We start from the raw sequence: 56,897 nt of genomic DNA on the forward strand, positions 1-56,897 counted from the left end.
CCTCTCGGATACCGAGCTCGGTCAGTACTTGCATCGCCGCAGCCTGTTCTGCAGCCCGACGACTGGCACCTTCGGCGACCTGGGGTTCGGCATCCTGAATCTGGACTTCGACCTTGAATATCTGCTCGTTGGTTGGCCCCGTCAACGCCAATACATTGTATTTGGGCAGAGGCAAGTGTTTGCTCTGCTGATACTCCTGCAAGCGGGTTTTGGGGTCCTTGATCGGGTCTTCCAGAGACAGTTCATCCAGCCGGGTCTGATACCAGCTCAGAATACAGCGACGCGCAGCATCCAGGCCAGCGTCCAGATAGATGGCACCAATCAGAGCCTCTACCGTATCCGCCAAAATGGACTCGCGCCGATGTCCACCACTTTTCAGTTCACCAGACCCCAGAATCAGGAAATCTCCCAGGTCGAATTCACGAGCCAGGTCGGCCAGGGTTTTACCCTTGACCATGCGGGCACGCAAGCGACTGAGTTTGCCTTCACGAGCCTGATCAAAACGCTGGTAAAGATCTTCAGCAACAACAAAATTAAGAATGGAGTCACCCAGAAATTCAAGGCGCTCGTTGTTGGTACCACCTTTACTGCGGTGGGTAAGCGCCAGAGTCACCAGTTGTTCATTTTTAAAGGTGTAGCCCAGGCGCTGGGAAAGTTTTAACAGAGGGTCATTCACTTATTGAAATTCTTCATGATGAGTAAATTGGCCAATAACATACAGGTTGCCCATGAAATGTTCTTTGACTTCGTAAGTCCAGTCGATGGTCACTGCGCCTTTGGTGCGCATCACTACCATGTCATCGATAGTAATATTCAGGTTGTTGGAGCTGATACGCGCTGCCATGACCTTGTGTACTTCTTTGACCGACGTGGTCGCCGTGATGGTTTTTGAACTATGCAAGGTATCCAGCACCTGCTGCAACATGCGGTCATCCCAATACATGGGCATAACGGCGATGGCCGCTTTGGCCAGCACACCAACCATCACCAAGACCATAATGACAGAGTAAAACGACATGCCTGCTTGCTTTTTCATTAGTCATCCACCTTGAGAACAGCCAGAAATGCTGACTGGGGAATTTCAACACTGCCTATTTGTTTCATACGCTTTTTGCCGTCTTTTTGCTTCTGCAACAGCTTTTTCTTGCGACTGACATCACCGCCATAACACTTGGCTGTCACGTTTTTACGCAGCGCCTTGATGGTGGTGCGGGCAACTACCTGATTCCCCATCGCCGCCTGAATCGCGACATCAAACATCTGCCGGGGAATCAGTTCTTTCATTTTTTCGGTCAAGGCCGCGCCCCGACGGCGGACATTATCACGGTGCATAATCACTGCCAGCGCATCCACCCGTTCTCCATTAACCAGCACATCCAGTCGCACCAATGGCGCCGCTTCAAAACGACTGAAGTTATAATCCAGCGAGGCAAAGCCACGACTGGCCGACTTCAGGCGGTCAAAGAAGTCCATCACCACTTCACCCATTGGCAATTCGTACTTCAATGCCACCTGGCTGCCGGTGTATTGCATATCCAGCTGCACGCCACGCTTGTCGATACACAGCGAGATCACATTACCCAGATATTCTTGTGGTACCAGAATATTGGCTTCAGCAATCGGCTCACGCATTTCCGTGATAGAGCCAATATCTGGCAGCTTGGACGGGTTATCTACTTCCAGAATATCGCCCTTCTGGGTAACCACCTGATAAATCACCGTTGGCGCAGTGGTAATCAGATCCATGTCGTATTCGCGTTCGAGCCGCTCCTGGATAATCTCCATATGCAGCATGCCCAGGAATCCACAGCGGAAACCAAACCCAAGCGCATCAGAATTTTCTGGCTCGTGAAACAGCGAAGCATCGTTCAGGGAGAGTTTTTCCAACGCATCGCGGAAGCTTTCAAAGTCATCCGAGCTCACCGGGAATAAACCGGCATACACCTGTGGTTTGACCTTCTGGAATCCTGGTAACGCTGCCGTATCCGGGAACTTGGCTCCAACGATGGTATCCCCCACCGGCGCCCCATGAATGTCCTTGATACCGGCAACCATATAACCCACTTCACCGGTACGCAGCTCTTTCTTTTCGTGGCGCTTGGGTGTGAAAATGCCCACCCCATCAACCAGATGATCCTTGCCGGTACTCTTGAGACGAATCTTGTCGCCTTTACGCATAACCCCGTTCTTTACCCGTACCAGAGACACAACGCCAAGGTAGGAATCAAACCAGGAGTCAATGATCAGGGCTTGCAGCGGGCCATCAATATTGCCTTCCGGAGGCGGAATATGGGCCACCAGATCTTCCAGTACATCTTCGACGTTCAGGCCGCTTTTGGCACTGCAACGTACCGCTTCAGTAGCATCCAGCCCAATAATATCTTCGATTTCCTGGGCAACCTTGTCCGGGTCGGCCTGCGGCAAATCCATCTTGTTCAGAACCGGCCGCACTTCCAGGCCTTGCTCAATGGCGGTGTAACAGTTGGCAACCGACTGGGCTTCAACCCCCTGGGCAGCATCCACCACCAGCAAGGCCCCTTCGCAGGCAAACAATGAACGTGACACTTCGTAGCTGAAATCAACATGTCCCGGCGTATCAATAAAGTTCAGCTGATAGGTCTCGCCATTTTTGGCAACATAATCCAGCGTCACGCTTTGCGCCTTGATGGTAATACCACGCTCACGCTCAATATCCATGGAATCGAGCACTTGCTGCTGCATTTCACGGTTGGTCAACCCGCCACAGATCTGAATAATCCGATCCGACAGCGTGGATTTGCCATGGTCGATGTGGGCGATAATGGAAAAGTTACGAATGTGGTCCAGGTGGCTCACAGAATTACATCCAGGCAGCAAAAGAAATGGGGCGGGATTTTACTTGAAAGCGTCATACATGGCTAATAAAGAGTCAACCCGGATCGCCAACCAGGTTGCAGATACAACAACGGCAACCTGACGTTGCCGTTGTTGTATCGCTATCTGCACCCGGTTGCGAGGTTATTTCGGAACTCGCAGTGGAATAAACAGTGCCGAACCGCGGCGTACAATACGCATAGGCACACTACGATCCCCTGGCAATCCACTCACAACCCGTTTGAAATCATCCAGATTATTAATGCTTTCGCCATAAATCATGGTAATTACATCTCCCGGCATCAAACCAGAGACCGCAGCTGGGCCATCCTTGATCGCCTTGACCAGCACGCCATCAAAGCCCAGTTTCTGACGCTGGCTGTCGTTCAAGTCGGCAACCAGCGCCCCGATTGCATCGCTACTGAACTCTCCCGGCGTCGTGTTGGATGCCAGTGTCTGTGTTTTATCATTCGACAGCGTCCCTACTTCCACATTCAGGCGCTTGCGTTTGCCATTACGAACCAGATCAATACGGACCTCAGTACCGGGACGAACCCGCCCGACCTGATGCGGCAAATCTGATGACAGGTAAATGGTTTCGCCATTAAAACGGGTAATAATATCGCCATTTTTCAATCCGGCTTGCTCTGCAGGACTGTCTGGTACCACCTGGGCAACCAGTGCACCCGCGGCTTTCTCCAGGCCAAACGATTCTGCCAGATCCTTGCTGACTTCCTGTATCACGACACCCAGCCAGCCACGACTTACGGCGCCACTTTCTTTTAGCTGATCCGCCACATCCATGGCGACGTTAATCGGAATGGCGAACGACACCCCCATAAACCCACCGGAACGCGTGTAAATCTGAGAGTTAATACCCACTACCTTGCCATCCAGGTTAAACAATGGCCCACCGGAGTTACCCGGATTGATCGCCACGTCGGTCTGGATAAACGGCACGTAGTTTTCGTTTGGCAAACTGCGTCCTTTGGCGCTGACAATCCCCGCGGTTACGGAATAGTCAAAACCGAACGGCGAGCCAATAGCCACCACCCATTCCCCCACATCCAGAGCGTCGGAGTCTCCCATCCTGACGATAGGCAGATCATCGGCTTCAACCTTGAGCAAAGCCAGATCAGAACTCTTGTCGGCCCCGATCAGTTTGGCTTCCAGTTCGCGCCGGTCGTTGAGCCGCACGATAATTTCGTCGGCATCCTGAATCACATGGTTATTCGTCAGAATATAACCATCGTGCGACACGATAAAACCGGAGCCCAAAGATGTTTTTTCCTGCTCTCCACGAGGGGAAGGCGACGGCACGCCAAAAAAGTGCCGGAATATTTCCGGAACATCTTCCGGCAGGCCATAACGTTGCTGATACGAACTGCTGGATCCGCTACTGACATGCTGTATCGTACTGATATTCACCACTGCCGGTGACGCTTCTTTCACCAGATCACGAAAATCCGGCAGACTGGCGTGCACTGCAGATGCCAGCAATAACACAACGGGAAACAGTAATTTGAATATCCTGGTCATAGATAACCCTTTTTAACGGCAATACGAGATCATGATTAACACCAAGGGAATGGTGAACCAACGTAACAAGCAGAGATTATAGAGTCGATTTTGTGGCTAGAATTCCGAACACACAGAAACAATTGCCGGCAGCCATTGCTGGCGTTTCAGATTGGCAATATAACGCGCCAGCAACAAGCCTCCTGCCAGCCCCAGAACGCCGACCACCAAGGCAGCGACATCACCGCCAGAAGTCTGGCCAGCCGCAGCTCCCAGAATCAATCCCACCAGTGGCACGCCATACAGCGTCGCTGCACTGGCAGCCAGACTGCCAGACGGCAGATCCAGCACCACTTGCTGACCGGGTTCCAACACGTATTCTGTGGCAACCCACAGTCGTATTGGCTTGCCCATACTGCTAAGTGTCGCCTGACCACAGCCCGCCCGTGAATTACAACTGCCACAAGCGCTCTGTTGCAGACCTTCAACCCAGACGCCGCCGTTTACGACTTCTTTTACTTCAACCATTTCACGTGGCATGGATGGTTACCTCTCTGAAATCGGATGATTACCCGCATAACGTACCGACAAAGCAATACGCTTGGCCGTTGCCATCGGCAACTCGCCAACAACTGTAATCCTCATTCTGCGTTCGCCAGCACGCTGATGCCGTACCACCGCCGCCGTTGCGCCCCAGCGCCGGCTCATATCCGGCATGGAGTCCTGCTCAACCTGGTCAACAAACAAGGTAAAGGCCGACAAACCGTCACTGTACAATAACGCTGCACCCGCTGTCGCATCGGACTCCGTTGACCGGGTAAAACCAGGGGGTACCCAGTCCGGATACCAATCTTGCTGATGCTGGATTAACGCCGTCGCCGCTGAAGCTCCCAAATGAGAGACATACTGATGGCTGTCTGGCGGTGCATCAAACTCGGTGGATGGAATGCTCTGGCCAATACGGATCTCGGCGAACTGATAACGCTCGATCACCTGGCGCGACTGGTCAACCAGATCCGATCGTAACAACAAACCGGTTTCTTTATCCAGCCAGAGGTTCTGGCCAAAACGGAAAGTATCATTCGGCACTACCTGGATTTGCAAGGCATCCCGGCCAGCAATTCTTTCGGATCGGGCTTGTCGAATCTGGTAGTAGGACCCCAGGGCCGGAAGATCCGGGTCAATGCCAGACAACAGATTAGCGGTCTGATCATACATCCGTAATGCCTGATCATCCGGGTGGGTACAACTGACGTCCTGTCCGACCCGGATGATTTCCCGGGGGGGGCCGGTCAGATGAGAGATTTTTTCATATTCAACACCATCGACCATCGCATGACTGATGGCCATGGTGTGCCAGAGCCGGTCATTGCCGAATACCAGTACCCCCTGGTAGTTGACTTCCTTGATGGCGTGAGACATGCGGGCCAGCCACTGTCTCGGACCGGAGGCATGTACTGAGGCTATAGCGTTATCGGTAATCTGGTTATCCGAACCTGCCGGACTGGCATTAACGGGATTAACCAGCGCCAGCCCCAGGGTCAGAACACACCAGGCGGCTCTCACTGCTGGGCATCTCCGCCTTGTTCAAAGCTGGTAACCCGGGCAAATGGCATCAGTCCTCTGCCAGTATTCAGTGCCGCGTGCTCACTGTGCTGCATCACATATTCATGCAATCGGCTTTGGGCAGAGCTTAACTGCTCTTCTGTCAGTGTGTCGGAAAGCTCGCCGGCATCCATGGAAACCAGGCTGATATTGCTGCCGTTCAGACCAAAACCACTTTCAAGCGTCGAGGCTGAGTCTGTGGCAATATCCGATCCTGCCACCATCTTGCTTTCAGCACTCTGTACATTCAGGCTGGGTGTATCCACCGCCGCAACAGAAACCGGTTGCACCGAGCTTGCGCCATCCATCACCCGGACACTCATCAGCACCGCCAGAGTCACCGAGGCAGCCACGGCACCAGAAGCAATCCAGCCACTGCGTTTACGCCATGAATGGCTGTGTTCGGTTTCCGCAACGTCGACAGCCGGAACCGGCTCATGAGCAGCGGTTTGTCGGGCCGGTACTTCATCCATCGGCTCACCTGAAATGGCTTGCATGATACCGCGAGACAAGTCGACCGTAGTGGCCGGTTCTTCGCGCATCAGCGCGCCCATCAGCTGATAGCGGCTCCAGCGCTCACGCAGTTCTTCATCCTGTTCAAGCTGGTTCAAAGCCCGACGAACTTCAAGTTCATCGGCTTCTCCGTCAACCAGGGCCGAGATAGATTCATTCATACGATCGTTCATTATTGTTACCTTCCAGACCGTCACGCAGTGGCCATAAGCAATGGCTGCATTTTCTTGTCTATCGCTTCACGAGCCCGGAAAATCCGGGAGCGAACCGTACCAATTGGACAATCCATTGCTTCAGCTATTTCTTCATAGCTGAGTCCGTCCATTTCCCTCAATGTGATGGCCATACGCAGATCATCGGGTAATGCCTCAATGGCGCCAAACACCACGTCGCGCAACTGGTCCCGTTGCAACAACCCATCCGGTGTTTCGATATCACGCATAGGGCTATAATCGCCGAAAAATTCGGCATCATCCGGATCGATGTCATGGGTCGGTGTCTTCCGACCACGGCTGACCAGATGATTTTTGGCAGTGTTTACAGCGATCCGATACATCCAGGTATAGAACGCACTGTCACCGCGAAAATTGGGCAAAGCCTTGTAGGCTTTCACAAACGCTTCCTGGGTAACATCCTGTGCTTCAGCAAAATCGGACACAAAACGTCCAACCAAAGACAGGATACGATGCTGATATTTGAGCACCAGCAAGTCAAAGGCGCGACGATCACCTTTCTGAACCCTTGCGACCAGTTGCCGGTCCGTATTTTGATGATCTGTCATGCCTTGTTCCGACGCCTTCTTGGGCTGTTTTGTCAAAATTGCTGCGCTGGTCACTGTACGGGCCTCCACTGTGGCTGTAAATGGAAGACTGGGCGCCGAGCGAAAAGTTCAGGAATATTTCCCTGACACGTATTCTGTCAGCGCTTTGGCTGGCATTATAAACCCCTATCGTTAACAGAAATCAGATGACCATGAGCGAACAACTGACCTTCGACGTCCTCATCATTGGCAGCGGAGCGGCTGGCCTGACACTGGCGTTATCATTACCTTCTCACCTGCAAGTGGCAGTGATCAGCAAAGACCAACTGGACAGCGGCTCAACACGCTGGGCACAAGGGGGCGTAGCTGGCGTACTCGACGCCACCGACAGTGTCGACGCCCACGTCTCTGATACCCTGATTGCCGGTGCCGGACTCTGTAACGAATCTGCCGTGCGCTTTACGGTAGAAAACTCAGCCTCTGCCATCCAGTGGCTGATCGATAGCGGTGTGCCCTTCACCCTGGACGGTATTGCCGAACAGGGAGGCGATCAGCGTTTCCACCTGACCCGGGAAGGCGGTCACAGCGCCCGCCGTATTATCCACGCCGCCGATGCCACCGGGCTGGCCATCTCCGACACACTGATCGAGCGTGCCAGAGAGCAACCCAACCTGCATCTGTTACACCAGTATATCGCCGTTGACCTGATTACTCGAGACAAGCTCGGACTTGATGGCCAAGCCTGTATCGGGGCTTATTTCCTCGACAAGGACACTCGCAAGGTTGCCGCCATTACCGCCAGGGCCACCGTGCTGGCCACTGGTGGTGCCAGCAAAGTGTATTTGTACACCACCAACCCGGATATCGCCTCGGGGGATGGCATTGCCATGGCATGGCGCGCTGGTTGCCGTATCGCCAACATGGAATTCAACCAGTTTCATCCCACCTGTCTGTACCATCCGGTCGCCACATCCTTCCTGATCAGTGAAGCGGTACGGGGTGAAGGCGGCAAGCTGTTACTGCCCGATGGCAGCCGCTTTATGGATCGTTTTGACGCCCGGGGCGAACTGGCACCCCGGGATATCGTTGCCCGTGCCATCGACCACGAAATGAAACGCCTCGGAGCTAACTGTCTGTATCTGGATATCAGCCACAAGCCGGACGATTTTATTCGCCAGCACTTCCCCACCATTCTGGAACGTTGCCTCGAACTCGGCATCGACATCCTGAATGAACCCATTCCGATTGTACCGGCCTCGCACTATACCTGTGGAGGCGTCGTCACCGACCATTTTGGCCGCACAGATATCGACGGGCTGTATGCCATTGGCGAAACGGCCTGTACCGGATTGCACGGTGCCAACCGCCTGGCCAGCAACTCTTTGCTCGAATGCCTGGTTTACGCCCGCTCAGCAGCTACCCATATTATTGAAAGCCTGAACTCGGTACCGGATATTCCGGATGTACCGGCCTGGGATGCCAGCCTGGTGACCGATTCCGATGAAGACGTCGTGATTGCCCACAACTGGGATGAATTGCGGCGTTTCATGTGGGATTACGTCGGGATTGTCCGTACCACCAAACGCCTGTTACGCGCCAAACACCGCGTGCAACTGTTGCGACAGGAAATCCAGGAGTTTTACAGCAACCACTTGGTTACCGCCGACTTGCTGGAATTACGTAACCTGGTCGATGTCGCCGATATCATCATCCGCTCAGCCCTGTTGCGCCGTGAAAGCCGGGGGCTACATTACAGCCGGGATTATCCAGAGCCACTGCCAAGAGCCTTTGATACCGTCGTCACTGCCAAACATTTACGAGAACTGGGTGAGCTGTAGCGTTACACAAGAACCAACCGTGGCAATTTACAGTTCGCTGTACAACACCCGTTGCAGCGCCTTGAAGTGCTGCTCCGAGTCAAAATTACAACGGCGCAGTACCAGCCCCTGCCAGGGCCAGACAGAATAACGCAAGATCAGCAGATGGCTGCGCCGGACACTCCCTGCCCGCCAACGTACCATTCGGGTATGGCCACTGCGATGGATCAGTCGCCAATGAGGAATACTGGCGGACTCATCCATAACGCTGAGCCTCTGCAAGCCAACCACCGGATCCTGTTTGCCATACCAGACAGCGTATATGGCCAATACCAACAGACCCGCGGACAACGCCAGCCACACGCCATACTGATACACCAGCAGCAGCGAGCAGAGTGTCAGCAAGGCCAGCACATCCAGGACGGTTTGCCAGAGGCTGGAATGCAACCGCCACAATAGCTCAGGGGTTGCGTGCATGCTCCAGTACCCGCACCACTATTTTGTGCATTTCCGGATCATCCGGAATCACCCGCTCCAGAAACCAGGCAAACAAATCCGTGTCTTCATGATCAATCAGCGCCTGATAACGCAACTGGTCTTCACGCTCCAGGGTGCGATAGGCTTTTTCAACAAAAGGCACCAGCAATACGTCCAGTTCCAGCATCCCGCGACGGCTGTGCCACCACAGACGTTTAACTTCAGTTTCGTCGATCACATTACTCTCCTGTTCAATGGCGCCAGTATACCAGCGCCACCCCATCCTTGAACCTGCAACGCACACCAAAAACAACACCATCCCCGTCACTTACTCAGGCGACAGCCATACAGAGATTGAATGCGAATCATGCACCCCGAATACAAACCGGAGTACACTGGCTGAAAGGAGGAATTTATGAACACGATCTCGACTGCACCAATAGCAACAGACAACCGCTTGTCAGACTTTTCATTACTGGAAGTGACCGGCCCGGATGCGGCCCGACTACTGCAAGGCCAACTGACCTGTGACGTAACCGGGCTGGCCGATGGCCAGTGGACCCTTGGCGCTTGCTGTAACGCCAAAGGCCGTATGGTGACCAACTTTATGCTGGCACATACGGATGACCGCTTTATATTTCGGCTCGCGACGGATGTAACGGAGTTATTCCAGCGCCACCTCAGCAAGTATGCCGTCTTTTACAAGGTGTCACTGACTCCCTTGTCAACGGCCATCTTCGGCTATCAAACATCCGTACCTGCTGCGGTTAGCGAACGCACACTGCAAAAACAGCACGATGCTCTACTGCTGAACTGGCCGGATGGCAGGATTGAATGCTGGGCGGATACCGCCCCTACAACACCAGACAGCACACCATTAGCGCAGCCGGAATGGCAGCAGCAGGATATTCAGGCCGGGCTGGTATGGGTCACTCAAAAAAGTGTTGAACACTGGATTCCGCAGCATATCGCTTGGGACAAGCTGGATGGCGTCAATTTCAAAAAAGGCTGTTACACCGGGCAGGAAGTAGTCGCCCGAGTGCAGTATCTGGGTAAAGCCAAGAAGCAACTGGTCAAAGCGACCTGCGCGGACGAAGCCACTCCGGATTTGCTCAGCCCGGTCAAGACCAGTATCAAAGCGGTTGGCGAAGTGGCCAGCTGGCACGGCACCGGTGGTTTACTGGTTTTGAACGGTGAGCCAGAAGAACCTCTGACCCTTGACGATGGAACGCCAATCACGGTTACCCCACTGCCTTTTGCTATCAGTCCAGCAACCGCGGAGTAACACGTCACTCTCGAAGTCAAGGCACCCGTTGCACGCTACAAATTAGCGAACGGGTGCTCATCACGCTTCCAGGGCGATGTCATCAAGGCTTTGACCCACTGATCCGGCACACTGGCAGGGGTCGCATGCTGCCACTGCGGCAGCGCTCCCCGGTCAATCAGTAACGCCCGGATACCTGCCACCAAATCCGGGTGACGACATGCCTGCCAGGCCATAACCAGCTCCAGCCGGGCTGCTTCAACCAGACTCATGTGCCTGCCGAGCGCCAACTGGGCAACCAGCAATCGGGCCGTGGCTGGACAACCTGCATGATGCTGGTTCAACCCACGCTGAACCCAGGCATCCTGATCCGCATCAGCGGCAGGCAGTGCCACAAGTCCTTGCTGGATAACCGGTGCCATCATCTCGGTGATCGTCGCTCCGGTACGTAACCAGTCACTCTCAGGCTTGTCTGCTGCCTCTGGCGTTGACCAGTTACCCAACAAATGCCGCACCAACAGCTGGTTATCCGGTGTGCGTTCCGTCCAGTCCAGGCGACGTAGTTGCCCGATCAAGGGTTCCAGGTCACCATCGGCCATCTGGTAGTCAATCAGGCGTTGTGACAGCGCATCGGTCGAATTGATCGGCATCCCGGTCAGCCCCATCCAATACCCCAACGCCGGTTCAATACGGGATAAATACCAGCTTCCCAGTACATCCGGAAACAAGCCGATACGCACTTCCGGCCAGGCCAGCTGCATTGAGGTAGTGCCAATACGATGATTGGCCGTCAGGAATAATCCCAGCCCGCCGCCCATCACATAACCATGGCCCCAGGCGATCAGTGGTTTGGTAAAACGGTGCAGCTGGATATTGGTTTTGTATTCCAGCTCAAAAAACTGATCCGCTTGTTTGAGCCCTGTTTCATCGCCATCGGCAATACCGTCGTACAACTGACGAATATCGCCACCACTGCAGAAACAGCGCCCTTCTCCCTGAATCACCACAGCAACAATACGCTTGCTCTGTTGCCAGCGGGCCAGGCGACGACCAATGGCCTGAATCATCTCCCGGGTCAAGGCATTCATCGACTTGGCGCGAGTCAGACTCACCAAGCCTATCTTGAAGCCACCCCGGGCAGACAGTGTTTTGAATGTAACGTCGGAGGATGTACTCACACTCGATTCCTTTGGACTGGAGACCGGCCGGATCATTCCAGCTCGGGTAGACCGGTGAGATGGTACACTCCACGGAAATACGAGCCAAAACGAATCTGTTATGACCATTGTCTTATCTGTGCTGATTGTGTTCTTGCTGGCAGGCACTTTGGGGGCGCTCTTGTATCTGACCCAAAACGCCGCAGGGAAATCACGCCGTCAACTGGCACCACATCTGGAAGCAGAGTATCAGGGATATGCGGCGCTGGATCGGGAGCTCAGGGCAGCAGGCTTTGAGCTGTTCCACCAGAGCCAGATTCGCCATGGCCGCCACCAGCTGCGCGGAGACTGGCAGCAACGAGCCTACAAGATTTTCGATTATCCGATGATTACGGCTCATGGTATCTCCCAGCAAACGCTGCTGCTGATCGAATGCAAACACCAACATGTGGGGAGATTCCGGGCCAGCCCTTACAACCCCGGCGCCTACTCCCGCGACCAGTTTGTTGACCCGATGCCAGACCGCTGCATCCCGCTGTCCAGCGCCGAATTGCCGCCCACATTACAACAGTGGAAAATCTCAGCGATCAAGCCTCATGCCATCCGTATCAAACTGAACGGCGATCTCTGTCAGTGGCTGGAGCAGCATGACTCGATCAATATTGAACTGAGCGACGGGTTTTTGTTGATCTATCGCCCCGACAGTATCCTGGAGGCAGAAAGCATCAGCCCGGCGTTAAACAAAGCCAGAGAGCTGGTCTCTATTCTGGAGTCATAACTGGAGGCGGACGATGCCGATAAGACGATGCCGATAAACAGACACAAAAAAACCGCTACAAGAGCGGTTTTTTTGTGTCTATTGCTGTTGCTATCAGGATGAAGCGGCCATATATGCCCGACGCTGTTCTTCGTCTTCGATATATTTGATCCACTGGTCGGCAGTCTTGGTTGCCGCGTCATAACCCCGGGCTTTAACAAACGTGCCTTTGGCCGCCGTTAACTCATCGAGATTAAACAGGATCAATCCCTGCAGAATCAGCGCCGAATGTGGCTGCGTCAAGTCGCCTTGTGCGATAGCCAACTTGACGTTGCTGAGGGCAAGATTCCATTCCTGACGCTCAGTATGAATCTGCGCCAGTTTGAAATAATCACTGCCCTTGTGCGACAGATCCGCTGCCTTGGTCATCACACCAATGGCCTGATCGTATTCTTTCGCCAGCATCCAGGCATCACCCAGTAACGACAAGCTGCGAGCGCTTTCCTTGATCACGCCTTTTTCCATCCCTGAAGTCAGAATACTGGCGGCCTTGTAAGGAATATCCTGACCCAGCAGCGCTTGTGCATAATTCACCAGCTCACTTTCCTTGGTCAGCATGCCCTGCTCAAAAGCGGTTTCCAGTGTTGCCAGCTCTTTCTTCGGTTGGTTCAGCTCACTGTAAACGGCCGCAAGTTGCACCCAGTATTGAGATTTCGGATACAAGGTCGCGAGGTCTTGCAGACACCGGGCCAGGTTTTTGAAGTCCTTGTTCTGGTAATACACAGCCCGCTCCAGCATCAACCAGTTTTCACGGGGCATCTTGCCCGTTTCCTTGGTCATGGCGATGGCCTTCTTCACATCCGGCAACGCCTTGCTGTATTGCTCAATCTGGAAATAAATCTGCGCCCGCAGGACAAAGGACTCTGCATTCGCAGACTCGACGATCCCGAACCACTTGTTCAGAGGAACCAGTGCTTTTTTGTAGTCCTCCTGAATCAAGTACAACTTCGACAGGCTGTACAGCGTGGTTTGTTCCAGACTTTCCGGAATGTTGCCAACGGATAAAACCTGTTCATAAGCGGCAGCCGCTGACTTGTATTTTTCCTGATTGAAATACACATACGCATACATGTTATGCGTCATGGCGGTCTCATAGGAGTTACGTCTGCGTTTCTCCAGCGACTGCAGTTCTTTCAACGCATCCTGATATTTCTTGGCATCAGCCAGCTCACGTGCGCCGTCCAGTTTCTTGTAAATAACCGGACGCATGGTCGCTGAGCGACGCACACGTTTTTTGCTGGATTCAGCGCTGGACTGCTCTGCCGCCTGAACACTGACGGCACCCACACTGATAAAAGACAGCGAGCATACCATCAGGCCGGCACTCAACAAGGCAATTGGCTTTTTCATGCTACCTCCGGTTATCTGCCGTTTTTCTCAAGTTCAAAGCGAATAATGTTACGAACACCGGTGACGGCAACCGCTTTTCCATCTTCCACCTTGGGCTTGTATTTGAATTTCTTCACTGCCGCCATCGCCTCACGATCAAAGATATTCGGTGGCGCGGCTTCAATCACGACAGGGTCAATCACGGTACCCAGACTGGTTACCGTAAATTCAACCACCACATAGCCCTCGATACCTTTCTGTGCCGCACGACGTGGATAGTTAGGGGCCACTTTGACGATTGGCAAGAAATCACCATCGCCGGAACCACCAGACAACCCGGCATCAACGCTCAGCTCGGCACCCATATCAAATCCGCCAACATCAAACCCATCGGTTGATGCCTTGGCAATCTGGGGCTTGGGCATATCCGGCTTGGGCGGCTCTTTTGCTGCAGCCGGTGGCTTGCGCGGTTTGCGTTCCTTGGTTTGCACCTCATCATCCGGCTTGCTCATGACAAAGCTTTCGATGCGGCCAAAATCATTCTCGTTAAGTACAGAGCCGCCAGTACTGATCAGGCTCTGCATCATCCAGAAAACGGCAAAGGTCGCAACCGCTGCAACGGCCAGGGCTGCACCAAAGCGTAGCAGGGTCAGGAACATACCTAGCGCTCCTCTGTTGCCAGAGATACGTCATATACCCCGGCGGCCCGAGCAGCATCCATCACTGCGACCAACTGCTTGGTCTTGGCTTCTTCGTCTGCCTGAATCACCACCGTACCCTGTGGGTTTTCAGCGTGCATCCGTTCGATGTTGGCCCGTACCTGGCTTTCATCAACCCGGCGCTTGTTAATCCAGATTTCGCCAAGGTCATTGATGGCAATCAGGATATTCGCCCGTGGTTTGGCGTTGGATGTACTGGCATCCGGACGATTGACTTCGATACCGGATTCTTTCACGAAAGAAGCCGTCACGATGAAAAAGATCAGCATGATAAACACTACGTCCAGCATGGGAGTAATGTCGATCTCGCCCTCTTCAGCCTGTGGGGTCAAATTTGAAAAACCGCGTCTCATAGCAATCTTCTCTTGAATTAGTGATCGAAGGTCAGCTTGTCTTCAATGCGGATCTTTTCACGCTTGATATAGCGATCCAGCAAGGACTGAGCAAACACACCGGTAATAGCACCTACCATACCTGCCATGGTCGGAATCGTCGCTTTGGAGATACCGGATGCCATGGCCTTGGGACTGCCATTGCCCAGATACGCCATCACGTCAAATACCTCGATCATGCCACTGACAGTACCCAACAACCCGAACAGCGGTGCAAGGCCGATCAACATTTTGATAGTGCTCATATTGGCAGAAAGTTCAAAAGACAGCTGACTGATCAGATCCTGGCGGATCTGGTGCGCTGCCCAGGAGCGACGTTCGTTGCGCCCTTCCCATTCGCTTATCGCCGACGTCAGCGACGTCCGATAAACAAACAGGAAGTAGCCAACACGCTCAAGAACCAACAACCACAGAATAAAAACCAGCCCACAGATGGCGTAGAGGACATCGCCTCCACGCTCCATGAACAGGTAAACGGGTTCGTACAGTTCACCCAACATGAGATTACGCCGCTTTAGCGTGTTGTTGTTCGGACTGGCGCGCCAGGATCCCTGTCGCCCGCTCTTCCAGAATCATCATCAACTCGCGACTGCGGTTGTTGGTGAGTGTGTGCAAGAACACACAAGGAATTGCAGCCACCAGACCCAGAACCGTCGTAACCAGTGCCTGGGAAATACCACCAGCCATCAGTTTCGGATCACCGGTACCAAACAGCGACATGGTTTCAAACACATCGATCATACCGGTCACCGTACCCAGCAGACCCAGCAGCGGTGCTACTACAGAGATAATCTTGATCCAGCCAATAGCACGGGTCAGCTTCGGTATTTCAGCCGAAATGGCCTCACCCAGGTGCAATTCCAGTGTTTCGATATCGGCATCTTTATTGGCCTGGAAAACCGCCATCACGCGACCCAGAGCGTTATTATCACTCGGGGTTTCAGTAGCCATTTGCTTGCGGATACGACCGCTTTCAAGCATCAACACCAGCATCCGCCAAATCGCCAGCAGGATACCAATGCCACCCAGTGCAATAATGATGTAACCCACAACACCACCCTGGTCGACACGATCGCCCAGTTCTGGTGATTGGCCCATGATTTTCAGCAATTGGCCACGTGACGGGTCAATCCAGAAGCTGGTCAGGTCGGTACCTGAAGCAGCAGCCAGTTCGGTAGCCGGGTCGGTGTAACGTCCACCAGGTTGCTTGTCCAATTCGACCAGACGACCGGCTTCCAGATCCCAGTTCAGGTATTTGCCACCGGACACAACGTTGAACCCACCCACACGGATAACGTCTTTCTGTACCGTTTCACCACTGGGGATAACAACATCTGCGTTGTATTTGGCAACACGACCGCTGTAAGTCATTTCACGCTGCATCTCGAACCACAGCTGTTCCAGCTGTTCGATGGATGGCAGCTTGGAAGATGAACCGGCAGTAATGATCAGGTCTTTCAGGAAAGCATCACGGCCTGGCAGCTCAGAGCTGATAACCGATCCTTCAAAAATCGACTTGGTATCACCCGCCACTTGCTGCAGTACACCAAACAATTCTTTCAACGAACCCATGCGGTTGGTCAGACGCTCTTGTGCTTCTGCCACCGTGGTTTCGTTGGTCTGAAATTTGTTTTCCTTGGTTTCGCTGTCTTTCAGCAGGTTGTTACGTTCTTTACGGGCATCGGCCAGCATTTTTTCCTGGGTAGCCTTGTCGGAATTAAAACGCTTGAGGCGTTGTTGAAATTCCTGATTGTCCCGGGCCTGTCCCTGCTTCACCAGATTCAACAGGGAATCAACAGAAACGGCTTCAGCAGCCACTGCGGTGTTGATACCCAAAGCCAGCGTAGCTGACAGTAATAGTGCCTTGAATTTCATTATTTGGCCTCCTGAGCTGCTGCAACAGGTACTTTGATCAGGCTGGGAGCCGCTTGCTCACGTGCAATACGGATACCTGCCATCAGCTTGCTTTTCATCGATGGGTCCAGTGTTTCCCAGGCTTTTGCGGCGCTGTTCCAGACGCCCAGAACGTTGCCATCCAGAGACTGATACATCAGGGAAATACGACCAACCCGCAAGAAGTCCACTTCACGGCCTTCCAGGGTGCCCCGGAACGATTCGATGGTACGGCCATAATCGATTTCAGCCTGGTAGGCTTCCATCACCTTGCGGTATTTTTCTGCCACGGTGACGTCGGAACGTCCCATCAAGGCTTTCAGCGCGTTGACACGCCCAGTGCGTTCTTCAAGCAGAAACGGTACATCGGCTTGTACAAACTGATCAATCGAATCAATCATACGTAGCATCAAAGGTGTTACCTGACGCTCAACCAGTGTGACCTGTTCAATGCTTTCTTCAATACCAGCCAGCTCTTCTTCCTGAGCGGCAAGCTGCTTGTCGAGTTGCTCGATGTATACTTTCAGACCATCGGATTCCTTGACGACACCACGATATTCACGCTCTGCCGCACGAATGCTGCTATCGATGGAATCGATTTTTTGCTGAGACGCCTGCGCGTTACTGACGCGGTTGACACCCTTGTCGATCGCCGTGTTGACATCAGCGGCCGTAGCGCCAAACACAACACCGGCGCTGAGTATGGCTGCGGCCAGAATATTTCGAGTTCGCAGTTGCATTGGCATATGTATTACCCGTATAGACTCCGTGATGCCTGTTATAAAAACAGACTCCCCAATTTGAGTGCGCAGACTACTCAAGCAACATGACACTTCTGTTACATTGCTTGCGCGCCGCGCTCTATCTTGTGTTGATGCTAATTATGACGGTGATAGATGACAATAACGTGAGCAACACCAATAAAAACGGCGCCCGAAGGCGCCGTTTGGATTTGTCTGTTTCAGACAGTCAAATCAGTCTGCAGTGCCATCTACTTCAGCAGAAGCGATCGTAGCCGATACAGCGCCGATAGCTGTTTCAGCCAGCATGTCGTTCAGTGTTACTGAAGACAGGGTAACCAGGCTATCCAGAGTGAAGGTGCCATTGTTTTCCAGCGTGTTGACCGTACCACAGTGGATGTTCTGGAATGCAGAATCAATCACACCACTGTTTTCACCGGCTACAGTAGTTTCAACCGTGCTATCGTTCAGGTATACACAGTTAGCAACATCACCTACCAGCAAGCTGTTGAAGAAACGACCTTCAGAACCGGCTTTCAGATGGATACCGCTACCGATATTACCAGCACCGTAAGTGGCAGTGCTCAGGTCTACAATCGCAGTAACGTTAGCCACAGTAGGGTTCGATTCCTGATACAGAGACTCATCAGCATCACCAGCAGTATCCAGTTCGAAAACATGGTTACCATTGCTGTCCTGGTTCTGGTATTTGACGACCAGAGCGTGCTGGATATTACCAACGTAACCTTCATCCCAGTCGATATCATCATCCTGGTTGCCTGTCAACACCAGGTAAGTGGCATCTACAGCACCACCGAAGAATTCAACACCGTCATCCTTATTACCATGAACCTGTACATGGCTCACAGTTGTGTTGTAACCGACAGCCATGAAACCGATACCGTTCAGTTCATCACCGTTAGCGATTTCCAGACCTGCTTCAGTAACGATCACATATTCCAGAGCACCAGAGCTGTCAGAGTTGTCGAAACCACCGAAGTACCCAGCGGCACCTTCACCGGAAACGTTACACACGCTTTCAGTTTCTGGGTTGCCACATTTGTTGTTGTAAGCGTAACCCTGCAGAACCAGACCACCCCATTCAGTGTCGCCACCGAAATCAGTCGTTGTTTCAATACCAGACATAACGATTGGCTGAGCAGCGGTACCCACAGCGTTGATCGTTGAACCACGAGTAACAACCATGGAAGAACCGGCTTGGTTCATGAACACAGTACCGGCCTGGATAGTCAGGTCAGTATCTGCAAATGTAGTATCAACAGTTTGCAGACCATTACCGTTACCTACGTTCACACGATCAACCATCGACCAGACGACTGTGTTGGTCAGTTCAGCATCGGCAGTGAAAGTACCTTCTATGGTACAAACAGGGAAAGTCTGACCATCAACGACAACAGTTCCATCCTGTTCGATCGTCAGCGCTGAGTTACCGTCCAGAGCAGGACATGAAGAAGCGGCGGTGATGCCATCCATGCTTGGAGCAAAGGTAACATCAGCAGAGAAAGTGCCTGCAGCGCTTGAAGAAGTATCGATGTTTGTAGCAGCAACCGGGTAAGAACCAGCCATGGCGAAACCGTACCACTCTTCAGATGCAGAAGGATCTACCGCACCGACGTAGGTAGTCTGGTCAAAAGAAAATGATGGGTTGGCGCTGGTGTTGTAGCTGATTTCATCAGAACCAGTATCATCATTGTCGTTATCGTTGTCATTGTCGCTGTCACTGCTACCACAAGCGGCCAAAGAAGCTGCGGCAACAGCGATGGACAACATTTTCAGGAGATCTTTGCTCATCATTTGTTCCTTTTATTCCAAATATTCCAACAGGGTTCGGATGCTGCCCACTCTAGGGGCAGCAGATGACTGTTTTGTTACGATTTCTTAAATTTTATTTAAAACTGATAAGAGAGAGAGACTTTTATCTCACGTCCAGGTTTATAACGTTTGGTCAGGCTTCCACCTTCACCCTGGGTTTCCTTTACCTCGGAATCTGTCAGGTTTTTAAGTGCCACTTTCAGATCCAGTTCATCCATGATAATCGGTTGTTTGAAGTTCATATCCAGAACCATACGAGCTTCACGATATTCGTTATCCAGCAAATCATCCGGATTAACGGCACTCAGAGTTTTACCGGTATAGTTCATGACCAAGGTATATTCACGGCCGGACTCATATTCATCCAAAGCGATCTGGAGGTTACCCAAAAGGTCCGGCTGGCCTTGCATACGGCGCCTTTCGTCCAGGTTTCCTGAGTCGGTAAAGGTTTCAATTTCCGTATCAAAATAGGCCACGTTACCAGACAGCCGGAGGTTCAGATCCTGCATTTCGATATCTTTTGAAGCAGACAGCTCGACACCTTGAGCATAGGCATCTCCGTTATTATCAAAGGAGTACAATACTTCGTTGGTACTACCAGAGATAATGCTGGAAGTCCGTTCAATAGCATCTTCGAAATCCTTACGGAATATCGCAACGTTTACACTTTCAGCATCAGAGAAATAATATTCATAACGCAAATCCAAGCTGGTAATACTGGATTCTGTCAGACTCTCGTTACCCACATAGCGATCACCGGATACCGAATCCGTAAACTGCGCCGGAGCAACCTCACGGAAGTCAGGACGGTTGACCGATGTACTGTAAGCAAAACGTACTTGTGAATCTTCGGTCACAAAATAGGTAGCGTTCAGGCTCGGATAAACATCGTTGGTTTCAATTTCTGCCGTTGTCGGGCTGCTGCCAGATGTCTCCACTTCCATCTTGCTGTTCTCAAGACGAGCACCCGCTTCGATAGTAAAGTTGTCGTAGTACTCCAGACGCGGCATCAGATAAAAGGCCGAATAATCCCAGCTGCCGGTATAAGAGGCATTGTCATCCGAATTATTACGAACACTCAGATAACCGTCTTCAAAGTTCTGCTGATTGATCACGTCAACGATATCAGTCGCACTGCTGAGTTCAGCAGTCAGGTTGTCGGCATCGTATTGGAATGAATAGGACTCAACGTCACGCTCACGGCTCATGATGCTGACACCGGCCAGAATCTTGAGCTGATATTCATCGTCATCCAGAGCTGCGATCTGACCATCCAGAGTAAAGTTGACGGAGTCATCGTTGAGATCCGTCCACTCCCGTGTTGGCTTGGAGGAGAAATCGATTTCCGCGCTGTCGCTGTAGTCTTCGGCCAGAGGATTAAAAGTCGAATCAATAGCAATGGAAGAGTTTTCATCAATCAAGGTGTATGAGCGGCTGTCCGGCACATACAGGGAAGCCTTGGCGTATGTCAGCCCCCAATCCAGCTGCGCACTGTAAAAGTCATCAAAATAATGCTGACCCGTGAACTGCTGGGTAAAGAACTCACGTTCCTGCCAGGTATATTCACGTTGAATGGTAAATTGACGGTATTCGCCACGAGCACCTTTTTCTTCCACATTGTCGGCTTGGGTCTGACGCAGCAGCAAGGTATTGGAATTCAGCGTGTAGTTGTCCGACTCAAGAGCCAAGGTCCCGCCAAAACTCAGGTCAATCAGATTCACCGCACGGTAACGAATGTACTCATCCGCTTCTCTGTAGGAGTTGGCATCAATGGCAGAATAGTTGGCGCGATCTTCTTCGGTGTAATCCCATTCATTGGAATAACGACCGGTTACCTTATAGGACAGACTACCCAGATCGTAATCACCAATCAGATCCCCCACACTTCCCTCAATGCTGACATCAGGGGACATGGTTGTGTCTTCGGTTTCCCACTGGGAAACGTCCAGCAACTGGGCGCCATCGGAACCAGTGATATCACCGCTGGAGCTTTTGGCGGAGCCAGACAGGTCACGATCTGAACTGCCAAAGCCCAATACTTCCATACCAGAGGTTTTCTGTGCATTCACTGACTCGCCAGTCGTACCATCATGGTAGCCCATAGAGACAGACAACTTGCCTTCAAACTCCTCCGGCGTATCTCCTGTCAGGACATCAATAGTTGCTCCGGCCGCATCACTCGGGCGATTGGCAATCAATGTTTTTTCAACATTGACGGAAGAAATAACACCGGATGGAAACAAATCCAAAGGCACAACACGACGCGTAGGGTCCGGGCTGGGCACCATGGCACCGTTAAACAGTACAGAGGTGTAACGTTCATTCAGACCACGAACAACCGCATACTTGCCATCCGCGACAGAAACCCCGGTTACACGCTTCAAAGCCGATGCCGCATCGGAATCACCAAAACGGGAGAATTGCTCCGAACCAATAGCATCCAGCACCGCTGATGAATCACGCTGTTGCGCAGTCGCGGTTGAAGGAATGTAGGAACCAACAGCCACGACTTCTTCGATCACGCCGTTGCCCGACATACCCAGCGTCAGGTTAACGCCGGTGTTCACATTGGCCATCACTCGTACGTCACTGACGTCACGCTGGCCATAGTTCGGGTGAGCAATCGATACATCGTAGCTGCCCCGTGGTAATTCAAAGCTGAAGTAACCATCTTCATCAGTCACTACCGCCATATCTGTTCCGGACAACGAGATGCTGGCACCCGCCACAGCACCACCGGTTTCTTCTGATTCCAGATAACCTGAAATCTGCCCTAACGCCGGTACTTCTTCTTGTCCTGGCGTGTAAACAAAGACGTCTTCCAGCGCTTCACCACCCAGAACATCTATCTGGATTTCGGCATTTTGATCAACACTCTCGGTACTGAACTCAAACTCACCGAGCCATTCGCCATACTTGGACAGTTCGACACTGTGAGTACCGCTGTTGATATCAAAACTGACAAAACCGGTTTTACCGATCAATTGCTTTTGTCCATCAACACTGACTGCTACATCACGGATGGATGCACCGTCTTCGGTGATATAAAACACGGCTTCACCAGCCATCACTTGAGAAATGAATAGCGTTGACGCTGCGGTAAGCAACACTCGAGTCGGTTTCATTGAGCCCCCTGAAGGATTTTAAGATATTAAGTTCGGGGGAGGTCTGATCTGCCGACAACGAACGCCAACAACCGATTAAGGTTGCAACATTGTTTCGGTGATAAACGGCAAGCAAACAAGCACCCGCACCCTATTTTCAGGCTGCAGTATGTTTCTGTAATATTTCAAAAAGGTTGCTTGAATATGACACTTGTGTGACAGGCACATTGGCAGGCGGAAGCCGGGGGGTAAACGGAGAGGATAAAACGATAAGCAAACATAAAGCAAAACAGCCAGACCCGGACAGGTCTGACTGCTTGTCAGCTCACAGAACCATCAGCCCTGGGACAGCAGCTCCCGCAAGTCGGCAATCGCCGCATTGGCCCGAGAGATATAAGATGCCATCACCAGTGAGTGGTTGGCAAACAAACCAAAACCGCTGCCATTCAGAATCACTGGAGACCAGATGGGTTCTTGCGTACCTTCCAGCTCACGAATGATTTGACGCAGGCTCACCAGCGCATTTTTCTTTTCCAGTACGTCGTTAAAATCCACTTCGATCGCCCGTAATAAATGAGACAAGGCCCAAGCCGTTCCACGGGTTTCATAAAAGACGTCGTCAATCTTATGCCACGGGGTTTTTACTTCCTGATCGTAGTCGTTCGGGGTTGCCTGGCGGGCCGCCGTATCACCGGCCAAATCAGTATTCAGGCGACGTTTGCCAACCGATGCACTGAGGCGCTGCGACAAACTGCCGAGACGGGTCTCAACGTCCATCAGCCATTGCCGGAGATTGTCAGAGCGGGCATAAAACTGGGCCGTTTGTTCGTTCGGGTCAGACAAACGCTGCAAGTAAGCTTCCAGCGCTTTCAGACCACGGCCGTATTCTGACTCGGTAGACGGTACTGCCCAGCTGTCACTGTCGAAATTCAGTTGTGGTTCCGCGATGGCCAGATCCTTGTCTTCGGTCGACTGGCTCTGGGAGCGGCTGAAATCCTTGCGGAGCGCCCGGGAAAAATCCCGTACCTGCACCAACACACCAAATTCCCAGTTGGGAATATTATCGAGCCAGAGACCCGGAGGAAAAATGTCGTTACTCAAATACCCACCCGACTTGTGCAACAGGGTGTCGGTAATGGTGATCAGGGTACTGGTAGTGGTGAAGCCGATCACCGGTGTCACGCCCATGGCTTCGGCACGGGTATTGGCGGATTCCCTGACGGCAAAGGCATCGGGTTCATTACTCCAGATAAACCCCAGCACCACAGACAACAACAAACAGACCGCCAACAATACCAATATACCGGTACGCCAGGCACCACCATCCGACCACCAATTTTGCAGACGTGCTGTCAGAGACGAAACGCCTGGTTCTGCTTGCTCACTCATTCAACCGTATCCTGTATTCAGTCCAACATCAGCTCTCTGAAAGCGGAGAGCGCTATGGCCAATTTAACCATGTTCCCCCGCGACTTCACATGCTCATTGTCATGGGCCTGCAAGGATAACAACCATGACAATCACTGCAACGCAACAAGCCACCCGATATACTGATATTTTGCTCCGCAAGGGGCCGCTGCAGCCGAGACATCACAGCACCATGTATTCTTTATCACCCGTTGCCATTGCCCATACGCCATTCCGTGAAAAATTTGCCATCCCGAGGCAGCCCATGCTGGCACCGGCTGCCCGGGGAGAAATCACCCTGCTGCCACCATTTGATGATCCGCTGGCATTCGATGGCCTTGAGCAGGTCAGTCATGTCTGGCTGATCTTCCTGTTCCACCAGGCCATGGCAGCACCGGGCAGTACACCTCGAATGCGGGTTCGTCCACCGCGTCTGGGCGGCAACAGCAAACTCGGCGTATTTGCGACCCGCAGCAGCCATCGCCCCAATGCCATTGGTCAATCCCTGGTCAAAATCGAGCAGATCAACGCCACAACCCTGACCGTCAGCGGAGTCGACTTGCTGGATCAGACTCCCATTATCGACATCAAACCCTATGTCCCCTATGCCGATCATATCGATCAGGCCTGGAATCATATTGCCGCCGATGCCCCTGAACCCATTCAGGTGCACTGGGACACCGATGCCCTGGCAACGGCCCAACAACTGCAGCAACACAGCGGCAACCCCCTGGTCGATCTGATTGAACAATGCCTCAGCCAAGACCCCAAACCGGCGTATCAGCAACCAGCGCCTGAGCGTCAATACGGCACTCGGCTATGGGATATAGAAGTGGGCTGGTATTACCCGACAAGTGGCTGTATTTGTATTAACCGAATTCAGCCTGTGATTGAGCTGAATACGCCGGCAGGAAAATGATTCAATCAGTGACGGGGCTGCCCAGCAGCAAACAGAAGAGATAATACGCAGAGACTATAAGAGACTATAAGAGACTATAAGAGACTATAAAGGAAGAGACTATAAAGGATAAAGGAACGAACATAACACACCGACGAGGCCCAGCCCCGTCGGTGATTTGCTTTTGGCCCACAGGGCGCAAACATTGGGCGTATCAGGATTTTTTGCAGTAAGCCGCAATAATCACAATCCGCTGGCCATTTACACGACCTTCAATGTGCTTGGGATTATCGCTTAACGAAATCCCTCGTACCGCGGTGCCGCGTTTCGCCGTCATACTGGTACCTTTGACATCCAGATCCTTGATCAGTGTCACGTTGTCGCCGGCCGCCAGGGCCACACCATTCACATCCAGGGTTGGCTCCTCATCCTCAGCGGCTGCTCCAGCTTCGGCCCACTTGCGGGTATCGTCTTCCAGATACAGCATGTCCATCAGATCCTGGGCCCAGGTCTCAGTGCTCAAGCGCTTCAGCATGCGGTAAGCCATCACCTGAACCACCGGCACCTGACTCCACATGCTGTCGTTCAGGCAACGCCAGTGATTCTGATCCAGTTCGGCCCCTTCAATCTGCGCCAGACAGTGAGGACACAACAGAATATGGTTATCCGACGACGCCAGCTCTTGCGGCGGCACTGCCCACGGCGACAGATCATTTGTCGCACCGCATAATTCACAGCTGTGGTTGCTACGTTCCAGCAAAGTATGCTCAATGCTCATCGGATTACCCCTTCAGAAAAAGCGGGCATTATGCCTTATGAAAACGGGATTACCAGCGAACACACAAAACAGCACAACGATCACCGTATATTCGGGTAAACTGGGCACTGATTTTTTACAGCTGTGAACGCCGAATGACCCACCAGGATACTTTTCTGATTACCTACTCCGACCTGCTGACCGTTTGGCAGGACTGGCTGGATACCATCCCTCACCCGCCGCTTGACCGCTGGCTGAAGCAACGCGCCAAATACCAGAAGCGTTATCACGGTGGTTACCGCATGGCGATCGACAACGCCATGATGGACGCCATGCGTTATCGCCAACTGGCCGACGCGCTGGAACATAGCTTCCAGGACCCGGGGTTCGACGACTGGGTCGGATGGGATCAATCCTGGTCGCCGAATGACACCACCGAGGCCGACCCGCAACATTTCTGGTACTGGCTGCAGTTACGCAATGAAGCCGACTGGCGTCTGCCGGAAATCGCCCAGCAAAAAGCCCGCCGCGAGCATTTTGCCGAATTCAGCCAACGGGTGGCGCAGTCTGCAGACAACGCCCTGTTTCTGTTATGGCATGGTCTGCGTCCAGGCTGGGAACCGGCGCTCAAACGTCGGGCCGAAAAATCCGGCTGGAGCGACGACACCCTGCAGCACTGGATTGAACAACAAACCCGCCGACCACCACTGTGGTTGCGTCAGGTCGCCAGTAAAACCAGTGCCGATGATGAATCACTCGAACGGGCACTGAAACGTGATGGCGTCATCGTCCGTCAGTACCCTGTCAGCCTGGATGGCCAGACCCATACCGTTCACGCTGCCGAAGGCGGCAATGACGTCACCCGCAGTGATGCCTTCAAAGCCGGCAGAGTTGAAATCCAGGATGCTGCCAGCCAGTTGATCTGTGAGCTGGTTGATGTCCAGCCAGGACAGAAAATCTGGGATGCCTGTGCCGGAGCCGGTGGCAAAACCCTGACACTGGCTTCTGCGCTGGGTAAAAAAGGCGCGGTGATTGCCACGGATTTGCACCAGTACAAGCTCGATGAATTAAAAAAACGCGCCAAACGCGCCGCCATCGCCAATATCCGCAACTTTGTCTGGGATGGCGAAGCACCACTGCGCCTGCCCATCGAGATTGCCCGCCAACAAGGCTTTGACCGTATTCTGGTTGACGCTCCCTGTACCAATGCCGGTACCTGGCGCCGCAATCCGGACGCGCGCTGGCGCCTGACGCCAGACAATACCAAAGAACTGCATCTATTACAGTTCAACCTGCTCGACCGTGCCGCCAAAGCACTGCGTGCCAGCGGCCGCTTGATCTACGCCACTTGCAGCTGGCAAGTGGAAGAAAACGAAAGCGTCTGTCATCGTTTTCTCGAAGCCAATCCGGACTTTGTGTTAGTCAAACAGACACTGCTGGGTGCTCCTGACATCGATAGCGATACCATGTTTTGCGCGGTTTTCAGCAAAGCCTGATATCCCTGACAGGACGGGCCACTGGCCCGTCACTGTCAATCAACACATCCTCGCAGCAACTCAAACCCTCCTGCTGCCGCGCCTCACCACCATTAATACCTGATCGACATCCAATCCAGTACCCAAGCAGCATGGTAATCCCCTGACTGCCCGATACACTGCCCAGACTGTTCATATATCGCACAATAATAACAACGCAAGCGACGCCCCTGCAGGAGGTTGTATGTTGCAACAAGCCAGAGCATTTATTTTGATGAGTTTCCTCATCATCACGACGGTTTATATCCCCGGAGCTTACGCAAACGCTCTGGATGGTGAAAAAACCATTTTCCTGATCGATAAAAAAGGCAATGCCATCGATATTGGTCGGGTGACGTTTGATACCAGCGGCACACAGATCAGCTATCAGCTGCAGCGGCACCATGACAAGTTCAAGGACTTTTTCCTCTCCATGAAAGAGATGAAATGCCTCGAAGGGCCAGAACTGATGTGCCATCTGTCGTACCCCTACACCCAGCCCCATACCCTGACCCCGGACAACCTTGTCTGGCTCTCCCACGACCTGCTGTTTATGTATAAACAGCCAGCGGAGTTTGGTGCCAACTTCTGGAACGGTATTTATTACGACTTGCGGATTGAAGACGGAATCATCAAGGGAACAGCACAAGCCGTGGATTTGAACCTGCTGGCTTCTCCCCCGGACAACCTCGATATTCCGCCCATCAGCGCAGCAGAACGTGATGAAACAGACCCCAAATCACGCTGGCTGCCTTATCTTGAGATTCGCTAGCGAGGGCGCTAATGGATTGCTTTCCCCCAAAACGCAGAACCCCGCACAAGGCGGGGTTCTGTCACCGCCAGACTGGCAGTGTCGCGGTCACGTTCATGGCAGGCTAAACGGCCATGACGATCACGGATATCAAGCGGCTTTTTTCAGCTGCTTTTTCAGTTGCTTCAGTTTGCCTTCATGCTTGGCAACTTTGGCTTTGCGTGCCTTGATCGCTTTCTTCAGGCTAACGACTTTTTTGGATACGTTGGTTTTCTTGCTCATACTTATCGCTCCTGTCAGTACTACTGACTGATATTGTTACGCGTGAATTATCTTCAATCGTGGGTGTTTTCTCGTACAAACGTACGAATAAACCGGCGGATCTCTCGGGCTGCACTGGTATCCAGCTCTTCGCAAAGACTGATGAATTCATCCCGCTCTGCGCTGCTGATACGAATAAGCAGTTGGGCATCTTTCTTACTTGCCTTACGCCTGGCAGGCTTGTTATCCGTTTCATCTACAGCCATGGAAATCCCCTCACGTCCAAAGATAGCAACAGTATATACAAAATATATCTTTTAGATATGCTTTTATTGGTACTGACATACACAACCATCACAGTGGCTTGAAAAGCCCAAACTGCCGATCTGGATTGATAGAGGGGTGATACAGAAGGATGTATTGCAGATGTGGTACGAAGCAAACAAGCTCCACGCGCAGGCGTGGAGCCAAATCAGAAAAGCCCAGAGACTAAGCCATTAGCCGCGAGCACCATGATGACGCTCTTCCTTCAATTGCTGACGCTGTTCAGTAGTCAACAAAGACACCATACTGGTTTTGGCCTGAACACCAATCATGAACATTTCCTGTTGCAGCTCAGCCAGCTCTTCGTAGGCTTTGTTGATGGCTTTTGCATCAAACTTATCGGCCTCGCGCAAATCACGAATCTTGTTGTGCGCATCCATCATTTTACCAGTCACAGCCCAACGATCTTTCTGCATGCTATCGCGGATATCCCGAATATCGTCACGTTGCTTATCCGTCAAGTCGAGGCCACGAAACGCCAATTTGTACCGTCCGTCCATGCGTTCCATGCCCTGGCCCATACCCATATCGTCTTGATCGCGACGATGCATTCCAAAACCACCACTTCTTTCGTCAACGCAAGCCTGGCCATCCTTCATGCCCTTGGCTTTATCTGGTCGGTCATCAGCCGCTATCGCCATGATCGATGTGGTGCCCAGCAAAATAGCCAGCATGCCACCAGCAACTGCTTTACGAGAGTTCGTTAAAATATGTGTCATGATTATCTCCTGTCGATTCCTTGCTCCTGTTGGAGCTCATGGCTGAATGATTCAAATCATCAGCGTTGTACCGAGTATAGGAAATAATCAGCTGTTACAAATGGCACCAAGACAGGTATTGCACAGCTTTGCACCGCTACACAGTACATGGCAATTCCCTGACACTTTGGCTTTTTAATTGGGAACTATCTCCAAGCAGAGCAGTCCAGCCATTACTACTCCGTAGAAGTAGATATAAGGGAAATTTATCCGAAGTATCGGAACCTTCCTGACTATTAATAAGTATCTCAATGAGTACCTGCCAACCAACCCCAAAACCGGTTGATGCCTGATGCAATGGCTGCTAGCATCAAAAAATCACAGCAGACCGAAGCACCGCGCAACGATTTTTAAAGTCTGCATCCAGCTACCCAACTATCTTTAAAGGAGTAATAACCATTTATAATGTAATGACTTAAGGGAGAGTAAGTTCATTCAGGAGCAGTGACCATGATCAATCAGCCTTAGATATCGCATAGCACCACGTGTTTATAGCAGTCATGCCATAGTCAATGGCCCATAAGTGATCGTTCAAATAGCCTACAAAGGAAAGGTGGTCAAATATTATGAAGCGAATTGGATGCATAGGAACCCTTCAGACCGGGGCTTTTGACAATCACTCAGCCTATATTCTCGATATATTCAACGAACTAAGATCGTACAGATTGTCACATGAGTCAAATGGTATATTTATTGCTTTTGATGATAATTTCCTGCTGATTCTTGAAGGCAACCCTGACAGTTTAGCCACCAACCTGTATCGAATCCGGCGTGACCATCGTATTAAATATATTTCCATTTTGTTCAATCAGAATATCAACAAGGTAATATTTACTCATTGGCGATTGAAGTTTTTTGACAAGCAATCTGAAGCCCATGCTGACTATCTTTTCAATCTCAGGAAAAAAGTCATTCCTTCTATCACTCTTGGCTCACCAGAAGATCAGCTTATTTTTGATACTTTTTTTCCCTCAGCCGAACCATCCGAACCTCCAGAACATTCGCATCCCAGTATATCTGAAGCGGCTCCTCTTGCCTGTACTAAGTCGCCACAATCACCCACCAGTATTGATTTTGAACATAAATTATTGAGTCTTTCAGCCTGGCCAAAACCGACCCAGTTACAACTCACGCCCCCCATCATGAAAACCTGCAGTTTATTAAGTCATCATAAGATTTCCTATCAGACCTTATACAACAAGGGTATCTGGGCATCGGAACCCGAGCTGAAAGCATTACTGTCGGCACTCATCAAGCTGGGGGTCCTGATCGTCAATGAAGCACCAGCAGAACAACACCTCAAGGTAGCTGAAAAATCTGTTAGCCAGCCCGCCCCACTGGATCGTTTTGGTTCACTGATGAAGCGCTTTCTAACCAGTTCCCGCAAGGCGATGTAAAGATGGATCGAATTTATAAAAAACTGGCAATTGTTGGCGAAGTAGGCGCTGGAAAGACCCAGATCATCCAAACCATCAGTGAAATTTCACCCTTCGCTACTGAAGCCCGCTCCAGCGTCGATATTGGTAAAGAGTTTACAACCGTTGGCATCGACTACGGCCGCCTGTCACTCGATGAACAGACCGCTCTTGGTTTATATGGACTACCAGGACAAAAGCGCTTCAGCATGCTGTGGAATATGGTTCGCAATGGCCTATGGGGATTATTTATCCTGGTAAAATACGGTGACGGCCTTAACCTGGAGGAACTCGACCAGATTCTCACCTTTTTCCAGCCAGGCCAGACCAAAACGCCACTGATTATCGGTATCAGTCACTGTGAACAGGCTCCAACTGATGATATGGAAGTATTAATCGATTATATTGAACATGTTTTATCCAAACATCAATTGGTTGCCCCTATCATCCCGGTAGACCCTCGAGACAAGGAGTCTTCATTGTTATTATTGGAAATATTCTTGTCGCTTCAAATAGATGAAGAATGTATAACAACAGAGGCCAACCCCAATGATGATTTCTGACAATTTACATCAAAAAATAAAAGCAATATTCTCAGAACACTTGGCAAGACACAGTGAGATAGAATGCCTCTGTCTGTCTACACTCGATGGCTTTCCTGTTATCAACATTCTCAAAAATGGCATATCATTTGAAGCCGATACCATGGCTGCAGCCTCCAGCACCCTTTACTCCGTCAGTAATGCAGTTGCACGCCAAATTTTATCCAAGCCGTTTCAGACAGCATTCATTGAGTCTGACAATGGAAATATCATATTTACATCCTTAACGATCCAGGAAAATGATTATATATTGACAGCTTCTGCAACAGACAGCATGAACATTGGCCAATTGAGAGCAATTATAAAACGAATTGAAATCAGAGAGTAACAATCCCATATAAAATATTTTAGAGCACCACACATCATAAAATACGATAAGGAGATCCATATGTTAACGATCAGTGATACCGTCAACGGCATGGCAAATATTGACGGTGCAATGGGAGCTGCCGTAGTCGATTACACATCAGGCATGCTATTGGGCAGTGCCGGCAGTGGCGTCGACCTGGAATTGGCTGCCGCAGGCAACAGTGAAGTAGTCAAAGCCAAGTTAAAAGTGATGGCCAGCCTGGGGGTCCAAGGAAGAATTGAAGATATTCTGATCACGCTGGAGAGCCAGTTACATATTATTTGCCCCAGCATCAGCAACGAAGGGCTGTTCCTCTACCTGGTACTGAACAAAAGTACCTCCAACCTGGCACTTGCTCGCCGCAAGGTGCATGACCTGGAAAAGCAACTGCAACGTATCTGACCATACCGGTACCGTAGTCATACGGTAATCCGTCTCTGGCGCAGCCCTTGAACGAGACCGCTGCGCCAGATCATATCCGAATCACCCCCTGTTGCTGCAGGCTAGGAAGCAGCTACCGGGCGCACCGCTTGTTTACGTAAAAAGAGTTCAACCGGAATAAAAGCAAAGGGGATCAAAGAAGCCAGCAACACCAGCACCCAAACACCAACTGACCACTGTTGCTTATTGACTACCAGCAGCGAGCAGACCATGTACAGCATAAACAACACGCCGTGTGTCATCCCTAACAGAGAGACATAATCACGTGAAATCAGCCCCAGAGTGACACTCAAGATTACCAGATACGACAATCCTTCCAGCAAGCTGACCGTACGAAAAAAAGACAACATAACAACACCTTATAATGTAATGCGCCCATGCTCTTTGGTTCGCCGGAAAATTTCAACCTCTGAATGGATACGATCCGCCAACGTCGTTCTCGCAGCCTTGTGAATCCATGGGATCGCTCCGCTTTTCAGCGAATAGGCCAAGGGCATTTCTGGTCGCCGAAGCGCAGATTTTTACACCATTTTGACGTAGAATTTCGACCTTTAATGCCAACCTATTCTTTGAGTACACCCATTCCCCATGATACGACTGTCCAATATCCAGCTTCCCCTAGATCACGATGATGCGGCTTTGGAAGACGCCATATTATCGCTGTTGAATATACCGGCAGAGCAGTTACTTGGGTTTCAGATCTTTCGTCGTGGCTACGATGCCCGCAAAAAAACCAGAATCCGCCTGATCTATACACTGGATGTAGACGTACAAAACGAAACCGGGCTACTGGCAACCTTCGCCGATCACCAACAGGTCAAAGCGACACCTGATCTGGACTATCACCCGGTTGCCCAGGCACCGGCGTCTCTGGATGAACGGCCTGTCATTATCGGCTTTGGCCCTGCCGGGTTACTCGCCGGCCTGGTGTTGGCACAAATGGGTTACAAGCCACTGATTCTGGAACGTGGCAAAGAAGTCCGCGAACGTACCAAGGATACGTTCGGTTTTTGGCGCAAGCGGGAGTTGAATACCGAATCCAACGTCCAGTTTGGTGAAGGAGGTGCCGGGACATTTTCAGATGGCAAACTTTATAGCCAGGTCAAAGACCCCAAACAGTACAGCCGCAAGGTACTGCAAGAATTTGTTGCTGCCGGAGCACCAGAAGAAATCCTCTACGTCAGCAAGCCTCATATCGGCACTTTCCGGCTGGTCTCCATGGTTGAGCAAATGCGCGCCAGCATCCTTGAGCTCGGCGGCGAAATACGTTTCAGCGCCCGGGTGGATGACCTGCACATTGACGACGGCCAGGTAACGGGCGTTACATTGGCCAGTGGTGAGCGGATCAATGCCCGCCATATTGCCCTTGCCGTTGGCCATAGCGCCCGTGATACCTTTGAAATGCTGCTGAATCGGGGGGTGTATATCGAAGCCAAACCCTTCTCTGTAGGATTTCGCATCGAGCACGAACAATCCGTCATCGACAAGGCCCGCTTTGGTCCGAACGCAGGTAACCCGATTCTTGGCGCTGCCGATTACAAACTGGTACACCATTGCAAGAACGGCCGCTCAGTCTACAGCTTTTGTATGTGCCCTGGTGGCACCGTTGTCGCCGCCACATCGGAAGAAAACCGTGTCGTTACCAATGGCATGAGCCAGTATTCCCGTAACGAGCGTAATGCCAACAGTGCCGTCGTCGTCGGCATCGATCCTTCTGATTATCCTGGCGGCCCACTGGCGGGAATCGAGTTCCAGCGACAACTGGAAAGCCATGCCTATGTCATGGGCGGCAGTAACTACGATGCTCCCGCACAAACCGTTGGCGCGTTTTTGCGCGGCGAAAAACCGGCCCGACTCGGTACCGTACAACCCTCTTTCAAACCAGGCATCAAGCTGACGGATTTATCCGAAGCGTTACCGGACTTCTGCATCGATGCAATCCGCGAAGCCATTCCGGAATTCAACAAGAAAATCAAAGGGTTTTCATTCGATGGCGCCCTGCTTACCGGAGTAGAAACCCGAACGTCCGCTCCCATCAGCATCAAGCGCGATAACGAGACATTACAAAGCATCAATACTCAGGGATTGTTCCCAACTGGAGAAGGGGCAGGCTATGCCGGTGGTATTATGTCAGCCGCTATCGACGGTATTAAAGTTGCTGAAGCCATGGCCCTCAGCATCAATCAGGCGCAAGCAGTACCCACTAAAAACTAACATGCGTTAGCAATCATATCAGAGGCCAGAAACAGGATATTTTATCTGTTCCGGCCCCCTGCTGTTGGTCATTTTCCCTGCTATGATATGCCTCCTTCCTATACTCCCCGCAGGATATTGTTCATGGCTACTCTGATGCAAATTCCGTTGGCATCTGCCGAAAAAGAACTGGCGCTCAACGGCGTCTGTAGTTATCACATTGAAGGTGAAACCCTCTACCTGGATGTTGCCGAGGTGGCCAGCCGCCGCAGTGCCGACAGCGTCAGCGGTGGATTGGTACTGGAAATATGGGCCCTGGAATCGGATTATCGCGGCGGTGATTTCTCCGGTTACCTGATTGCCAGCCAACCACTGGGAAGTCTCGACGGGCAACATTGTTTTCGCAATTGCTCTGCCTCCTTGCCAATGCAAATGCCAACCGAAGGGATCTGGACCATCGTACTGATGTTGCGTGAATCCATGCCTGAAGGTCTGGTCACTCGTGACTATATTAATTTTGCCCAGCAAGTACTGGCAGAATGCAAAATGACGCTGAGTTTGTGCAGCTGATTTGAAATTTGAAGATCTACGCTCCCGGGAGCCACTCCCGGGACTGCATTACCAGGCGGATTCACCGAACCCCACTCGACATCGCCACTAACACCACGATCCAAACACCACGATCTATATGTATCGCAGCCTGCTGCCGACTGCCCAGTCAGGATAACGGTGGGATCTGTTCGTACTGCCGTTCGTACTGCCTATTGATATGGTCTGCGCCACCCTGTTGTGGCATTCACAAAAAGACACAAAGCTGATCACAAAATAAAACATACAAACATTTTTGTTGTACTACAATTTAACAATTACTGACCTAAAGTAAGCCACGCCAGCGCTCATTGGCACGTTCACTCCGGTCAAGGCATCTATTAATATACTGTGAATATGACCCTATGAAATATCTGGCTTCTTCTGCTTTAACACTCTCCTTGCTTTTCCCGCTGTGTTCACACGCAGCCGATTTAACCCTATCTGAAGCAGAATACCTGACCGGAAGCCTGTGTATGCTATCGCAACGTATGGCCAAGGATTATATGGCTATTGGTGCGGGTATCCGCCCCGATGAAGCGATGAAAGATCTGGATGAAAGCATTGCCACCTTTGAAGCCCGCTATCAATCACTGATGGAATATTCCGAGAACAACGCTGCTGGCAAATCCATTCAGGCGATTGGTAATGTCTGGGAGCACTACCGCAGTGCCATCATTACCCCGCCAAATCAGGCCAACGCTACCGCCATCATTCAGGAAAGTGAAGAATTGCTGGTTATTTGTGACAAGGCTGTGGCGACCATCGCCCGTCAATCCAACTCACCGATTGCTCATTTGATTGAAGTATCAGAACACGGCACCACCCTGACACAAAAAATTGCCAAGTATTATTTTGCCCTGTACTGGAACGTCGATGGTAAAAACCTGAAGCAGGATTTTGATCAGTCGGTCAAAGAATTTGATGATTCCCTTAACTCCCTGACCGACTCAAATGCCAATACATCGGAGATCTCTACAGCGTTAGCCAAGGTGAAATCGCAATGGAAATTCTCCAATTCCGGCTTCAAGCTGGATGAACAGGGCCATTTTGTTCCGACCGTGATTTCCGTCACCAGTGAGTCCATCTTTAACAAGATGTCCGCAGTCGCCATCATGTATGAACAGCTGGCGGACTAGCAGACCCAACAGATACACCAGAAACAAGAAAACAGCCTGTCTATGCAGCTACCAGTGATCTGGCAAACCGCGCGTTTGAATCAGCGCGGCCAGATCCATGGTCAGGGCAATCGCCACGTGCACCGCCACTCCTCCCCAGATCGAGCGTGACATCAAGGCCAGGATGCCCAGAAAAAAACCGAATAAAATAGCGCCCAACGACTCTGGCCAGAGCTTCGGAAAATGCAGCATCAAGTAAGGCAAGCACATCACCGCTACCGACAGGCTACCAAACTGACGCCGCAACCCATTCACCAAATAGCCACGAAAAAAGAACTCCACCGCCACAAACTGCGTAATATAAATCAGCTCCCAGGACAGCAAATCCAGGCCGCTACGATGCGCCTGCTGGTAAAAAGGATAATGCCTGGAAAAGTCATCCCCAAAACTGGCGATCACAGCAAACCCCATAATCGGTAACGCCAGAAACAGATAACCAGGCCAGTGCTTGTGTACCTCACCCCATTGCCAGCCATACTGTCCCAATCGCTGTTTGAATAGCCACTTGATGGTCAGCATCGGTATCACGATAAAACCAACAAGGTGGATGCCTCCCCACCAGCAATAGCCATACAGCGACCGATATTGGCTGCGCATAAAATCGTTGATCCAGCGCCCGTCAGCCGACCAGCCAGCATCCAGCCAACGGATCAAGGCTTCCAGATTCGAACTGTATTTACCGTAATGCACCAAGGTCAGACACAGACAGGCAATGCCCACGACCATCCAGACCCGATGCCGTTCGTACTGATGATCAGACAAGGTATACGCTGCTTTTTCCGCCCTCACCTCATCATCAATACAGTCCAGCTGTTGCCACACAAAACCCGGTGTTAACCAGCGCCATACCGTCACGGAGTACCCCTTATTAAACGGCATATAAATATGCCTCAGGCAGTGATCATACAGAACAGGCAGCTGGCATTCGCCGGGCTAACGCATTTCGAACATCTCCTGATGGAATTGGTCCCTGGGCATACCGGCAGCACTCAGATCACGCTTGAGTTGCTGACCAAATACCGATGGGCCACAGAACCAGACACTCGCCTGCCGCCACGTCGGCAGCTCCGCCATGATCTGCGCGGTGGTCAGACGCTGGTGCTGGCCAGACAAGACCAGATGTAATGTAACACCAGCCTGATCAGCAGCAGCTTGCAGCTGCTCGAGAGCGTCACTATTGATTTCGGCCACCGCATAATACAGGTCAATCTGCTGTGAACCGGGCTGCTGCTGTAATTGCTGCATGCGGGCAATAAAAGGCGTGATACCAATCCCCCCACCAATCCAGATCTGATGCGTAGCGCTATCCTCAAAATTGAAACAACCATACGGCCCCTGCACCGAGACCGCCGTACCGGGAGCAAGCTCATCCAGCATACGGGCCGTGTAATCTCCCAACGCTTTACTGATAAACACCAACACCGGAGCCGCCGGATTCCAGGCCGATGCAATGGTGAAAGGATGAGGTTCTTCATCAGCGCAGGTTTTCAAAAAGGCAAACTGCCCCGCTTGATGACCCGGCCAGCCACGCTCAGGACGAATACGGGTAGCTATCGACTGCATCTCCGGATAACGAGTCACTTCCTCCACCTGGCCAGCCACCGTGCGGCTTTTGCCGACCCGGCCTGCCAGAATCCACAAGGCAGCGGCCGTTCCTGCCAACATCAACACAGCCAGTAACCAGCCAATCGGTTGTGACCAGTAATCGAACTCCACCAATACCACCGCATGAAAAACCAGAGCCAGATACGCTACCGCAATCAGGGTGTGCGTTTTTTTGAACCAGTGATAGGGAAAGCGCTTGATCAACGCCAGCACCATCAACAACGCCGCACCATAAAACGCCCATTCGCCAACATCCTTGGCCAGACTGCGCACACTACGGAATATTCCTTCAATCAGCCCGTACACCTGTTCCGGTTTTGGCCCGCGCTCCGGTCGTTCCAGCCAGCCCCAGCCCACCATCCATTTGGTTCCCTTGGCAAACCACCAATGCAAGACTGAGGCGACCAATGCCGTGATACCCAGCCACTTGTGTAGCCGATACATCTTGTCCAGGCCATTCAGGTGGACTTCCAGCCAAGCAGAACGGGCGGCCAGTATCATGGCCAGGCTCATAACGGTAATCGCGATAACGCCGCTGTACTGGTTAAATACATGGCGAAAGGAAAAATAGGTAAAAGGATCAGGCAGCAGAGTATCGGCTAACAACCACAACAGGGTCGTGGTCAATAGCAAGCCGATATACAGGCGTGTAGCGGATTTCATAGAGGTTTCCATACTCAGTCAATTCAGATCAACATGTACAGCGGGTTGATAACCAGCTTATGTCTATCGGTGAATTCTGTACGAACAAAGGTTAATAAAGCGTTAACAAAACTCTGAAAGTCAGAAATTAACGGCCCAAACTTAAACCTCTTGAGTACAACTGGAAACCACTTTGACTAAAAACATACCACTGGCGACTCAATCAACCTGACCAGCCACCAGCCACCAGCCTAAAAAGGCTAGTCAACCGCCTCGGAGCGTCGTAAGACTTCCTGTATCACCCGAGTCAATGCGGCCTCTGGCTGACCGCCAGACACCAGATAGCTACTATTAAAAATCATCGCCGGCACCGAACTGATGCCCTGTTGCTGCCAATATTGCTCCGCATCCAGCACGTCTTCAGCATACTGATTACTTTCCAGCACGCTACGCGCAGCTTCAGCATCCAACCCCACCTGTTGGGCCAGATCACACAACAATTCAATATCGTCCGGATTCTGGTTATGGCTGAAATACGCCAGCAGCAAGGCTTTTTTTAGCGCCAGCTGAGCATCACCAGCTTGCAACCCAGCCCAGTGTAATAACCGATGCGCCTTGAAAGTATTGTATTTTTTACTGTCGTCCCGAAAATCAAATACAAAACCAACCTCCGCCCCACGAGCAGTAATCTGCGCCTGATTGTCGGCTACCTGTGCGGCAGAAAGACCATATTTTTTTGATAAATATGGCCCGACATACTCACCTTCACTGCCCATGCCCGGCGTCAATTCAAAAGGATGAAAACGAATCGAAACATCCACGTCATCATCCAATGCTTCCAACGCCCGCTCCAGGCTGGCAAGACCAATGGCACACCAGGGACATACCACATCGGACACAAAATCGATCACTAAAGACTGAGACATAACAACTCCTTTATTGGAAACGGTACTTTACCAGCCAGCGCCAACTAGCCCACTTACTAGCCCACTTACTAGCCCACAGGATACAAGATACGATCCTGATAACCGGTCAGGATTTCCATGGTACCGGCCCAATGTGCATCAAACTGACTGTCTCCGCTGTCGATCACCAGCGGTCGGCCTGCCAACGCGGTGATTTTGGTTTTGGTCGATACCAGCAGGATATTGTCACGACCGATACGCGTCAGCACCGTGCGGCTGAACTGCTGATTGCCACGGCCAATAATATGCCCCTGTCCTCCCATCACGCTCAACACCGCCTGACGTTGCGGGTAAACATCCAGCAGTGCCAGAATACCCTGCTCATTCAGGTCACGACCGATCAGCTGACCATCAAGCACGGCGTCTACGCCCAGCAATGTACCGTCCAGCCCCATCTCTGCCAGAATCCCCTGGGTGGTTTTGCCTGAGCCGATCAGATACAAACAGCCATCGTCCATTTCCTGCTGTACCGTGGCCGCGATATCCGCCAGAACCAGTGCTTCCTGCTCCACGCCTCCCTGTTTGACCGCCTGGATAAAATGTCCGGCCATTGGCACTCGCATATCACCATAATGTCGTGCCCGTACCTCACCCTGTCGAAAGGCGTCTTCATCCAGGTCCCGTACTTCCGCTTCACGGATATCCACCAGCCCGCCGTTCACCAGCTGGCAAATCACCTCTGCACTGGCCACCGGTGTAATGCCGTATACCCCGGAGTGGATCTTGACCCCGGCGGGAATACCCAGCACTGGCAACTGATCAGCCACCACGCTACAAATATCTCTGGCGGTACCATCTCCGCCAGCAAACAACAGGACATCGAGAGCTTCATCCAGCATTAGTCGCGCCGCGCTCAGAGTATCGTCACGAGTGCTCTGACGGCCGTCAGTTGACGGCAGATCCAGCAGCGAACAAGTCAGCCCGGCTTGTGCCAGCCAGGTCGCTCCCATATCCCCAGGGCAGCTGACAAACTGGCACTGATCCTTCAGCGGAGCCAGTCGCTGCAGAGTCTGCAACGTCCGTAATCCGGCCTTTTTTTCAGCCCCCAATGCCAGCGCCTGGGCAATAGTCTCCGCACCATCACTGCCTTTCAGACCCACCGACCCACCGATTCCAGCCAATGGATTGACAATCAAGCCCAGTCGAATCATATCGTTCCCGTTGCGGTAAAAGTCATGATTATAACCAGTCCGTCAGCTTGATACCGACTCCCAGCCGCTCCTGCCAGTGGTTGTAGTCAATCAGGCTGTCGCCATAACCATTAAAATACTGCACAAAGCCCTTGAGCTTGCGCGTCAGAGGAAACGTAAAATCCATTTCGACGGCACCACGATTGTTTGTGGTATCCAGATTGTTACGCAACATAATGCCCACGGAGCGCTGACCATAAACCCGCATATAACGCAGCTCGCCATATCCCAGATAATCTTCAATATCCGGGTTATCGTTATCGGATGGATCATACGGATCGGCTTGCTTGCCTTCAGGGATACGCCACCAAACCTTGCCCATCCAGATTCCATGCGAAAAAGCGGATGCCCCTTCAAGAATAACCCGGTTCCAGCTACGGGATAACGAACTGGTCTGACCGTTGGACTGGTGATTCAAACCAATACCCACACGATCCAGCCAGTCAATACCCGGCTGCCAAGAGTAGATAATCTCTGGTTCGTGGTTGGTTTCCCGAAAGGGTCTGGAAATATCGGAGTTATAGGCCTGCCAGTAAGAGCGGTTGGTATAGGCGACTTCAAGTCGATCAAGCTTGGTCAGAATCCCTTCCAGCAATTCGTACTTGATGCTGAACTGCATCACCACTTCCACATGATCAAAGCCCCCGTCATACGATGTATCATCGGCAGAATAATGCTCGAACAGGCGTTCGACCTCCTGATTGTTCGGGCTGCTCTGATAGGTGAGTGGCATCACATAATTAGGCCGATGAGGTAACAACACATGAGGACTGTTCGCTGCCAAGGCTTCGACCTGACGTTTACGTATCATCTGCGGATAATATTTCTGGATCGCCGGCTTGAATTCATCCGGCGAGATCATCTCGACGTCTACGGTTTCTGTTTTCAGGGGTTCATCTTCCAGCCACGGAGTCTCCTGCTGGTCATTTAACTCATCCCGCCATAACCGGGACGCGCTGATGGACTCCTCAGGCTTGTCTGCCAGCTCCGTGCCGGCAACCTCAGCCGATGGACTCACCACGGTTTCAGCAGCCAGACGGGCACTGCCCAGCAACATCACCAGCAACATCACCAGCAACATCACCAGCAACAGCCCACGGGCCAACGTTCGCCAACAGCAAAATATACCAACAGGGAGGATTGTTATCACAGGCACGACCACGAGAAAGTAGAGACTGCTACAGGATAGTTCAGCCACTCCCCCTTCTCCATGATTCTTCATGACGGACGGACACCACCTGCCATCTGCACCTGCCACAATTCGCTCACACCGGTGCCATTACCGCTTTTTTCACTGGCCACTGGGCCGCCACAACACACGCCAGCACCACCACCATGCCCAGCAACTGGGTCGGAGTCATCGTTTCCCCCATCAACATCAGACCACACAGCACGGCGACCAGTGGATTCAATAAACCAAGAAAACTCAAACGCTCCACCGGAATATGCCCCATGGCCCGAAACCAGCAGAAATAACCGACGCCCATCCCAAGCGGCCCGATCCAGCCCATCGCCAACACCGCCGGTAAGGTGATCTCTGGCAACGGTGCAGCAGTCATGAACGCCAACACGGTCAAACTCACGCCAGAAAACAGGAATTGGCCGGTCGCCATTGCCAAGGGCGCAATACCAGCTCCCAGCACGGGAATCAGCAAAATACCAATCGACATCGACAACCCCGCCAGCAACGCATACATCACCCCTAGCCAGTTCAGCGGTTCCGGAGCCTGCCACACCAGCAGCGCCACACCCGCAACACCACCGACCGCCGCCAGCAACTGCCTCAGTGCCGGTGCTCGCCCTTGCAGCCAACGAATCAGCAATATTTGTAGCGGTACCGTCGACACCAATGTCGCCGCCACGCCACCGGGTAACAGCTGGATCGCTTTAAACAGCAAGACGGTAAACAGGGCGATATTAAACGTGCCCAAGACCACCACCTGACGCCAGCGCAGCAACAAAGGGGCAATACGAATAAATGGCAATAACATCACGCCGGGTAATAACGTACGCAAAGCCGACAACCAGATTGGGTCCACCTCGCTTAGCCAGTGTTGTGTAACGGAGTACGTCGTGCCCCACAGCAGTGGAGCAATCAAGGCAATAAGGCCGTACTTCAACATAAACACAGGTTCCCGAATGAATCAGCTTTGAATTTATCTTCAAATAAAGATATTTCAGGTAAAGATACTTTACCCACCCCTCGCTGTCGACTATCTTCACCACAGGCAGCAAAATAAGCCGTCTGTTATCTTCTTTACCGACTGTCCGGCTGCACGCCGAGGAATCACCATGAGCCACCCCGATCACGTCGATTTTATTGCCAGCCAATGGGCCACAGAAAAGCCCGACCTCGATACCGGCCCGATGCAGCTGATGGGACGCTTTTACCGGCTCAGTCATTTACTTCGTCAGGAAATCAATGACAGCCATAAACAATCCGGCTTAAACGCGGGAGAATTTGATGTATTGGCGACCCTGCTGCGCAGTGGTGAACCCTGGACACTAACCCCCACCAAGCTGTTCCAGAGTGCCATGCTGACTTCTGGGGCCATGACCAATCGCCTGAATCGACTGGAAAAAGCCAAACTGATCCAGCGCCTGCCCAGTGAGCAGGACCGCCGCTCACTGCTGGTACAGCTGACCGAACAAGGCAAGATAGTCACAGAAAAGGCACTCAAGGGTCACGCTGCCACAATGAAGCGACTGACCGGCCTGCTGCAGGAAGACGAACAACAACAGCTCAACGCCTTACTGCGTCAATGGCTGGCCTGTTATCAACAGACGCAAAAAAGCCCGGATCGACAAGCCGAACCGGGCCAACAGCCAGAAGCGGGGGAGCAGTCTGAAAACGTTGTCGAGCCTTGAGAAAATTCGCTATTTTTCCACAAATGCCCGTTCGATAACAAAGTGCCCTGCTTTACCAGCACGGGCTTCTTCAAATCCCAATCCTTCCAGAATGCTGGTCAAATCATTCAGCATTGCCGGACTGCCACACAGCATAAAACGGTCGGTTTCCGGGTCAGGAGCTGGCAGACCAATATCCTCAAATAACTTCCCGGATGTAATCAGATCCGTCAGCCGCCCCTGGTTACGGAAAGCCTCACGGGTCACCGTGGGGTAATAAATCAGCTGATTACGAATTTCTTCACCAAAATATTCATTTTGGGGCAGCTCATTTTCAATCCGGTCTTTGTACGCCAGCTCACTTACCTGCCGCACCCCATGTGTCAAAATCACCTTATCGAACTGCTGATAAACCTCGTAATCCTTGATAATGCTCATAAACGGCGCCAACCCGGTGCCGGTGCTCAGCAAATACAGGTTCTTGCCTGGCAAGAGGTTATCCGCAATCAGGGTGCCGACCGGCTTGGTCCCCACCAGCAGCTCATCCCCCACCGCCAGCTTTTGCAGGTGCTGAGTCAGCGGGCCGTCTTGCACCTTGATGGAGAAAAATTCCATCTCATCTTCATAATTGGCACTGGCAATACTGTACGCCCGCAATAGCGGCTTATCTTCAATTTCCAGACCGATCATAGTGAAGTGACCATTCTTGAAACGTAGCCCTTGATGACGCGTGGTGGTAAAACTGAACAATGTTTCATTCCAGTGGTGCACGCTGGTGACGGTTTCCTTGATCAGTTTACTCATGATGACTCTCTCGCGATAAATGGCGTTGGCTGCACGGGTACAAACCACCCGTTGTGCATTAATTGATGGTCACACTGTACTGCCAGCCCACTTTTCGGTAAAACAAGGAGTTCAAATATCTATAATCGGAAATACCGAAGATGAGATACACCCTGCGTCAGCTGGAAGTATTTATAGCCATTGCCCAGAGCGGTAATCTCACCCGCGCTGCCGATCACCTGGCGATGTCCCAAAGCGCCGCATCCAGTGCCCTGAAAGACCTAGAGTCCCAGTTTGACCTCAAACTGTTCGACCGGGTTGGCAAACGCTTGCAACTGAATGAACAAGGGCGGTTGCTGCTACCCGAAGCCATGGCACTCGCAGAGCAGGCCATGGCGCTGCAAAACAAATTACTGCAACACCAGGGCACCGGCAAATTACGGGTCGGCGCCACCCTGACCATCGGCAACTACCTCGCGGTCCGCATGGTCGCCGATTATATGCAGCAACACCCGGAAGCCGAAGTCACCCTCACCGTCGACAACACCGAACACATCGTCAACAAGGTACTGAATTTTGAACTGGATATCGGCCTGATCGAAGGGGAAATCAACCAGCCCGAACTGGATATCCGCCGCTGGCAAACCGATGAACTGGTCGTGTTTTGCCACCCATCCCACCCTCTCGCCCAGGGAGAACAGGCCGAAGATAACCAGCTGCAACAAGCACGCTGGATTCTGCGAGAAGAAGGCTCTGGCACCCGGCAAGCATTTGACCGCGGAATGTACGGCTTGCTGCCCCATCTGAACATTGCCATGGAGCTGGAACACACGGAAGCCATTAAACGGGCGGTTCAGGCTGGCTTGGGCATCAGTTGTTTATCGCGTATTGCACTGCAAGATAATTTTCGCCGTGGCGACCTTTGCGAAGTCAGTACTCCCCAACGGGACTTTGGCCGCAACCTGTACATCGTATTGCACAAAAAGAAATTCAGAACCGCCGGACTGACTGCCTGGCTGGCACTGTGTGATGCAGCCCTTGACTGACCTTCAAGCCCTATTCAGTCAAGCCATTGGCTGGCTTCGTTAATAACCACCTGCATCCGGCGGGGCAGCACTTTCTGACGTGCGACACACAGATACAGTGTTTCACTCACCGGGTTCGGCAGCGGCTGCACCTTGAGTAAATCTGGCCGATGGAACGCTTCCACCGCATACGCTGGCAACACAGTAAAACCCAACCCCAGACTGACCGGCTCCAGAATCAGACCAATCTGATTGGAAAACCCCTGTTTGGGTATCAGCTGGCTGTGCTGGTACTCCGTGTAATTGGCCCCCAGCAGTAAATCCGCATGATGACAGCCATCCGGGTGATCGATAAATCCCAACGCCATCAAGGATTCCCAGCTCGGCTCAAGCAAGGCCGACGGCGTTACCAGCCATAACGGCTCCTCGGCGATGGCCTGGCAACGAACATCGGTCAGACTGGACTTTGAGGTCATCAACCCGATATCCGCACTGCCATCGGCAATGGCCTGCTCCACATCCGCATTAGGGGCAAAGCGATAGTCAATCACCAGCTTGGGATGCGTGCATTGCAAAGCCAGTAACTGAGGATACAGTTTCAGGCCAACACTGCCCGGCGACATGACTCTTACCCCGCCTTCATAAGCCGGGTCTGCAGCAACTCGCTGCTGCAGATTTGCCAGCGCCAGTAAAATCTCGCGCGCTTCGCGGTACAGCCGTTCACCCGCATCAGAAAGCGAAAACTGCTTGCCCTGTCTCTGCAGTAATTCCACCCCCAGTTGCTCTTCCAGTTTGTGTACCTGCTGACTGACACCCGATTGTGTCATGTGCAGCTTCTCGGCCGTGCGGGTAAAGTGCCCTACCTCGACAAGAGTACAAAAAGTGCGTAGCCAGGTCGGATTAATCATTACAAAAAATAACCATTTTGATCATATTTGATAATTTTACGTAATCATTATGGCTTTGTAACCTGTGCTCAGACTCAATACAGGAGCACACTTTATGAGCAAGGTTTACCCGCGCAATTTTTCACACATTGGGATCTCGGTACCGGATCTGGATGCCGCCGTTAAGTTTTACACCGAGGTGATGGGCTGGTATCTCATCATGCAACCCACCGATATAAAAGAAGACGACAGCGCCATCGGTGACATGTGCACCGACGTATTCGGTGCAGGCTGGGGCAGCTTCCGTATTGCTCACCTGTCGACCGGCGATCGGGTTGGTGTGGAGATTTTCCAGTTCAACAACCAGCGTAACCCGGACAACAACTTTGAATACTGGAAAACCGGCGTTTTCCACTTCTGCGTACAAGATCCGAATGTAGAAGAACTGGCTGAGCGTATTGTCGCCGCCGGCGGTAAAAAACGTATGGCAAAACCACGCTACTATTATCCAGGAGAGAAGCCTTACCGCATGATGTATATGGAAGACCCGTTCGGCAATATTCTGGAAATCTACAGCCACAGCTATGAACTGATTTACAGCGCTGGTGCTTACTGAACCGCCGCTTGTGACAATGCGCCCAGTACACCGGATAGCTTACCGATAAGCGTATCACAGCCCGTTATATGATGACATTTCTTCAAGTATTCCGGGTTGTAATACAACAGCCAGACCTTGTGGTCGGCATCCTCGACGATTAACACTTTCTGCGGTCAATCAATCACCATATGACGCAGCCACCAATAGCAGGCTGATTGAAACTGATTTAATCATATTGATAAGCCCTGTTAAGCCATCGATAACATGGCATGTTCTTTTCCTGGCCCTCCACTGTTAGGTTTTAACGTAAATTTTTCATCTGAAAATTATGCTGACAAAGAGCTTTGAACACCCTCTGCGCTCAAGCAAACGTAAAAAGCTGAAGGTATCGTCATTGGAAGCCAAGAAACAGACTTTACAGGCAAGCATTCGGGCCAAGGTCGAACATCCGTTCAAGGTGATCAAACAGGTCTTTGGATATAACAAGGTTCGATATCGAGGACTGCTCAAGAATACGGAGCGCTTGATGACACTGGCGGGTTTTGCGAATTTACTGAGGGTTCAGAAAGCACTGCTGGATTGAAGCAGGTCAATAGCCCGACCATGTGGCTATCACCCATAAAAATGGGAATGCTGAACTGTATTCGGTCGTTTTAAATGACTGATTTGACGTAGATACAAGCAATCGAAAGGCTTTTGCAGAGCTTCCCTAGCCTTATTTATATGGAGGGGTCGGGGGAATCGAACCCCCATGGCGTGCTCCCAGGCAGACTACAAAAGTATTTTTGGCTGCGACTCGCTCGAAATAGAATCTACCACCAGGCCCCCAGAAACGCCACGATTCCACTTTTTACGTTTTTCATAATATTGCTATTACTATTGCTCTTCATATCTACTTTCTCCTGTTCCAAAGTTACCAAAGGGGCAGTTGATAGTTCTATTTCGAGCGACGCATCGACCTCGATACTTACTGTAATCCATACTCCCAAGTCGTTTTCAGTTTGGTGAACCAAACTCTAAATTCTGTGATTGTGAACATCTAACAGTTCTATTTCTGAGCATGCACGTTTTATCGGTGGTTAATTTTTTTAAGATATCATTTAATACTTTGATTTTATTAATCATTTAATTATCTGCCAAATCGTCCCTGCCCGTCTAAACGCGCATGCGCATTTTCCCATCCTTGATGGCACGCAAAGCACTTTCTCCGATACGCTAATGCCTCTTACTTCAGCCATCTACGCTAACAGCTGATGGAAAAACAATCAATTAACTCTGACAAAACGCGCACGTTTTTACGTGTATGGCCACATCACAGCTCGTTATATGATGGTGCTTCTTCAAGTATTCCGGGTTGTAATACAACAGCCAGGCCTTGTTGCGATTAATACTTTCTGCGGTCAATCAATCGCTATGCCTTGGCCACATTGCATCAACAGTGTCCCGACTTTTGGAGGTCGGCGGTCCAGCGACTTGTTATATCCTGCCTGCCGCCAGTACCAAGAACGCCCCGCCAGCTAACAGACAGAAAGGCGAAAACAGCCGGCTGTCATACGTTGCGAACTTCGAGCCATTCACTCGCTTGAAGAAACCAACAGGCTTGACGCCCGCAGGGCGAGTATGCCTCCGACTGCGAAGCCGAGAAGGACATCATAAGGAGTGATTGCCCAATACCAATACAGCGCTGCCAATCCGATAAACGATAGAAGGAGAATGATCGCTATGGTTTCCATAGCTCCCGGCATGGGATATAACGCCCAAATCAGCCGCGCAGTTTACTGTGTCGTTTGCATTTGCTGGTTATGCTCATTGGAATTTTCGATTTTCTTATTTACTTCGAGTTTCACCATATCACCTTCAATTTTTTGAATTGGTTTATTTCTTACGCAAATAAGCTTTGTTTCCGTTGCTAATTGGCAGGTGCCAATATACAAATCATTATGATGACCTGAGTATTGGCAATCTTGAGATTTTTCTTTCGCTTGGCAAGCTTCTATCGCCATACTGTTGAGTGGAAGTGAATGTGCATAAGCCCAGGAACACATCGCATTGGATAACAACAAAATAGAGATGCTGAATAAATTGTTTTTCATCAAATCAACCTCATTTATTAGTGTTGTTTTTCATGTGGAGGTGGTGGACGTTGACCATCGCGAGGGCCGCCTTCAGGCAGGACAAACTCACCTCGTATACAACCAATAATCATATTTTCACTAGGGCTGGCGGCACGATAGTGGTATCCACGGACAGAGTCGCTCGTGCCGCGACATTCATCGAGCGATTCAGCCTCATTACCCAGGGCATCAAGCATAGCGTAAATAGCATAGCCATCAGGCGCATAACCGATCAGTGGCGCATATCCGTCATCACTAACCGGCGTATCGGTACAACCTGTTGTTGAATGATAATGATACCCTTGATGTGCATTGATGTGGCCACCGCAATCATCAAAGGCAGCAATGGTGTAGCTTCCTAAAATAGCATCAACCGGAGCAGGCCCTGCAAGCTCAGCTCCATCAAGTGCAATACCTACGGTTCGAACACGTTCAGGCTTGGCAGCCTGGATAGGCTGGGTAGGAATCAGATATGTGCGTGAAAAATCATCATCAAGGTAAGCCAATTCACACTCGATACAGTTTTGTTTGTATTGTTCCTCTACATCGGGCTTTGCAGCCCCAAAACACGCCTCTTTTGTCGCGGTATAACGTACTTTACCTGTCTCTGGATCATAGAGTTTCCAATTAGGGTCATCATAATAGCTTGCCAGATTGGCAATAAATTCCCCGCTTAAATCAACCAGATCCCCGGCTCCATCTTTACTAAACCAGCCACCCGATACATCAGCCCCATCAGTGATATTTCTTGGGCAAAAATCACCAGGCTCACGCCCTGCGGGGCCACCTGATGAGACTAACTTGTAACAAGTGGTTTTGGTGCCAGCGTTTGTTTCGCAATCGACTATTTCAGGATTTTTAATAAATGCTTCATCTTTAAATAAAGAAATATCCAGACCTTGCGTCATTATGGTCTTTTCATTATTTAAATCTGAATTCTCGGTCTCTATAGAGGAACGGTCACATGCAACCAATAAGAAAGTACAAGCAAAAGGCAAGGCTATATATTGGCTAAGCCTTGAGGTGTTTATAAATTTCATTCCGTTACTCCTGGTATTTCTTTACCGTTTGAGGCTAGCATGTGCAACGCTGTTGGCGGCATAACGCAGAGCACAGCAACACCCTGACAAGGGCGTCCGAAGGCCTGACTTTCCCGCGTATTTCTGCGGTTTGTTATACAGCCTGCTCATCTGATGGTCCGACCCAAAACAGCAGATTATACGCTACTTCCCAGAGATAACTGTCAGGATAAGCAAAGTACCTGCGCCACCCCAATCTGTTTTCTGGGATGGTTTGGTCACAACGGCCCCGGCTGATACAGCCGGGGCCATAAACTACACAGCAGCCCGAGCAAATATTGCTAAAACCATGGAAAGGGGCTGTAACGACTACTCACCCATGATTATTACCAGAAAGAGTGAGACACCTGTGGTTATGTTCTCCCTCGAAGACTACCAAGCCATCAAGGATGGCAGCCTACCTTACTACGCTCTTCTGCAAACGCGAGATATCTAGCTTAAGCTTTTTGTTATGTGTTTTTTTTAAAATAATCAATAGTTAACTTCAACCCTTTATAAAATGATATTTTTGGTTCCCAACCAATAACTTTCTTAGCTTTACTTAAGTCTGGCTTCCTAACCTTAGGGTCTCCATCAGGTAATGGATAATCTTTAAAGTTGCAATCCCTCTCCGTAAGTTCAGAAATAATTTCTGCTACGAAATTTACTGTCACTTCATTGTTATTCCCAATATTAACAAACACAAAATCACTACTTTCTAAAATCATTAATTCCTCTAAACCACGAATGGTATCATCAACATAGCAAAACGATCTGGTTTGCTCTCCAGAGCCATAAATTGTCAATGGATTATCTTTCAACGCCTGGCAAATAAAGTTTGAAATTACTCTACCGTCATTTTCAGCCATGTGTGGACCATAAGTATTAAATAGCCTAGCAATCCTAACATCCACTCCTTTACGGTGATATTCAAAACATAATGTTTCGGCCACTCTTTTTCCTTCATCATAACATGCTCTAACTGATAACGTGCTTACATTTCCATTATAATTTTCACACTGGGGTGATTCTAATGGATCACCATAAACTTCAGAAGTTGAGGAAACAACAACTTTTGAACCATATTCATATGCATATTCAAGAATTTTCTGAGTTCCTTTATAGCAAACATCTAGGGTATTTATAGGATCGTCTTGATAATGAGAAGGAGAGGCAGGGCATGCTAAGTGGTATATTTCATCCTGCCTTTCCAAAGTAGAAAGATCAAAAAGCAATATATCATCTTTAATAAATTTAATATCTTGACCTTTAATATTATCCTCAAACCCTGACTTCAAATTATCTATTACAGTAATTTCAACCGAGTTATTATTGATTTTTCGCAACAAATTGGAGCCAATAAACCCAGCACCTCAGTGATCAAAATCCTTTTCATTTAATGCCACCTTTTGCATATCCATAACGCATTGCCAAAAATTGAATAACGGCAAGAAGTACGTTGAAAAATGAAATTTTCTTAGGGAAGAAAAATGTCGGCAATAAATCCAAATTATACTTTATTGCTAATTGTTTATTACCTCTACCATATCGTTTAAATCTTTTAACAAATCCTGCTACCCCATCATCAAATTCATGTCGGGTTACACTATTGAACTGGTAATCTAGCTCACCTATTTCCAACAACCTAAAGGCGATATCTATATCTTCTCCTCCAGCTTGTTTAAAATTACTATCAAAACCACCAACAAAATCTATAGCACTTTTTTGAATCAAACAGTTTGCTGTAACAAGATAGTCTGGGCGTACTGTTTCAGCATATTTTGCCTCAGGTGGGATAAGGGTTTCTTGGGTTCTATAATATTTTGAAAGTATGTCATTTGATACTATTTCTATCCCACCAGCATAAGCTATTACTTTGTTATCAGTTCTACAATATCCAGAAATAGAGCTTTCTGTTGGAATACAGTCTGAGTCAGTAAATAGAATCCATTGGCCTTTTGATATTTCCACTCCTTTATTTCTGGCAGAAGCAGGACCCACCGGCTTACATTTAGACAGCCTCAACTTTACAGGATAATTTCTAGATATTTCAATCGGTAGACCAGAGTTATTATCAATAATTATAATTTCTAAAGGATAAAACTCCTTTGGCGTTATTTCTTCAAAGATATGTAAAAATCTAGAAATTCCAAACTGGTTGTTTTTTACAGGAATCACAATACTAATTTCATTCGCATTGATAAATTCCTTGACTGGAATTGGAGATTTTTTTTTAGGTGCATACCCCAGTGTACTCAGAAGTGTCATAAATATCCCTTTTACACATAACGCCGACAACACAGGCAGTCGAAGCGTAGGCCGTCCAGTATAATACGATTTTTACATTGCAAAATTGTTCTGGCCTTGTTATAAAATTTTGTAAACAGCAATAATTTTTTTGGATTTAAATCGCGCTAAATTGGCCGTATTTATGATATATTGAAATGGTATTTTTCGATGCATTAGAGTGGCCAGTAACACCCACAACTGAATTATAGTTGCCTATTTTGGCTTTGACTGATCCAACATCTAAACCTGTAGCTGTTGCTACACCCTTAGAAAGCTCAGTAAGTAACTTTCTTGGAAATTGATTTTCCTCAAGCTGCTTAAATGCGTGTAAGCAACGAAGTTCGTTCTCGTCATTCCATTTTGACCCAGTTTTATATCCTGCCATTATCATATCCCTCCGAAACCTATAGAAGACTTACAACGCCTCAATCAGCCGACGCATCAGCGGTCGGCTACATTGTCTTATTAGATTCTTATAGTCTGGCAAGGTTGTCAAAGAATATTTTTGGCGTCCATCCGTTCGGCAATATTCTGGAAATCTACAGCCACAGCCATGAACTGATTTCCATCGCTGATACTTACTGAACCGCCGCTTGTGACAGTGCGCCCAGTACACCGGATATTTTACCGATGACCGCATCACAGCCCGTTATATGATGACGTTTCTTCAAATATTCCGGATTGTTATAAGACAGCCAGACCTTATTGTCGGCATCCTCTGTGATTAACACTTTCTGCGGTAAATCAATCGCCATGTCCTGGGCGCATTGCATCAGCAGGGTCCCGACTTTTGGATTACCAAAAATAATCACTTCGGTAGGCCTCAGCTCCAGATCAACGCCACGGGCATTTTTCTGATGATCTATCCGGGTAAATAACGTCAGGCCTTTTTGTTTGACGATATGCTCAAACCGGTCGGCGGTTTCAGCGACTGAATAACGGCTTTCATAGCGGACCAGGCTGTCAGTCGCTGCTGCGTCGGCAGCCTGTGTGGTCGTCGAAAATGTCGCAGCCACCAGTAGCAGGCTGATTGAAACTGATTTAATCATGTTGATAGGTCCTGTTAAGCCATCGATAACATGCCATGAGATTATTCACCGGCCAGCTGTTGCAGTACGGCAACCACATCCTCTGGCTCGGCACGTTTGCGGTAGTCGACATCAACAAACTGCCAGGCCACCACCCCATGGCGATCCAGTACAAATGTCGCCGGAATCGGCAAGATGCTGCCATTACCCTTGTTAAGATCGGCCAGATCCAGTTTTCGATCGACCCGCATATGCTCCAGAATGATATCCGGTACTTGCCAGGCCACACCAAACTGAGCAGCCACCAGGGCATCCTGATCCGACAATACCGGAAAGGCCAGGGCACCTCGTTCAGGCTGTGTTAACGACTCATCCGGCATTTGCGGGCTGATTGCGATCAACTCAGCACCCAATCCATGAATGTCTGCCAGCCGAGCCTGCAATGCCCGTAATTCCAGGTTGCAGTAAGGGCACCAGCTGCCCCGGTAAAAGGCGATCACCACCGGCCCGTTGGCCAACATGGCAGCCAGTGAAACAGGTTCACCACTGGCATTGGGCAGGCTGAAATCGGGAGCTGTCTGACCGACGGCAATGGCCTCACAGCCAGCTTCAAAACGCCGGGCGGATTCCAGCACGTCTTCGATCGCTTGCATAAACACAGGATTTGCCTGGCGCGTTTTCTCGATCTGGGCGTCGGTTTGCTGTCTGAGACTGGTCATGGTTTTCCTTTCAAGCTAAAGGGATTGGGCCAGAGTACAGACCACAATGCGTCAGTAAAGTTGAACAATTATTCCAACGGACCATATCAACGGGCCATGGCGCTGTAAATCCAATGCTGTCCGTATCCGCAGGTATGTTAATCCGCCGCCGGGTGTTCACTGCCTAGCGCGGCACAGGGTCGATAAAAAATGTTTCCAGTCCACGGCTATTGGTCTCGCCATCCGCCATATACAGATAACAGCTGATGCGAGCATAATTATCCAGGTCGCCACTGAACAGACAGCTTTCCTTATAGTTCACGCCGTTATCCGTAAACTGGATCTTCAGCACATCGGCATCGCCGCTGAATGACTTTTCAAGCGTTGCATCAGCCAGAACAACCCGGTTATTGATCGCTCGTTTCACCTTCAGAGCACCGTGTTCTTGATAGAGGGTGACTTTTCCGGTGTAAGTGGCATCGGAATTAACCGCCTTGCCGACCAGGGTGTAATGACCAGATAAAAAATCGGCCAGAAAACCAGCGGCAGAATCGATGTCTTTAGCGTAAGAAACCGATGATAAAACAACCAACAATAACCCAATCAATCTATTCATCTGACTCACCTTTCACCTTTACCCTTTTATTAGCCGTTCTATCCGCTGTTCTATCAGCCGTTCTATAAATACCCAACCCCATTCTCTCAGTCACAAGCGGGCTTTAGGGCTTGTTTCCGTTGCTACTGCTTATTGCTTGCTACATCACCCACCGTTTGATCTGGAGCGAGCCTGGCATAAGGCAATAAAAAACGGGAGCCGAGGCTCCCGTTTCTGGTCTTGCGGTCATCCACTACAGACCCTATTACAGCATGCCACGGCCTTTTTTGGCAGCCGTGCGCAGACGCAAGGCGTTGAGCTTGATAAAGCCTGCGGCGTCTTTCTGGTCGTAGGCACCGGCATCGTCTTCGAAGGTAGCGATGGCTTCATCGAACAACGAGCCTTCTGATTGACGGCCAACCACAATAACGTTGCCTTTGTACAGTTTCACCCGTACGTCGCCGTTAACGACGGCTTGAGTGTCGTCGATGGCGGCTTGCAGCATTTTGCGTTCTGGCGACCACCAGTAACCGTTGTAGATCAGGTTGGCGTATTTCGGCATCAACTCGTCTTTCAGGTGCGCCGCTTCACGATCCAGGGTGATGGATTCGATCGCCCGGTGTGCTTTCAGCATGATGGTACCGGCCGGGGTTTCGTAACAGCCACGGGCTTTCATGCCGACGTAGCGGTTTTCAACAATGTCGACACGACCAATGCCGTTATCGCCACCCAGTTTGTTCAGTTCTTCCATAATGGTGGCCGGGGATTTCTCCACGCCATCGATGGCAACCGGGTCACCGTTCTTGAAGGTCAGTGTCAGGTAAGTTGCTTCGTCCGGGGCGTTTTCCGGTGAAACAGACCACAGCCACATGTCTTCTTCCGGCTCGTTCCACGGGTTTTCCAGCAGATCCCCTTCGTAGGAGATGTGCAGCAGGTTGGCATCCATGGAGTATGGGGATTTTTTACCGGCTTTGTTCTCGACCTTGATGTCATGCTCATCACAGTAAGCCATCAGGGTTTCACGGGAAGTCAGTTCCCATTCGCGCCATGGCGCAATTACTTTAACGCCGGGCTTGAGAGCGTAGGCTCCCAGCTCAAAACGCACCTGGTCGTTACCTTTACCGGTTGCGCCGTGGGCAATGGCATCGGCACCGGTTGCGTTGGCGATTTCGATCAAACGTTTGGCGATTAATGGCCGTGCAATCGAAGTGCCCAGCAGGTATTCACCTTCGTAGATGGTGTTGGCGCGGAACATCGGGAAAACGAAGTCACGGGCAAACTCTTCACGCAGATCATCGATAAAGATTTCTTTAATACCAAGCGCTTCTGCTTTGGCGCGCGCAGGCTCTACTTCTTCGCCCTGACCCAGGTCAGCGGTAAAGGTGACGACTTCGCAGTTGTATTCAGTTTGCAGCCATTTGGCGATCACGGATGTATCCAGACCACCAGAATAGGCCAGCACCACTTTTTTGATGTCTGACATGAAATTCTCCAGATGAATTCAGCCTTGGGAAGGCTCCGGCATTTCAATCAGAATGAGGATGAAACGACCGGGAAAAGAAAAGGGCGACATTCTATCGGCCCTGCGCCCTTTTAGCCAGCTGGTGTGATGGTGTCACTGGCTACCCACATGCAAATATGGCTTAATTCCGCCCCATTATTTTTGGGGGAAGGGAAATGTCCAACGGGTTACTGCGCAAGGCTTGCGCTCATCTCGCGCTGACTGGCCTATTGGCTGTCATCACAGTCACCGGCGGTTGTACTCAATCGGAACCAGAAACAGATAATGCTGCTGTGCGTGAAACCTCTGCGCCGGCACAAGCAGCCGCCGCTGCAGAGACGCTCCCGGCGGCCCCAACGCCAACCTCTGACTCGACTTCTGACTCGACTTCTGACTCGACTTCTGACTCGACTTCTGGCGTTGAGTCCGCCAACGCCATACCAACCGATGATATTCAACAACGTTACGACGGTATACCGCTCTCGGTCGTGCGTATCAGTGAAGCCAGTTACGACGGCGGCAGCACGGTGCATATCCAGTTCTCCGTACCACTGGACGACCGTCAGGCATTCGATGAATATATCAACGTCAACAGCTCCAAAAGCAAAAGCTGGGTGCTGTCGGATGATCGCCGCATTCTGTACATGCTGGGTGCCGAGCCAGAAACCCAATACAAGCTGACCGTCAGCGCAGGCTTGAAAGGCATCAACGGCTCAGTATTAAACAGCAGCAGCAAGGCAACCGTTAACACCCAGGCAGCTCCCGCCAGTCTGGCGTTTGCCAGCGATGGCCGGGTATTGGCCTTCAGCAGCCAGCAAGGCTTGCCGGTTATTACCCAAAACGTC

The 56,897-nt window shown here is 50.8% G+C and carries 60 protein-coding genes and 1 pseudogene (2 of these 61 cut by a window edge); 19 read left to right on the forward strand and 42 right to left on the reverse strand.

Features of this window, described 5'->3' with window-relative positions:
* From rnc to rpoE, 8 genes are all read right to left on the reverse strand, one after another.
* Positions 1-676, reverse strand: partial view of a ribonuclease III gene (gene rnc, locus Q8W22_RS07315; protein WP_303433403.1) — the 5' portion only. It extends 11 nt beyond the left edge of the window; only the first 676 of its 687 coding nucleotides appear in the window; the start codon lies at positions 674-676; the stop codon falls past the left edge of the window.
* On the reverse strand, positions 677-1,036 hold the full coding sequence (locus Q8W22_RS07320; RefSeq protein WP_303433404.1) for a DUF4845 domain-containing protein: 360 nt from the start codon (positions 1,034-1,036) through the stop codon (positions 677-679).
* Positions 1,036-2,835 carry a translation elongation factor 4 gene (gene lepA, locus Q8W22_RS07325; protein ID WP_303433405.1) on the reverse strand — a complete coding sequence of 600 codons (1,800 nt, stop codon included), beginning with the start codon at positions 2,833-2,835 and terminating at the stop codon, positions 1,036-1,038. Before lepA ends, Q8W22_RS07320 begins: the two co-directional genes overlap by 1 nt.
* Before the next feature lie 162 nt (positions 2,836-2,997).
* Positions 2,998-4,392, reverse strand: coding sequence for a DegQ family serine endoprotease (locus tag Q8W22_RS07330; RefSeq protein WP_303433406.1), 1,395 nt, complete (start codon positions 4,390-4,392; stop codon positions 2,998-3,000).
* 96 nt (positions 4,393-4,488) lie between these two features.
* Positions 4,489-4,911 (reverse strand): SoxR reducing system RseC family protein, encoded by a 423-nt coding sequence (locus Q8W22_RS07335; protein WP_305451946.1) that lies wholly within the window; start codon positions 4,909-4,911, stop codon positions 4,489-4,491.
* A gap of 6 nt (positions 4,912-4,917) precedes the next feature.
* The gene (locus Q8W22_RS07340; protein ID WP_305451947.1) at positions 4,918-5,937 is read right to left on the reverse strand and encodes a MucB/RseB C-terminal domain-containing protein; all 1,020 of its coding nucleotides are present in this window, start codon (positions 5,935-5,937) and stop codon (positions 4,918-4,920) included.
* Entirely contained in the window at positions 5,934-6,662 is a 729-nt protein-coding gene (locus Q8W22_RS07345; RefSeq protein WP_305451948.1) for a sigma-E factor negative regulatory protein, read from the reverse strand. The genes Q8W22_RS07340 and Q8W22_RS07345 overlap by 4 nt, the downstream gene beginning before the upstream one ends.
* A gap of 20 nt (positions 6,663-6,682) precedes the next feature.
* Entirely contained in the window at positions 6,683-7,270 is a 588-nt protein-coding gene (rpoE, locus tag Q8W22_RS07350; protein ID WP_303433412.1) for an RNA polymerase sigma factor RpoE, read from the reverse strand.
* A 191-nt stretch (positions 7,271-7,461) separates the two neighbouring features.
* Here rpoE and nadB point away from each other — a divergent pair, with 191 nt between their 5' ends.
* Positions 7,462-9,087, forward strand: a complete 1,626-nt coding sequence (gene nadB, locus Q8W22_RS07355) for an L-aspartate oxidase (RefSeq protein WP_303433413.1) — start codon at positions 7,462-7,464, stop codon at positions 9,085-9,087.
* 27 nt (positions 9,088-9,114) lie between these two features.
* On the opposite strand, the gene Q8W22_RS07360 is transcribed toward nadB, so the two are convergent.
* Entirely contained in the window at positions 9,115-9,543 is a 429-nt protein-coding gene (locus Q8W22_RS07360; protein ID WP_305451949.1) for a hypothetical protein, read from the reverse strand.
* Complete coding sequence (locus Q8W22_RS07365; RefSeq protein ID WP_303433417.1) at positions 9,527-9,781, reverse strand: succinate dehydrogenase assembly factor 2; 255 nt, start codon at positions 9,779-9,781, stop codon at positions 9,527-9,529. Before Q8W22_RS07365 ends, Q8W22_RS07360 begins: the two co-directional genes overlap by 17 nt.
* 177 nt (positions 9,782-9,958) lie before the next feature.
* Here Q8W22_RS07365 and Q8W22_RS07370 point away from each other — a divergent pair, with 177 nt between their 5' ends.
* A complete protein-coding gene (locus Q8W22_RS07370) occupies positions 9,959-10,828 on the forward strand; it encodes a folate-binding protein YgfZ (protein ID WP_305451950.1) in 870 nt (289 codons plus the stop codon).
* A 35-nt stretch (positions 10,829-10,863) separates the two neighbouring features.
* Here the strand turns inward: Q8W22_RS07370 and Q8W22_RS07375 are convergent, their stop codons facing one another.
* Positions 10,864-11,985, reverse strand: coding sequence for an enoyl-CoA hydratase/isomerase family protein (locus Q8W22_RS07375; RefSeq protein ID WP_305451951.1), 1,122 nt, complete (start codon positions 11,983-11,985; stop codon positions 10,864-10,866).
* Positions 11,986-12,085: 100 nt separating this feature from the next.
* Between Q8W22_RS07375 and Q8W22_RS07380 the strand changes: the two genes are divergently transcribed.
* A complete protein-coding gene (locus tag Q8W22_RS07380) occupies positions 12,086-12,742 on the forward strand; it encodes a hypothetical protein (RefSeq protein WP_305451952.1) in 657 nt (218 codons plus the stop codon).
* Positions 12,743-12,835: 93 nt separating this feature from the next.
* Here Q8W22_RS07380 and Q8W22_RS07385 read toward each other — a convergent pair whose 3' ends face one another.
* The 9 genes from Q8W22_RS07385 to Q8W22_RS07425 form a co-directional block, all read right to left on the reverse strand.
* A complete protein-coding gene (locus Q8W22_RS07385; protein WP_303433424.1) occupies positions 12,836-14,131 on the reverse strand; it encodes a tetratricopeptide repeat protein in 1,296 nt (431 codons plus the stop codon).
* Between the two features lie 11 nt (positions 14,132-14,142).
* Positions 14,143-14,769 (reverse strand): energy transducer TonB, encoded by a 627-nt coding sequence (locus tag Q8W22_RS07390; RefSeq protein WP_303433425.1) that lies wholly within the window; start codon positions 14,767-14,769, stop codon positions 14,143-14,145.
* A gap of 2 nt (positions 14,770-14,771) precedes the next feature.
* On the reverse strand, positions 14,772-15,182 hold the full coding sequence (locus Q8W22_RS07395; RefSeq protein ID WP_303433427.1) for a biopolymer transporter ExbD: 411 nt from the start codon (positions 15,180-15,182) through the stop codon (positions 14,772-14,774).
* A 17-nt stretch (positions 15,183-15,199) separates the two neighbouring features.
* Positions 15,200-15,721 (reverse strand): MotA/TolQ/ExbB proton channel family protein, encoded by a 522-nt coding sequence (locus Q8W22_RS07400; protein ID WP_303433428.1) that lies wholly within the window; start codon positions 15,719-15,721, stop codon positions 15,200-15,202.
* Between the two features lie 4 nt (positions 15,722-15,725).
* Entirely contained in the window at positions 15,726-17,096 is a 1,371-nt protein-coding gene (locus Q8W22_RS07405; protein ID WP_303433430.1) for a MotA/TolQ/ExbB proton channel family protein, read from the reverse strand.
* The gene (locus tag Q8W22_RS07410) at positions 17,096-17,860 is read right to left on the reverse strand and encodes a DUF3450 domain-containing protein (RefSeq protein ID WP_303433432.1); all 765 of its coding nucleotides are present in this window, start codon (positions 17,858-17,860) and stop codon (positions 17,096-17,098) included. Before Q8W22_RS07410 ends, Q8W22_RS07405 begins: the two co-directional genes overlap by 1 nt.
* Positions 17,861-18,088: 228 nt before the next feature.
* Entirely contained in the window at positions 18,089-19,666 is a 1,578-nt protein-coding gene (locus Q8W22_RS07415; RefSeq protein ID WP_305451953.1) for a hypothetical protein, read from the reverse strand.
* 98 nt (positions 19,667-19,764) lie between these two features.
* Positions 19,765-22,812 (reverse strand): TonB-dependent receptor, encoded by a 3,048-nt coding sequence (locus Q8W22_RS07420; protein WP_303433435.1) that lies wholly within the window; start codon positions 22,810-22,812, stop codon positions 19,765-19,767.
* Between the two features lie 315 nt (positions 22,813-23,127).
* Positions 23,128-24,180 (reverse strand): DUF2333 family protein, encoded by a 1,053-nt coding sequence (locus Q8W22_RS07425; protein ID WP_368501383.1) that lies wholly within the window; start codon positions 24,178-24,180, stop codon positions 23,128-23,130.
* A 124-nt stretch (positions 24,181-24,304) separates the two neighbouring features.
* Between Q8W22_RS07425 and tsaA the strand changes: the two genes are divergently transcribed.
* Complete coding sequence (tsaA, locus tag Q8W22_RS07430) at positions 24,305-25,117, forward strand: tRNA (N6-threonylcarbamoyladenosine(37)-N6)-methyltransferase TrmO (RefSeq protein ID WP_303433437.1); 813 nt, start codon at positions 24,305-24,307, stop codon at positions 25,115-25,117.
* A gap of 193 nt (positions 25,118-25,310) precedes the next feature.
* Here the strand turns inward: tsaA and Q8W22_RS07435 are convergent, their stop codons facing one another.
* On the reverse strand, positions 25,311-25,874 hold the full coding sequence (locus Q8W22_RS07435; protein ID WP_305451954.1) for an alkylphosphonate utilization protein: 564 nt from the start codon (positions 25,872-25,874) through the stop codon (positions 25,311-25,313).
* 134 nt (positions 25,875-26,008) lie between these two features.
* On the opposite strand from Q8W22_RS07435, the gene Q8W22_RS07440 reads away from it, so the two are divergent.
* Together Q8W22_RS07440 and Q8W22_RS07445 are read left to right on the forward strand one after the other, a co-directional pair.
* Positions 26,009-27,349 carry an RsmB/NOP family class I SAM-dependent RNA methyltransferase gene (locus Q8W22_RS07440; protein ID WP_303433441.1) on the forward strand — a complete coding sequence of 447 codons (1,341 nt, stop codon included), beginning with the start codon at positions 26,009-26,011 and terminating at the stop codon, positions 27,347-27,349.
* 223 nt (positions 27,350-27,572) lie between these two features.
* A complete protein-coding gene (locus tag Q8W22_RS07445) occupies positions 27,573-28,139 on the forward strand; it encodes a hypothetical protein (protein ID WP_305415411.1) in 567 nt (188 codons plus the stop codon).
* A 129-nt stretch (positions 28,140-28,268) separates the two neighbouring features.
* Here the strand turns inward: Q8W22_RS07445 and Q8W22_RS07450 are convergent, their stop codons facing one another.
* The 3 genes from Q8W22_RS07450 to Q8W22_RS07460 form a co-directional block, all read right to left on the reverse strand.
* Complete coding sequence (locus Q8W22_RS07450; protein WP_303433444.1) at positions 28,269-28,400, reverse strand: hypothetical protein; 132 nt, start codon at positions 28,398-28,400, stop codon at positions 28,269-28,271.
* A 53-nt stretch (positions 28,401-28,453) separates the two neighbouring features.
* Positions 28,454-28,645 carry a hypothetical protein gene (locus Q8W22_RS07455; protein WP_303433445.1) on the reverse strand — a complete coding sequence of 64 codons (192 nt, stop codon included), beginning with the start codon at positions 28,643-28,645 and terminating at the stop codon, positions 28,454-28,456.
* A 231-nt stretch (positions 28,646-28,876) separates the two neighbouring features.
* Entirely contained in the window at positions 28,877-29,422 is a 546-nt protein-coding gene (locus tag Q8W22_RS07460; protein ID WP_305451955.1) for a Spy/CpxP family protein refolding chaperone, read from the reverse strand.
* Positions 29,423-30,027: 605 nt separating this feature from the next.
* Here Q8W22_RS07460 and Q8W22_RS07465 point away from each other — a divergent pair.
* Genes Q8W22_RS07465 through Q8W22_RS07480 form a run of 4 tightly spaced genes read left to right on the forward strand, consistent with a single transcriptional unit; the run spans position 30,028 to position 32,229 of the window.
* Positions 30,028-30,858: a BLUF domain-containing protein gene (locus Q8W22_RS07465; RefSeq protein ID WP_305451956.1), complete on the forward strand. Its 831-nt coding sequence runs from the start codon at positions 30,028-30,030 to the stop codon at positions 30,856-30,858.
* A 2-nt stretch (positions 30,859-30,860) separates the two neighbouring features.
* Positions 30,861-31,439: an ATP/GTP-binding protein gene (locus Q8W22_RS07470; RefSeq protein WP_305415414.1), complete on the forward strand. Its 579-nt coding sequence runs from the start codon at positions 30,861-30,863 to the stop codon at positions 31,437-31,439.
* On the forward strand, positions 31,426-31,806 hold the full coding sequence (locus Q8W22_RS07475) for a roadblock/LC7 domain-containing protein (RefSeq protein ID WP_303433452.1): 381 nt from the start codon (positions 31,426-31,428) through the stop codon (positions 31,804-31,806). Before Q8W22_RS07470 ends, Q8W22_RS07475 begins: the two co-directional genes overlap by 14 nt.
* 60 nt (positions 31,807-31,866) lie before the next feature.
* The gene (locus Q8W22_RS07480) at positions 31,867-32,229 is read left to right on the forward strand and encodes a hypothetical protein (RefSeq protein WP_303433453.1); all 363 of its coding nucleotides are present in this window, start codon (positions 31,867-31,869) and stop codon (positions 32,227-32,229) included.
* A 101-nt stretch (positions 32,230-32,330) separates the two neighbouring features.
* On the opposite strand, the gene Q8W22_RS07485 is transcribed toward Q8W22_RS07480, so the two are convergent.
* Positions 32,331-32,618 (reverse strand): DUF3817 domain-containing protein, encoded by a 288-nt coding sequence (locus Q8W22_RS07485; protein ID WP_303433455.1) that lies wholly within the window; start codon positions 32,616-32,618, stop codon positions 32,331-32,333.
* A 238-nt stretch (positions 32,619-32,856) separates the two neighbouring features.
* On the opposite strand from Q8W22_RS07485, the gene Q8W22_RS07490 reads away from it, so the two are divergent.
* The 3 genes from Q8W22_RS07490 to Q8W22_RS07500 all read left to right on the forward strand — a co-directional run bounded on the left by Q8W22_RS07490 (position 32,857) and on the right by Q8W22_RS07500 (position 36,188).
* Positions 32,857-34,482 (forward strand): NAD(P)/FAD-dependent oxidoreductase, encoded by a 1,626-nt coding sequence (locus Q8W22_RS07490; RefSeq protein ID WP_305451957.1) that lies wholly within the window; start codon positions 32,857-32,859, stop codon positions 34,480-34,482.
* 123 nt (positions 34,483-34,605) lie between these two features.
* On the forward strand, positions 34,606-35,031 hold the full coding sequence (locus Q8W22_RS07495) for a hypothetical protein (protein WP_303433458.1): 426 nt from the start codon (positions 34,606-34,608) through the stop codon (positions 35,029-35,031).
* Between the two features lie 383 nt (positions 35,032-35,414).
* Entirely contained in the window at positions 35,415-36,188 is a 774-nt protein-coding gene (locus tag Q8W22_RS07500; RefSeq protein ID WP_303433460.1) for a type IV pili methyl-accepting chemotaxis transducer N-terminal domain-containing protein, read from the forward strand.
* A 48-nt stretch (positions 36,189-36,236) separates the two neighbouring features.
* Here Q8W22_RS07500 and Q8W22_RS07505 read toward each other — a convergent pair whose 3' ends face one another.
* The 6 genes from Q8W22_RS07505 to Q8W22_RS07530 form a co-directional block, all read right to left on the reverse strand.
* Complete coding sequence (locus Q8W22_RS07505; RefSeq protein WP_305451958.1) at positions 36,237-37,106, reverse strand: CPBP family intramembrane glutamic endopeptidase; 870 nt, start codon at positions 37,104-37,106, stop codon at positions 36,237-36,239.
* Positions 37,107-37,160: 54 nt separating this feature from the next.
* A complete protein-coding gene (locus Q8W22_RS07510) occupies positions 37,161-38,495 on the reverse strand; it encodes a ferric reductase-like transmembrane domain-containing protein (protein ID WP_303433464.1) in 1,335 nt (444 codons plus the stop codon).
* A gap of 239 nt (positions 38,496-38,734) precedes the next feature.
* Positions 38,735-39,400 (reverse strand): DsbA family oxidoreductase, encoded by a 666-nt coding sequence (locus tag Q8W22_RS07515; protein WP_305451959.1) that lies wholly within the window; start codon positions 39,398-39,400, stop codon positions 38,735-38,737.
* A gap of 68 nt (positions 39,401-39,468) precedes the next feature.
* Entirely contained in the window at positions 39,469-40,590 is a 1,122-nt protein-coding gene (locus Q8W22_RS07520) for an ATP-NAD kinase family protein (protein WP_305451961.1), read from the reverse strand.
* A 28-nt stretch (positions 40,591-40,618) separates the two neighbouring features.
* Positions 40,619-41,734 (reverse strand): phospholipase A, encoded by a 1,116-nt coding sequence (locus Q8W22_RS07525; protein WP_305451962.1) that lies wholly within the window; start codon positions 41,732-41,734, stop codon positions 40,619-40,621.
* A gap of 160 nt (positions 41,735-41,894) precedes the next feature.
* Positions 41,895-42,752 (reverse strand): DMT family transporter, encoded by an 858-nt coding sequence (locus Q8W22_RS07530; protein WP_303433473.1) that lies wholly within the window; start codon positions 42,750-42,752, stop codon positions 41,895-41,897.
* A 169-nt stretch (positions 42,753-42,921) separates the two neighbouring features.
* Between Q8W22_RS07530 and Q8W22_RS07535 the strand changes: the two genes are divergently transcribed.
* Positions 42,922-43,497 carry a MarR family winged helix-turn-helix transcriptional regulator gene (locus Q8W22_RS07535; RefSeq protein WP_305451963.1) on the forward strand — a complete coding sequence of 192 codons (576 nt, stop codon included), beginning with the start codon at positions 42,922-42,924 and terminating at the stop codon, positions 43,495-43,497.
* Positions 43,498-43,506: 9 nt separating this feature from the next.
* On the opposite strand, the gene Q8W22_RS07540 is transcribed toward Q8W22_RS07535, so the two are convergent.
* A complete protein-coding gene (locus Q8W22_RS07540; RefSeq protein ID WP_303433476.1) occupies positions 43,507-44,280 on the reverse strand; it encodes a ferredoxin--NADP reductase in 774 nt (257 codons plus the stop codon).
* Between the two features lie 140 nt (positions 44,281-44,420).
* On the opposite strand from Q8W22_RS07540, the gene Q8W22_RS07545 reads away from it, so the two are divergent.
* Entirely contained in the window at positions 44,421-45,305 is an 885-nt protein-coding gene (locus tag Q8W22_RS07545) for a LysR family transcriptional regulator (RefSeq protein WP_303433477.1), read from the forward strand.
* A gap of 14 nt (positions 45,306-45,319) precedes the next feature.
* Here the strand turns inward: Q8W22_RS07545 and Q8W22_RS07550 are convergent, their stop codons facing one another.
* A complete protein-coding gene (locus Q8W22_RS07550; protein WP_305451964.1) occupies positions 45,320-46,192 on the reverse strand; it encodes a LysR family transcriptional regulator in 873 nt (290 codons plus the stop codon).
* Between the two features lie 94 nt (positions 46,193-46,286).
* Between Q8W22_RS07550 and Q8W22_RS07555 the strand changes: the two genes are divergently transcribed.
* Positions 46,287-46,787 carry a lactoylglutathione lyase family protein gene (locus Q8W22_RS07555; protein WP_305451965.1) on the forward strand — a complete coding sequence of 167 codons (501 nt, stop codon included), beginning with the start codon at positions 46,287-46,289 and terminating at the stop codon, positions 46,785-46,787.
* Positions 46,788-47,136: 349 nt separating this feature from the next.
* Positions 47,137-47,352, forward strand: a pseudogene (locus Q8W22_RS07560) (transposase); the annotation flags it as partial.
* Between the two features lie 1,192 nt (positions 47,353-48,544).
* Here Q8W22_RS07560 and Q8W22_RS07565 read toward each other — a convergent pair.
* Both Q8W22_RS07565 and Q8W22_RS07570 read right to left on the reverse strand, forming a co-directional pair.
* Positions 48,545-48,862 (reverse strand): hypothetical protein, encoded by a 318-nt coding sequence (locus tag Q8W22_RS07565; protein ID WP_305451966.1) that lies wholly within the window; start codon positions 48,860-48,862, stop codon positions 48,545-48,547.
* A 17-nt stretch (positions 48,863-48,879) separates the two neighbouring features.
* Complete coding sequence (locus Q8W22_RS07570; protein ID WP_305451967.1) at positions 48,880-49,923, reverse strand: YHYH protein; 1,044 nt, start codon at positions 49,921-49,923, stop codon at positions 48,880-48,882.
* A 328-nt stretch (positions 49,924-50,251) separates the two neighbouring features.
* Here Q8W22_RS07570 and Q8W22_RS07575 point away from each other — a divergent pair, with 328 nt between their 5' ends.
* Positions 50,252-50,398, forward strand: a complete 147-nt coding sequence (locus Q8W22_RS07575; protein ID WP_303605155.1) for a hypothetical protein — start codon at positions 50,252-50,254, stop codon at positions 50,396-50,398.
* 13 nt (positions 50,399-50,411) lie between these two features.
* On the opposite strand, the gene Q8W22_RS07580 is transcribed toward Q8W22_RS07575, so the two are convergent.
* The 7 genes from Q8W22_RS07580 to Q8W22_RS07610 all read right to left on the reverse strand — a co-directional run bounded on the left by Q8W22_RS07580 (position 50,412) and on the right by Q8W22_RS07610 (position 56,034).
* Positions 50,412-51,302, reverse strand: coding sequence for an NAD-dependent epimerase/dehydratase family protein (locus Q8W22_RS07580; protein WP_305451987.1), 891 nt, complete (start codon positions 51,300-51,302; stop codon positions 50,412-50,414).
* Between the two features lie 31 nt (positions 51,303-51,333).
* Positions 51,334-52,209, reverse strand: a complete 876-nt coding sequence (locus Q8W22_RS07585; protein WP_305451968.1) for a glycosyltransferase — start codon at positions 52,207-52,209, stop codon at positions 51,334-51,336.
* A gap of 136 nt (positions 52,210-52,345) precedes the next feature.
* Positions 52,346-52,615: a hypothetical protein gene (locus Q8W22_RS07590; RefSeq protein ID WP_305451969.1), complete on the reverse strand. Its 270-nt coding sequence runs from the start codon at positions 52,613-52,615 to the stop codon at positions 52,346-52,348.
* A 193-nt stretch (positions 52,616-52,808) separates the two neighbouring features.
* Complete coding sequence (locus Q8W22_RS07595) at positions 52,809-53,279, reverse strand: DUF302 domain-containing protein (protein ID WP_303433486.1); 471 nt, start codon at positions 53,277-53,279, stop codon at positions 52,809-52,811.
* 41 nt (positions 53,280-53,320) lie between these two features.
* A complete protein-coding gene (locus Q8W22_RS07600) occupies positions 53,321-53,977 on the reverse strand; it encodes a peroxiredoxin-like family protein (protein ID WP_305451971.1) in 657 nt (218 codons plus the stop codon).
* A 163-nt stretch (positions 53,978-54,140) separates the two neighbouring features.
* Positions 54,141-54,572 carry a hypothetical protein gene (locus Q8W22_RS07605; protein ID WP_303433490.1) on the reverse strand — a complete coding sequence of 144 codons (432 nt, stop codon included), beginning with the start codon at positions 54,570-54,572 and terminating at the stop codon, positions 54,141-54,143.
* Positions 54,573-54,816: 244 nt separating this feature from the next.
* Positions 54,817-56,034, reverse strand: coding sequence for an argininosuccinate synthase (locus Q8W22_RS07610; protein WP_303433492.1), 1,218 nt, complete (start codon positions 56,032-56,034; stop codon positions 54,817-54,819).
* 194 nt (positions 56,035-56,228) lie between these two features.
* Here Q8W22_RS07610 and Q8W22_RS07615 point away from each other — a divergent pair, with 194 nt between their 5' ends.
* Positions 56,229-56,897, forward strand: the start of a protein-coding gene (locus Q8W22_RS07615) for an alpha-2-macroglobulin (RefSeq protein WP_305451972.1). It continues 4,404 nt past the right edge of the window; 669 of the gene's 5,073 nt are visible here — the first part of the coding sequence; its start codon is at positions 56,229-56,231; the stop codon falls past the right edge of the window.

It is taken from the genome of Oceanobacter sp. 1_MG-2023 (genome assembly GCF_030689025.1).
In the GTDB taxonomy this organism is placed as follows: Bacteria; Pseudomonadota; Gammaproteobacteria; order Pseudomonadales; family Oceanobacteraceae; genus Oceanobacter.

Excerpts from the sequence above, each read along its gene's own strand:
- Q8W22_RS07320 (WP_303433404.1), bottom strand. The coding sequence starts at position 1,036 with ATGAAAAAGCAAGCAGGCATGTCGTTTTACTCTGTCATTATGGTCTTG.
- Q8W22_RS07330 (WP_303433406.1), bottom strand. The coding sequence starts at position 4,392 with ATGACCAGGATATTCAAATTACTGTTTCCCGTTGTGTTATTGCTGGCA.
- Q8W22_RS07335 (WP_305451946.1), bottom strand. The coding sequence starts at position 4,911 with ATGCCACGTGAAATGGTTGAAGTAAAAGAAGTCGTAAACGGCGGCGTC.
- Q8W22_RS07345 (WP_305451948.1), bottom strand. The coding sequence starts at position 6,662 with ATGAACGATCGTATGAATGAATCTATCTCGGCCCTGGTTGACGGAGAA.
- rpoE (WP_303433412.1), bottom strand. The coding sequence starts at position 7,270 with ATGACAGATCATCAAAATACGGACCGGCAACTGGTCGCAAGGGTTCAG.
- nadB (WP_303433413.1), top strand. The coding sequence starts at position 7,462 with ATGAGCGAACAACTGACCTTCGACGTCCTCATCATTGGCAGCGGAGCG.
- Q8W22_RS07360 (WP_305451949.1), bottom strand. The coding sequence starts at position 9,543 with ATGCACGCAACCCCTGAGCTATTGTGGCGGTTGCATTCCAGCCTCTGG.
- Q8W22_RS07370 (WP_305451950.1), top strand. The coding sequence starts at position 9,959 with ATGAACACGATCTCGACTGCACCAATAGCAACAGACAACCGCTTGTCA.
- Q8W22_RS07380 (WP_305451952.1), top strand. The coding sequence starts at position 12,086 with ATGACCATTGTCTTATCTGTGCTGATTGTGTTCTTGCTGGCAGGCACT.
- Q8W22_RS07385 (WP_303433424.1), bottom strand. The coding sequence starts at position 14,131 with ATGAAAAAGCCAATTGCCTTGTTGAGTGCCGGCCTGATGGTATGCTCG.
- Q8W22_RS07390 (WP_303433425.1), bottom strand. The coding sequence starts at position 14,769 with ATGTTCCTGACCCTGCTACGCTTTGGTGCAGCCCTGGCCGTTGCAGCG.
- Q8W22_RS07395 (WP_303433427.1), bottom strand. The coding sequence starts at position 15,182 with ATGAGACGCGGTTTTTCAAATTTGACCCCACAGGCTGAAGAGGGCGAG.
- Q8W22_RS07400 (WP_303433428.1), bottom strand. The coding sequence starts at position 15,721 with ATGTTGGGTGAACTGTACGAACCCGTTTACCTGTTCATGGAGCGTGGA.
- Q8W22_RS07405 (WP_303433430.1), bottom strand. The coding sequence starts at position 17,096 with ATGAAATTCAAGGCACTATTACTGTCAGCTACGCTGGCTTTGGGTATC.
- Q8W22_RS07410 (WP_303433432.1), bottom strand. The coding sequence starts at position 17,860 with ATGCCAATGCAACTGCGAACTCGAAATATTCTGGCCGCAGCCATACTC.
- Q8W22_RS07415 (WP_305451953.1), bottom strand. The coding sequence starts at position 19,666 with ATGAGCAAAGATCTCCTGAAAATGTTGTCCATCGCTGTTGCCGCAGCT.
- Q8W22_RS07420 (WP_303433435.1), bottom strand. The coding sequence starts at position 22,812 with ATGAAACCGACTCGAGTGTTGCTTACCGCAGCGTCAACGCTATTCATT.
- Q8W22_RS07425 (WP_368501383.1), bottom strand. The coding sequence starts at position 24,180 with ATGAGTGAGCAAGCAGAACCAGGCGTTTCGTCTCTGACAGCACGTCTG.
- tsaA (WP_303433437.1), top strand. The coding sequence starts at position 24,305 with ATGACAATCACTGCAACGCAACAAGCCACCCGATATACTGATATTTTG.
- Q8W22_RS07435 (WP_305451954.1), bottom strand. The coding sequence starts at position 25,874 with ATGAGCATTGAGCATACTTTGCTGGAACGTAGCAACCACAGCTGTGAA.
- Q8W22_RS07440 (WP_303433441.1), top strand. The coding sequence starts at position 26,009 with ATGACCCACCAGGATACTTTTCTGATTACCTACTCCGACCTGCTGACC.
- Q8W22_RS07445 (WP_305415411.1), top strand. The coding sequence starts at position 27,573 with ATGTTGCAACAAGCCAGAGCATTTATTTTGATGAGTTTCCTCATCATC.
- Q8W22_RS07450 (WP_303433444.1), bottom strand. The coding sequence starts at position 28,400 with ATGAGCAAGAAAACCAACGTATCCAAAAAAGTCGTTAGCCTGAAGAAA.
- Q8W22_RS07455 (WP_303433445.1), bottom strand. The coding sequence starts at position 28,645 with ATGGCTGTAGATGAAACGGATAACAAGCCTGCCAGGCGTAAGGCAAGT.
- Q8W22_RS07460 (WP_305451955.1), bottom strand. The coding sequence starts at position 29,422 with ATGACACATATTTTAACGAACTCTCGTAAAGCAGTTGCTGGTGGCATG.
- Q8W22_RS07465 (WP_305451956.1), top strand. The coding sequence starts at position 30,028 with ATGAAGCGAATTGGATGCATAGGAACCCTTCAGACCGGGGCTTTTGAC.
- Q8W22_RS07470 (WP_305415414.1), top strand. The coding sequence starts at position 30,861 with ATGGATCGAATTTATAAAAAACTGGCAATTGTTGGCGAAGTAGGCGCT.
- Q8W22_RS07475 (WP_303433452.1), top strand. The coding sequence starts at position 31,426 with ATGATGATTTCTGACAATTTACATCAAAAAATAAAAGCAATATTCTCA.
- Q8W22_RS07480 (WP_303433453.1), top strand. The coding sequence starts at position 31,867 with ATGTTAACGATCAGTGATACCGTCAACGGCATGGCAAATATTGACGGT.
- Q8W22_RS07485 (WP_303433455.1), bottom strand. The coding sequence starts at position 32,618 with ATGTTGTCTTTTTTTCGTACGGTCAGCTTGCTGGAAGGATTGTCGTAT.
- Q8W22_RS07490 (WP_305451957.1), top strand. The coding sequence starts at position 32,857 with ATGATACGACTGTCCAATATCCAGCTTCCCCTAGATCACGATGATGCG.
- Q8W22_RS07495 (WP_303433458.1), top strand. The coding sequence starts at position 34,606 with ATGGCTACTCTGATGCAAATTCCGTTGGCATCTGCCGAAAAAGAACTG.
- Q8W22_RS07500 (WP_303433460.1), top strand. The coding sequence starts at position 35,415 with ATGAAATATCTGGCTTCTTCTGCTTTAACACTCTCCTTGCTTTTCCCG.
- Q8W22_RS07505 (WP_305451958.1), bottom strand. The coding sequence starts at position 37,106 with ATGCCGTTTAATAAGGGGTACTCCGTGACGGTATGGCGCTGGTTAACA.
- Q8W22_RS07510 (WP_303433464.1), bottom strand. The coding sequence starts at position 38,495 with ATGAAATCCGCTACACGCCTGTATATCGGCTTGCTATTGACCACGACC.
- Q8W22_RS07515 (WP_305451959.1), bottom strand. The coding sequence starts at position 39,400 with ATGTCTCAGTCTTTAGTGATCGATTTTGTGTCCGATGTGGTATGTCCC.
- Q8W22_RS07520 (WP_305451961.1), bottom strand. The coding sequence starts at position 40,590 with ATGATTCGACTGGGCTTGATTGTCAATCCATTGGCTGGAATCGGTGGG.
- Q8W22_RS07530 (WP_303433473.1), bottom strand. The coding sequence starts at position 42,752 with ATGTTGAAGTACGGCCTTATTGCCTTGATTGCTCCACTGCTGTGGGGC.
- Q8W22_RS07535 (WP_305451963.1), top strand. The coding sequence starts at position 42,922 with ATGAGCCACCCCGATCACGTCGATTTTATTGCCAGCCAATGGGCCACA.
- Q8W22_RS07540 (WP_303433476.1), bottom strand. The coding sequence starts at position 44,280 with ATGAGTAAACTGATCAAGGAAACCGTCACCAGCGTGCACCACTGGAAT.
- Q8W22_RS07545 (WP_303433477.1), top strand. The coding sequence starts at position 44,421 with ATGAGATACACCCTGCGTCAGCTGGAAGTATTTATAGCCATTGCCCAG.
- Q8W22_RS07550 (WP_305451964.1), bottom strand. The coding sequence starts at position 46,192 with ATGATTAATCCGACCTGGCTACGCACTTTTTGTACTCTTGTCGAGGTA.
- Q8W22_RS07555 (WP_305451965.1), top strand. The coding sequence starts at position 46,287 with ATGAGCAAGGTTTACCCGCGCAATTTTTCACACATTGGGATCTCGGTA.
- Q8W22_RS07565 (WP_305451966.1), bottom strand. The coding sequence starts at position 48,862 with ATGAAAAACAATTTATTCAGCATCTCTATTTTGTTGTTATCCAATGCG.
- Q8W22_RS07570 (WP_305451967.1), bottom strand. The coding sequence starts at position 49,923 with ATGAAATTTATAAACACCTCAAGGCTTAGCCAATATATAGCCTTGCCT.
- Q8W22_RS07575 (WP_303605155.1), top strand. The coding sequence starts at position 50,252 with ATGGAAAGGGGCTGTAACGACTACTCACCCATGATTATTACCAGAAAG.
- Q8W22_RS07585 (WP_305451968.1), bottom strand. The coding sequence starts at position 52,209 with ATGACACTTCTGAGTACACTGGGGTATGCACCTAAAAAAAAATCTCCA.
- Q8W22_RS07590 (WP_305451969.1), bottom strand. The coding sequence starts at position 52,615 with ATGGCAGGATATAAAACTGGGTCAAAATGGAATGACGAGAACGAACTT.
- Q8W22_RS07595 (WP_303433486.1), bottom strand. The coding sequence starts at position 53,279 with ATGATTAAATCAGTTTCAATCAGCCTGCTACTGGTGGCTGCGACATTT.
- Q8W22_RS07600 (WP_305451971.1), bottom strand. The coding sequence starts at position 53,977 with ATGACCAGTCTCAGACAGCAAACCGACGCCCAGATCGAGAAAACGCGC.
- Q8W22_RS07605 (WP_303433490.1), bottom strand. The coding sequence starts at position 54,572 with ATGAATAGATTGATTGGGTTATTGTTGGTTGTTTTATCATCGGTTTCT.
- Q8W22_RS07610 (WP_303433492.1), bottom strand. The coding sequence starts at position 56,034 with ATGTCAGACATCAAAAAAGTGGTGCTGGCCTATTCTGGTGGTCTGGAT.